Here is a 57,671-nt window from a genome sequence, read left to right on the forward strand (position 1 = left end):
AAGAACGAAATTTTTATCCTCACCGTTCGTCGAAAAATTGCTACCGTTCAAGCGAAGCGCGTTTTGCAACTTTTTCGATGCTTAATTAAGGATAAAAATTTCGTTTAGAAAAACATCTCCCGCGTAGTGTTGGCACTGCCCCTAGCGGCGGCGAAGAGTTGCTTCGTATAAGACCTGCAAACTGTAATTTTACAGCTTCTTTTTTGTATATCGTCCGTTTTTTTCTAGGAATCTGTGGAAAAACGTCGAATTAAGAAATTAGTAGGATTCGTTTTGGTTTGGGTAACCATAAAAAGGGGGAAATGTTATATGGGATTGAAACAAAAATTTATGTTGTTGTCAGGGATTATGGGTTTCCTGATGGCGGTGGTGGCAATTGTTGGTTATTGGATGGCCAGCAAGGAATTGCAGCAGAGTGTGGATAGCGAGCTTAGAGCCACAGTTTCCCGTGAGGCCATGGAGCTGGATGGGTGGCTGCGGGAAAAGAAGGCTTTTGGCGTGGCCACGACAAATTACATGACCAGCTTGAATGGTAACTACGAAATCATGCATCGCAAGGAAACCTTGGGGACGACGATCACGGATAAAGAAATTCTTGAGATGACTGGTGGAACGGAAGATGGCTGGTGGGTCGGTTACTACACGGGGGAGAAGACTGGTAAGCGTGATCCGCGTCAACGTCCTTGGTATAAGGAAGCAAAGGCGCAGGATACGGCACTTTTCACGGAAGCCTATGTAGCTGCCAGTACGGGCAAACTCGTGGTTTCGGTAGCGGCACCGGTTAAAGCCGATGGCAAATTCATCGGTGCAACTTGCGTGGATATCACGTTGGACGCGATTACGGATCAGGTAAATAAGATGAAGTATCATGGAGAAGGTGCCGGTATCGTCATGGAGAAGAGCGGCAATATTCTCGCAACCTCTGGTGCGGGAGAACCCATGAAGAGCTTCAAGGAGATTGATGGTCTTGGCAATCATTTCGATGAGATGATAAATAAGGGAGAAGGTTATTTCGAAACGACGATCAATGGAGAAGATAAGGTATTTGCCTATCAGACTGTACCAGAAACGGGCTGGATCATGGGAATTTCAGTGCCAGCATCGTTTGTTTTTGCCCCGTTGAAACATTTGAAAATGATTTTTGCCTTGCTTATCGTTTTAGGCTTGCTTTTGTCACTAGGCATTTGCCGTATGTTTGCAACACGTATCGTAACGCCAGTTTCCCGACTGGAAGCTCATGCCTCTCAATTGGCTGATGGCAATTTGACGATGAAAAAATTGCCAGTGGAATCGTCGGATGAGATTGGTGCTTTGACGGTTGCGTTCAATACCATGAGTGAGAATTTGCGCAAACTCATCGCAAAGATGGCGGCAACTAGTGAGCAAGTAGCAGCTTCTTCTGAGGAGTTGACGGCAAATGCGCAGCAATCTGCGGAAGCTTCGGTACATGTAGCCGAAACGGTAGCCGATGTATCATCCAGCATGGATCAACAGCTGAGCGATATCGATGGGGCGAAAAAGGATGTCGACAGAGTTTATACCGACGTATCGATTATGGCGGATAAAGCGCATACGGTTACGGAGACATCAAATCGTACCGCGGAGGCAGCGCAAAAAGGTTCGCAGTTGATGGAAAATGCAGTAAATCGTATGGGGAAAATTGAGCGCAGTGTCATCGCATCGGCGGAAGTGGTGCAAAAGTTGGGTGAAAACAGCAATCAGATTGGACAAATTGTAGAAGCGATTTCGTCGATTGCGGAACAAACCAATCTATTGTCGCTCAATGCGGCTATCGAAGCTGCCCGTGCTGGTGAGCATGGACGAGGATTTGCGGTAGTTGCTGAGGAAGTCCGTAAACTGGCAGCAGAATCGCAGGAATCGGCTGAACAGATCAAAGAGCGTATTGCTTCCATTCAGAAGGATACGTTTGAGGCGGTTAATGCCATGCAATCTGGTACGGATGAAGTGAAGATTGGTACCGATGCGATTCGCGAGGTGGGCGAACAATTTGAAGAAATTCTTTCCATGGTCAATGGAATTAAATCTCAGATGGGAGAAATCAATGCGTCCGTAGAGAAAGTATCCACGGGGGCTAATAATATTGTGACAGCTGTGGATTCTATTGATACGATTAGTCGTAAGACCTCAGATCATACCCAGGTAATTTCGGCTGCTGCAGAGGAGCAATCGGCATCCAATGAAGAAATTGCAGCGGCATCGCAGGCTTTGGCAAATATGGCTACAGATATGCAATCGGCAATCGGTCAGTTTAAGTTATAAGAGGATGAAAACAAACAGGCAATCACAAGATTGGCCTGTTTGTTTTTTATCTGGAAACGTGGGTGAGAAAGCGAGAGTTTTTGCTTGACATCACTTGGGGGCTATGATAAACTTTTCTACTGTAGATGCAGTTTGTGCGTCTATTGGGCTTAATGCTCATCCCCAACCGCACAGCGGGGTTCCTAAATCAGCTGTTGCAAATTCAGCTGTACCGCAGCTGGCGAGTAATCTATAGGGAGGTGTTTTTATGTACGCTATTATCAAAACTGGTGGCAAGCAGTACAAGGTTTCCGAGGGTGATGTAATCACGGTTGAGAAACTGGCTGCTAACGAAGGTGAAGCTGTTGTTTTTGACGAAGTCCTGACGGTTGTTGAGGGCGCTGATGTCAAAGTTGGCAAACCGGTTGTTGAAGGTGCCAAAGTAACGGGTAAAGTCGAGGCTCAGGGCAAAGATAAGAAGATCCTTGTTTTCAAATACAAGGCTAAATCCAACTATCGTAAACGTCAGGGTCATCGTCAGCCGTTCACGAAGGTTGTTATCGAGAAGATCGAAGCTTAATGCATGATTGAGATTCGTGTATTTTCAGAATCAGATGGGAAAATATCTGGTTTTTCTGTTACGGGCCATAGTGGTACGGCAGAGCGCGGCCAGGATATTGTCTGTGCGGGGGTGTCCTCGCTTACCCAGACTGCACTTTTAGGCATAATGGAGTACCTGCATCGCGAAGTCGATTATGATGTTGCGAGTGGAAAGCTCTTGGTGAAGCTAAGATGTGTCCCGGATGATCTCACGGAAGCAATTTTGCAGTCGATGCTTCTAGGACTGATGGAGATTCAGAAGCTCAGTCCGGAGGCTGTTCGTATCCTGAAATAACGGAGGTGAATAGAATGTTCGTTTTTGATTTACAGTTATTCGCTCATAAAAAGGGTGTTAGCTCCACGCGTAATGGCCGCGACAGCGAGTCCAAGCGCCTGGGCGTCAAGGAGCATGCCGGCACGGTCGTAACGGCTGGCAGCATCCTCGTCCGTCAGCGCGGTACGCATTTCCATCCGGGCCACAATGTTGGTATCGGTAAGGATGATACGCTGTTCGCAAAGGTTGCCGGCAAGGTAGCTTTTGAGCGCAAAGGCCGCTATAACCGTCAGGTTAGCGTCTATACGGCTGAAGAACAGGCTATGTAAGCCAAGATATACAGGTACCTGCGCATTCTTTTGGTCTGCGCAGGTATTGTTGTATTGAACATATGGTAACGGCGTTAGGTTGCGTTGTGGTGCATAAAGGTAAGAGCCGGTATTGAACACAATGCCGGCTTTTACTTTTATTCATCACAAGGCAGGAAAGTGTAAGGAAAAGGAGGCAAATCATGCAATTTATTGATCGCACGAAGGTCATTTGCAAGGCGGGAGATGGCGGACATGGCAAGTCGGCTTTTCGTCGTGAGAAATTCGTGCCAAATGGAGGCCCTTCGGGGGGCGATGGCGGTCGCGGTGGCGATGTGATTTTTGTCGTCGACCCGAATATGAATACGCTGCTGGATTTTCGCTTTCACCGCAAATTCAACGGCAAGAATGGTGAGAATGGCGATATCAAGAACCAGTATGGTGCCAATGCGCCAGCTTGCTATGTAAAAGTCCCCGCAGGAACGATCGTGAAAGATGAGGAGACAGGAGAGGTCTTGGCGGATCTTACGGAAATTGGTCAGGAGGCTGTTATCTGTAAGGGAGGCCGTGGAGGCCGTGGCAATGCAAAGTTTGCCAACTCGGCCAATCGTGCCCCGACGTTTGCAGAATTCGGTGAACCGGGTGAGGCACGCAATTTGATTTTAGAGCTGAAACTTTTGGCGGATGTCGGATTGGTTGGCTATCCGAGTGTCGGAAAATCGAGTTTAGTGGCCAGCTGTTCCGCTGCCAGACCGGAGATTGCCGAGTATCACTTCACGACGATCACGCCGGTTTTAGGTGTGGTAAAGACCGACTATGAGAAAAGTTTTGTCATGGCAGATATTCCAGGTCTTATCGAAGGTGCGGCCGATGGCGTTGGTCTGGGGCATGATTTCCTGCGTCATGTGGAACGCACGAAGCTGATTCTGCACATTGTCGATGCCTCTGGGTTGGAAGGCCGCGATCCCGTAGACGATTATTATAAAATCAACGCGGAACTGAAAAAATACAGCGAGAAGATAGCACGCCGCACGCAGATTTTGGTAGCCAATAAAATGGATATTCCCGAAGCTGCTGAAAACATTCCGCGGCTCAAGAAACTGGCGGAAGAAGAGGGGCTGAAATTCTTCGAAATTTCGGCAGCAACCCGTCAGGGCGTCAGTGAGCTTATCCGTTATGTGGGCGAATGGCTGGACAATTATGTGGAAGAGCCTGAGGCTGAAGATGATGTTAAAGTCTATGACGAGAATGCTGAAGATCCAGAGAAAGTTACGATATCCCGTGACATCAGCGGTGATTTCGTTGTGTCGGGCAAATCGCTCGAGAAACTGGTGGCAATGACAAACTTCCTCAATGATGAGGCGGTACGCCGGTTTCAGTATATCTGGCGAATCAAAGGCATAGATAGTAAATTGAAGGCGAAAGGCATCAAAGAGGGCGATACGGTCCATATTGGTGCTATGGAATTTGAATTCCGTGAGTAAGAGAAATTACAGGAGGATGTATATTGCTTAGAAATTCGTTGACCGGTAAGCAGAAGAGTTTTCTGCGTTCAATGGGTCATAAACTAGAACCTGTGGTTATGATGGGCAAGGAAGGCGTTACGCCGTCGGTGGTTCAGGCTGCTCGTGAGGCAATTAAAAAGCGCGAATTGATTAAGGTTCGGGTTTTGCAGAACTGCATGGAAGAACCGGAAGATGCGATCACGATGCTGGCGGAACGTGCGGATGTCAACCTCATCCAGATTATTGGCCGAAATGGCCTGCTTTACAAGAAAAACTTCGAGAATCCGAAAATCGAACTGCCGTAAAACGGGGGCGAGCCTATGAACGCAAGAGAGCGTCTGCGCGAAGCAAAGCGCATCGTTGTCAAGGTAGGAACCAGTACACTAGCACATGAGACTGGCAAACTGGATCTTCACCGCATCGACCATTTGATCCGTGAGTTAGCGGATCTTCGCAATCAAGGTAAGGAAATGGTGCTGGTTTCTTCGGGAGCCATTGCCGCAGGATTGGGGAAATTGGGACTTTCCCAAAAACCGGATTCGATTCCGGAAAAACAGGCTATTGCAGCAATTGGCCAGGGTGTGCTCATGCATATCTACGAGAAGTTATTTGCGGAATATGGACAAACAATGGGACAGGTCCTTTTGACCAAAGAAAATTCCGTCCGTCATCATCAATACATTCATTCCCGTAATTCCCTGCTGGCACTCCTGGCAATGGGGGCAATTCCGGTAATTAACGAGAATGATGCCGTGGCTGTCGATGAGATAAAGATTGGTGACAATGACAATCTATCGGCTATGGTGGCGACGCTTATTGATGCCGATGCGCTGATTATTCTTTCCGATATCGAAGGCCTTTATACGGCGAATCCTTCTATCCATCCAGACGCGGAGCTCATTAATGAGATTGCGGAAATCACGCCGGAAGTTGAGCAAATTGCTGGTGGAGCGGGATCGAAACTCGGAACGGGCGGCATGATGACCAAAATTCAGGCGGCGCAGATTGCCATGAGTGCTGGTGTCACCATGGTTATTGCGTCAGGCTCAAGAGAGGGTGCGATTCGCGGCATTTTAGCTGGGAAGCAGATCGGAACGGTATTTCCCGCGCGAGAATCACATCTGCGCGTTCGCAAAAGCTGGCTGGCTTTTGGTAAGCGGCTGGCAGGTGAAATTGTGGTGGATGATGGCTGTGCGGCGGCTATGCGTGAGAAGGGATCAAGTCTTTTGGCGGCTGGGGTCCTGGAGTGTGAAGGCGATTTTCGCGAGGGGAATACGGTACGCGTGCTTAATACCAAGCGGCAGGAAATTGCCCGCGGTATCGTGAATTATAAGGCAGAGACTCTGCAGAAGCTGTTGGGGCATAAGACGGAAGAATTTGCCACCTTGGTAGATGGTGATATTCCTGAAGAAGTCATTCATCGGGACAATATGGTTTTGATGGTCTGATTACCAGAGGAGGAATTTGGATGGATATCGAAGCAGTAATGAGAAATAAGGCAGAAGAAGCCCGTAAAGCCAGCCGTAAACTGGGCGTATTGTCGACCCGTGTAAAAAACAAGGCGCTCCTGGCAATGGCAGATGTTTTGGAAAAACGCAGTGCCATGATTTTATCGGCCAATGAGCAGGATTTGGAGGATGCGCGTCAGAAGGGATTAAAACGGTCCTACCTTGACCGGTTGATGCTAAATGAGACACGGATTCAACAAATGGCAGAAGGACTTCGCCAGACGGCTGCATTACCAGACCCTGTTTGTCAGGGGAATTATTCGACAATCCGTCCCAATGGTTTGGAAATTCGCCGTGTGCGCGTTCCTCTGGGCGTAATCGGCATTATATATGAGGCTCGACCCAATGTAACAGCAGATGCAGCAGGGCTTTGCCTGAAATCTGGCAATGCGGTCATTTTGCGCGGAGGGTCTGAGGCTATCCGTTCCAATACGGCAATTAGTTCGCTGTTAGCAAAAGCCGCCTATGAAAATGGTATTCCAGAAGGGGCACTGCAATTCGTTGAAATTACAGACCGTGCAGCGGTTGATGTCATGACACATCTATCTGGTTTGCTCGATGTTATCATTCCGCGTGGCGGTGCTGGGTTGATTGAGCATATCGTGAAGAACAGTTCCGTGCCGGTCATCCAGACTGGTACGGGCGTATGTCACACTTTCGTGGATGATTCTGCTGATCAGGACATGGCTATCCGCATCGCGGTCAATGCCAAGACGTCGCATCCATCGGTATGCAATGCGATGGAGACGCTGCTGGTTCATGAAGCGGTGGCCGCTGAATTCCTGCCTAAATTGGAGCAGGCGATGCGGGAAAAGCATGTCGAGCTGCGTGGTTGTGCGCGTTGTCAGGCGATTTGTGAATCTTTCGAGCCGGCGACCGAAGAAGATTGGTCGACGGAATATGGAGACTTGATTTTATCCGTTAAAGTCGTAGGCGGTATCGATGAAGCAATTGCTCATATCAATCAGTATAATACCGGACATTCGGAAGCGATTGTGACGCAGAATCTTACCAATGCGCATCGCTTCCAGCGCGAGGTGGATGCTTCGGCGGTATATGTCAATGCGTCGACGCGATTTACCGATGGCTTTGAATTCGGGTTCGGTGCGGAAATTGGTATCAGTACGCAAAAGCTTCATGCCAGAGGGCCGATGGGGTTAGAAGAGCTGACCAGTATGAAGTATCTCATTTATGGAGAGGGGCAGGTTCGCGAATGAACTGCCTCAAAGGCTATATTCGAACGATAAGACAGTATTTGGCTACCCCAAAAGGAAGTCATGATGCGAAAGATTATGGAAGAGCGATTGTTTTGATCGTAGTGACCATTGGGATTGTTATGGCAATCCTTATGGGAGGGAAATGGGGGCTTTCATGCCATGGGTGATAAGTTGCCGTCGATTCGTCGAATCGGCATCATGGGAGGAACGTTTGATCCGATCCATATTGCACATTTGGCGATTGCTGAACAGGTTCGGGAAGCGTTTGGTCTTGATTTGGTGCTGTTTATCCCCGCGGCGAATCCGCCGCATAAGCAGGGGCGAAAAGTGGTTCCTGCCTATCATCGCCTAATGATGACACAGTTGGCTGCGTATTCTAATCCGTGTTTTCATGTGTCGAAACAGGAACTAGAACGGACGGGACCATCTTATTCCTTGCTAACGGTGCGGGAATTGCAGGAAAGGTATGGCGCGAATGCCGAATTGTACTTTATCACTGGCTCGGATACCATCAATGAACTGCATACCTGGTATCACATTGAAGAATTGTTGAAAAGCTGCCATTTCGTTGGAACGACGAGACCGGGGGCTCCGGTGGATAAAGAAGCTTTAGTCAAATGCTTTGGCAGGTTGGCCGAAGAAAAGATTCATTTCTTGGCTGTGCCGGAACTGGAGATTTCGTCTACGGATATCCGCGAGCGGGTGCGTAGTGGGAAAAGTATTAAATATCTGGTGCCGGCAGCAGTGGAGGCATATATAATAAAAGAAGGTTTATATCAATGAGTTTTGGCATGAGCTATGAAGCCATGAAAGAAGAGTTGGCAAAAAGGCTCAAAAGGAGTCGTTTTATTCATTCTGTTGGTGTGTCAGAAACTGCGGCGTTTTTGGCTGGACGATTTGGTGTAGAGGAACAGAAAGCTCGTGTGGCTGGTTTGCTTCATGATTGTGCCAGAGAGTTTCGCAATGAGGATATGATTGCTGAGGCACAAAAGCGAAAAATCGCTATCGGAGCTGTGGAACAAGCAATGCCACTCCTGCTTCATGCCTATATCGGTGCCAAACGCATCCGGGAAATCTATCAGGTTGAAGATAAGGACGTGGAGCAGGCAATTTGGCGCCATACAGTGGGCGGGCCACAGATGACCGCATTGGATAAAATCATTTGGTTTGCGGATATGATTGAGCCAGGGCGTGATTATCCCGGTGTAGAGAATTTGCGGCAATTAGCAAAAGAAGCGTCGTTGGATGATATGATGTTGGCAGGATTCAGTCAGTCCATTCAGTTCGTGGTGGCAAAAGGGCACCTGATTCATCCGGATACTGTATTGGCGCGAAACGAACTACTGCTGAAGAAAATCCGGTAAGGACTGGAGAATAAGCAAAGAAGGAAAGCCTATGGGAAAGGAACAGTATACTAGTACGCGGGAAAATATCCTGCGTAAACGAAAAATACAAGCTAGACGACGGCGCAAGGCTTTGTTGCGTTTGTTTTTTCTACTGGTGTTTCTCGGCGCCATTATGGCAGGTGTGTTGTATGTTGGTTATACGGTAGTTTCCTGGGGCAGCAGGATTTATCAGGAATATCAGGCTATGTATGCCGGCTATACAGAGCGTCAGCAGGAACGGCGCGGCGAGATAGATCCCCGGTTTGACGGGTATACGAATATACTGGTCATGGGACTCGATGACGGTGCTGATGAGACTGGCGGACAGGAAAAACGGGCGGATACGATTCTTTTGATAAGTTTGGAGAATGATACTGGCAAGGTACGGTTTATCAATATCCCACGGGATACGTGGATGGAACTTCCGGATCATGGTGGACAAATGAAACTCAAAAGCGTTTATGCACTGGGAGGTCCGTCCATGATGGTGCGCCAGGTCAGCAATCTATTGGGGATATCGGTTCATCAATATATCGCGCTGGATATGGCAACGTTTGCCAAACTGGTGGATGTACTGGGGGGAATCGATCTCTACGTGGAAGGCAATATGGAATATGAAGATCCCGAAGCGGGGCTTTCGATTCATATCCGGCAAGGGTATCAGCATTTGGATGGAGAACATGCACAACAGTATTTGCGCTATCGCAGTGAAGAATTGGGTGATGTAGGAAGAGTTCAGCGGCAGCAAAAATTTGTTAAGGCAATGTATCAAAAGCTTTTACAGTTTGAGACGATACCGAAATTGCCAGCTGTTGCCGAGATTTTTAAGCAACAGATGGAGACCAGTGCTGAGATTTTTGATTCGGCTCATCTGGCCAATGTACTGCGGAGCATGAGCAGTGAACCGCCGGCTAGCATTATGCTGCCAGGTGCGGTAGCTGAAGGTGATGATACCATTTGGGTCCCGGACGAAGCAGCGATACAAAAACGCATGCAGGAATTATTTCCGGCTGAGACGTTAGAACAGGCGAAAGATAACGATTAAGAGGAGGAATTATTTTGACGATTAAAGAAATGACGAAGGTCATCTGTGAAGCGGCCAGCGACAAAAAGGCACGTGATATTGTAGTAATGGATATGCAGGGCTTGACGTCGTCGACGGATTATTTTGTGATTTGTTCGGCGAATACGGCAACGCAGGTTCGAGCAATTGCGGACAACGTGGAAGAAGAAATGGATAAAGCAGGCATCTCGTTCGATCATAAGGAAGGTTATCGGGAAGGCGAGTGGGTCCTCATGGATTATGGCGATGTTGTCGTCCATGTGTTCATGCAGGAAGCGCGTGAGTATTATGCATTGGAACACCTTTGGGGCGATGCAGAGCTGACTCCCTATGAAGATTGATTGAGGATGCTATGGAAGAGAGAAAAAAACGGAAATACGGGCCGAGTACGGTGGTTACGCTAAAGGTCGCTCGTCTAGGTGAGATGGGAGCGTTCCTGGATGCAGAAACAGGCAATACATCGGATGATATTTTGCTTCATAAGACCCAGCAAACGGCACCGGTCAAGGTCGGGGATATGGTTACGGTGTTCCTGTATCTTGACCCCAAACGCCGTTTGACTGCCAGTATGCGGGTTCCCCGCATGAAGGAGGGGCAGATTGCCCGATTAAAGGTTATAAACACCAGTCGGGATGGTGCTTTTCTGGATGTGGGAGCAGAGCGTGGTATCTTTATGCCATATGCTGGTATGCGTGGCCGTCCGCAGATTGGAGAAGTCGTATGGGCAAAGCTCTATACGGATAAATCGGGGCGTTTGGCGGTTACCATGGAAGTCGAAGATGAAATGCGTCGGGCATCCCAGCCTGCTGTTGGGGTCCGCGTGGGCGATAAGGTCACGGGGGCAATTTATAACTACACGGACAGCGGTGCCTTTATGTTTAGCAACGAACGCTATATTGTCTTTATCGATAATAAAGAAATAAAGAATCGCCCACGAGTAGGGGAGATTGTTACAGCCCGTGTGACCTATGTGCGGCAGGATGGACGCTTGAATGCCTCCTTGCGCGAGGTAAAAGAAAAAGCATTGATTACTGATTCGGAGCGCATATTGGAATTACTGGCGAGCCGCAACGGCAAGATGCCATACAGCGATGAAACCTCACCGGAAGTTATCCGGGATAAGTTCCAGATTTCTAAAGCTGCGTTCAAACGGGCCTTAGGACATCTGATGCGCGAAGGACGTGTGGTCGAACAAGATGGATGGACGTACTTGAAAGAAAAATGATTGTTTCGGTGGACTTTTTTCATACGAATAGAAGGATTTTTACTTTCTAGCGCGAATTATGACATCAAGAGATGAAATTATAATGGGATATTACGAATCCGAGTATGGGGGCGAATTTAATGGCAGCAGAGACGAGTGGAGATAAAAAAGGAATTCTTCTTGAGACGGGGACCAATGAATTTGAAATCGTAGAATTCAGCATTGGTCAGGTAAATTATGGTATCAACGTTGCAAAAGTAAGAGAAGTTATCACGAGTGCACCGGTGACGACGATGCCGCAGGCACATCCGTATGTTGATGGTTTGTTCACGCTGCGCGGCAAAGCTATTCCTTTGGTCAATTTACCGCGCTGCCTCAATGTGCAGTCGAATGCAGAGCCGAAGAATATCATTGTAACGGAAATCAACAATTACAACATTGGCTTCCTGGTTGAGAACGTATCGCGTATCCACCGCATTTCCTGGAAGGACATGGAACCGGCACCGGAAGTCGGCGACCAGTCTCGCGTGGTTGGCCTGGTCAAGATGAAAGACCGTATTGTCCTTCTGTTGGATTTTGAGACCATCATTGCGGAAATCAATCCGGAAATCAATGCCAAACTCACGACTTATGAAGAGGCTACTGAGGATGTCAAATCGAAGCGTTCCAATGTCCATGTCGTGGTGGCAGAAGACTCGCCGATGCTTCGCGACCTGCTGGTTACGACGCTTCATGAGTCCGGCTATCGGTTTATTCGCGATTTCGGTAATGGTCAGGATGCGTGGAACTACTTGCAGGAGCTTTCGCAGCGTGAAGGCAATATCGAAGATCATGTCGGCGTTATCGTATCGGATGTTGAGATGCCGAAGATGGATGGTCATCGCCTGCTGAAGCTGGTTCGTGAAGATGAACGCCTGGGCAGGGTTCCTCTGGTACTGTTCTCGTCGTTGATTAGTGATGAGATGCGTATTAAAGGCGAGCAGCTCGGTGCATCGGGCCAGATTGCAAAACCGGAAATCAATCAGCTCATCGGTTTGCTCGACAATTTGATTTTCGGCACGCCGCTTAAAAATGAGCAGTCGAATGGATGATTTTTGACAAGTTAAGAACGAATAGGGACTGCCGCTATGTTGCGGCGGTCCTTTTCTTATGATAGAATGATACTAATTAGTTTTGTCTTTTTAGGTGAGGTATCCTTTCATGAGACGATATACATCGCTTCTGCTGACGTCTTTTTTGCTGCTGCTGATTGTGGTAACAGGTTCTGCTTATCTGGCAGGTGCCGGGCATGACAAAGAACGGCGTCCGATGCAGGAGTTTACTGTTTATACGACATTACCGGCTGAGCACGTATCAATCCTTACCGCTGCTTATGAAAAACAGCATGGGGTAAGGGTTAATTTTGTGCCGTTGTCATCGGATAATATCCTGAGCCGGTTAAAAGAGCAGGCCACTGGTGATAATAATGGGGCTTGTGCGATGGTATTAGCGGACCGGGAAACCCTTATGAAGGCTGCATCTGCCGGGGTACTGGTTCCGTATTTATCCCAGGCGGGCGATCAGGTGGCTTCAGATTTTCGGGAAGAGAATGGCTACTGGGTGGGCGTATGGTATGATCCCATTGTCTTTTGTGTCAATAAGGATTATCTGAAAACGCAGGCACAGATTCCGGATACTTGGATGGAATTAGCACAGAAAAAACATGTCCGCATTGGCGTGACGGATTTTTTAGCAGCAGATGCCTCCGCCAATTTGCTGATCAGTATGATCGCTCAATATGGAGATGCAGCTGCTTATGACATTTGGCGGCAGATTCATCCCAAGGTCGTGCAGTATGCGCGTTATTTGTCCAATCCAGTTCGTCAGGCTGGAATGGGAGAGGTTGACATCTCGATTGCGGTCGAGAGTGAGACCATCCGTTATATGCAGGACGGTTATCCGTTGCAGGTAGTATATCCTGCCGATGGAACAGCAGCTATGGTGACTGGCACGGCCATAGCATTTAAGGCTGGCGAGAAGGATGCTGTTGCCGCGAAAGAGTTTGCGGACTGGCTGTTGACGGATGATGCTCAACTAGCCTTACAGGAGCAGGGCTTCTATTTTGTGCCAACAAATCCGGGGACGCTTGCTTACAAGTCGTTTGCGGGGAAGAATATGATTCTCTTTAACCAGCCGGGGTTGTTCAGCACCGAACAAAAGCATGATTTCCTCGACCGCTGGGTGAAGGAGATTCGCTTCAAATGATCGGCTAAAACAGAGGATGCGGCCTGTGAATGCGGGCCGTATCCTCTGTGTCTTGTTTTGGGAAATAGAATATAGGAGGCAAAAAAATGAAAGCAGGTTTTATTAGTCTTGGTTGTTCCAAGAATTTGGTCGATACAGAGGTAATGTTGGGCGAGCTTACGGCCCACGGGATTGAGTTGACGTCCGACCCGGCTGAGGCGGATATTCTTATCGTCAATACGTGTGCGTTTATCCAGTCGGCAAAAGAGGAATCCATCACGACGGTTCTCAATATGGCAGATTATAAAGAAACCGGACGCTGCCGCAGTCTGATTGTGGCTGGCTGCCTCGGGCAGCGGTATAAGCAGGAGCTTCTGGATGAACTGCCGGAAGCTGATGCAATCTTAGGAACAGGCGCCTGGGGGCGCATCATGGAGGCCGTAGAGGAGACGCTTAAAGGACATCGTGTCGTCATTGCGGATGACGATGATACGCTTTACGATGAGAAGACACCGCGAATCACGACAACGCCTGATTACACGGCTTATGTCAAGATTGCGGAAGGCTGTGACAATCGTTGTGCGTTTTGTGCGATTCCACAGATTCGCGGCCATTACCGCAGCCGCCGGATTGAAGATATCTGCAAGGAGATTGAAGGTCTCACCGAAAAGGGTGTGCGGGAAGTCGTTCTGATTGCTCAGGACAGCACGATGTATGGAAAAGATATCTATGGAAAACCGTCTTTGGCAGAACTCCTGCGCAATGTAGTCAAGGTGCCAAAGCTCAAATGGGTTCGCACGCTTTATCTTTATCCGAAATTCTTTACGGATGAACTCATCGATGTATATGCCTCGGAACCGAAAATTTGCAAATATGTGGATTTACCGCTGCAGCATGCAGATAATGATTTGCTGCGGTCCATGCACCGTCCAGACACGCGTGAAGAAATGGTGGCTTTGTTGGATAAATTGCGCAAAAAGATTCCGGGCGTTACGATCCGGTCTACCTTTATTGTGGGATTCCCCGGTGAAACCGATGCGCAGTTCCAGACTTTGCGCAAGTTCTTAGAAGAGCAGCGTTTGGATAAGGTAGGGGTCTTTACTTATTCTCGTGAGGAAGATACTCCCGCCTACGACATGCCCAATCAGGTCCCGGAAGAAGTCATGCAGGAGCGCTATCATGACCTCATGAGTCTGCAGAGTAAGATTTCGGAAGAAGTCAATCAATCCTTTGAGGGAAAAGAGCTTGAGGTGCTGGTGGAGGGCCGTGATGAAGAACAGCCCAATATCTGCGTCGGACGTTCCTATCGCGAGGCTCCGGAAGTCGATGGACAGGTTTATGTGGAAAATGATGCGGACAGCAAGCCGGGGGATATCATCCGGGTCAAAGTCCTGCAGGGATTCACCTATGATGTGGTAGGAGAAAAGCTGCCGGAATAATGGGAGGCATGACCATGAAACCGATAGCGGAGATTGTAGGGAAATTACTAGTGGCTAAGCAGCAGACGATTGCCTGTGCAGAGTCCTGTACTGGTGGTTTGCTGACCAGTATGCTGACCGACGTGGCGGGAAGTTCGGCTTATGTCATGGGATCGGTGGTGTCGTATACCAATTCTATCAAGGAACGGCTTGTCGGGGTTAACCCGGCAACGATTGCAGCACATACCGAGATATCGGCAGAAACTGCTGGTGAAATGGCTGAAGGTATCCGCCAGCTGATTGGGACGGATCTGGGGGTTGGCATAACGGGACTGGCAGGACCAGGTGGTGGCACTAAAGTGCGGCCCGTGGGGTTAGTTTATATCGCTGTGACAGGCGACAAGGGAACAAAAGTCCGCGAAAATCGTTTTCAGGGAAACCGTGTGGAAATTAAACAGCAAAGTGCAGAGATGGCTCTGCAAATGATAGTAGAATATGTATCAGGAGGATCTTTTTGAAACAAGAATTAAAACAATTTGGTGAGATAAATCTTAGCCGTAAAATCCTGCAGGCAGTAGAGGCCATGGGGTTTGAGGAGCCGTCGCCGATTCAGGCACAGACGATTCCGTTGGCATTGGAAGGGCATGACGTCATTGGTCAGGCGCAGACTGGAACCGGTAAGACGGCCGCATTCGGCATTCCTACGGTGGAAAAGGTGATGGAAAAAAATCATCGTATTCAGGCTTTGGTATTGACGCCAACCCGCGAACTTGCGATTCAGACGGCCGAGGAACTGAATAAAATCGGTAAATTCAAACATGTTCGCACGTTGCCAATTTACGGCGGACAGTCCATTGATCGTCAGATTCGCGCTTTGAAGCGGGGCGTTCATATCATCGTGGGAACACCAGGACGATTGCTGGATCATTTGCACCGTGAGACAATCCGTTTGGCCGATGTTCAGACCTTGGTTTTGGATGAAGCCGATGAAATGCTGGACATGGGCTTTATCGAGGATATTGAAACGATTATCCGGAATTTGCCGGAAGAACGCCAGACGCTGCTGTTTTCCGCTACGATGCCGGGGCCTATTGAAAAGCTCTCACGTCGTTATATGAAAAATCCTCAGCAGGTGACGATTACCCGCGAAAATCTGACGGTTCCTTTGATCGATCAGATATATTATGAGACTCGTCAAAAATTTGACGGGCTTTGCCGGGTGCTTGATGTGGAAGAGACAGGCAAACTCATTATCTTCTGCCGCACGAAGCGCGCTGTCGATGATTTGGCAGCTTCCCTCGATGCACGGGGCTATTCGGCTGGTGGACTGCATGGTGACTTGTCGCAGATTCAGCGGGATCGTGTGATGAAGAAGTTCCGTGAAGGACGCATCGATGTGCTGATTGCTACTGATGTGGCAGCACGTGGTATTGACATCGATGATATTACCCATGTCATCAACTACGATATTCCGCAGGATCACGAGTCTTACGTTCATCGCATCGGACGTACGGGCCGTGCTGGCCGCACCGGTGTGGCGATGACGTTTATTGAACCCAAAGAGTATCGTCAGCTTCGCTTGATTATGAAGTTGGCCCATACGAAAATTCAGCGTCGTGAACTTCCTTCGGCTTCGGATATTCTCGAACGGCAGAAGGATTTGGTTCAGGAGCGTCTCATCAAAACCCTGCAGCAGAATCATTATGATGATTATCATACGATTATATCGGATGTGGCAGATGAAGGGTTTGATATGGTTGATATCGCTGCTGCCGCGTTGAAGCTTTCGCTGGAAGGTTTTAAAGAGGAAAGCCCGAAGGAAAAAGAAGGTTTCGGCGATACAGGCGGAGCTCCAGGCATGGTGCGCTTGTTCCTGAATATTGGGCGCAGCCAGAAGATTCGTCCTTCGGATATCGTGCGGGCCATTGCTGAGGAGGCCGATATTCCAGGAGATACCATTGGCGTTATCAATATCTACGATCGGTTTACTTTTGTCGAGGTACCAGAAAATGTAGCCGAGCGGGTCATGAATGTCATGCATCGCAATACGGTTAAAGGCTACAAAATAAATGTTGAACCAGCACGCAAGCGCTGATATTTCTAGGGGAAAGAGGGCATGATTCATGAATGGGAAAAAAGTCATGATGACGATTGGCTGTCTGGCAATGTCACTGCTGCTCGCAGGGGGAGTTCAGACTGCAGAAGCTAAGAAAGATAAAGCGTCCGTTGTTTCATCGACGGAAGCAGAGGGCGGATATCTTTATTCGAGCAAGGACTATGGCTATATGATAGTCTGCCCGAAAAAGCCCCATGTAATTCCAGTCAATCTTTTGATGGAAGGAAAAAAAGGCGAGGCTTTGATCTTTGATAACGATGGGTATCATATCCAAAATGCCTGGTTGGTGTTGACGGATGCCTTTGATAAAAAGAAAACGCCGGATTTCAATAAAATGAATGGGGCAGAAGCAAAAAAATATCTGGAAGACATCATGCAGAGTAATCCCTATGAGGGCGTTATGGTGGTGAATTTAAACCAGAACAATAAAGCCATCTACGCGCTGACGGCTAAGGAAGTAGAACTAGATACGGATGGGGATGGCAAGCCGGATGTAACGGCAAAAGCGGACACGCAGATGGCGGTTCTGTTCTTTCGAGGCAACAAAGGAGGTTGCTATTCCTTGCAGTTGATTGACAATCCGGAGCTTCGTGAAAGTGAGATTGTCAAATTCCAGAATGGTGCTATGACCTTCAAGGAAAAATAATCCTCAGAGCAAAAAGAGGCTGTGAAATATCGCAGTCTCTTTTTGGTTCATAAGGAGGATTTTGGCAGTAATTGCCGAATTAAATATTAGATAAAATGAATTTACGCAGCATTATGATATATTGGGGGCTAACCGGATGAACTACACAAAACAAACGAAGGCGGCACTGGTGATGGCGGTTATGGCAATGCTATCGTCAACCTGCTATGCAGGCGTTGATGCCAGTGCAGTGGACGCACAGCAGACAAAGGGGAATCAGGCTAACTTTCGTTGGGAAGCGGTAAATCAAGAAGCAAAAAAAATGACGGTGGAGAATCCGCAGGCAGAAGTGAAAACGGAAAAGTCCATTCCGATTATCATTACCGCTGCAGATATAGATGCGCAGAAGAAAAAACGCAGCCATTTTCAGCAGTCATCGGTAAGTTCTGAGGGAACGCAACCAGGAATTATCGATGCTTTGGGAAATAATGCTGGCGGTGGCAATGCGAATACTGGCAGCAATGGTGCAGATAGTCTGGGCGGCGTGGAACACGCTGCAGGAAATGGCGTGACGCCAGGCGGTTCGGGAGCAAATGATAGCGAAAGGTTAAAGGATTCGGGAAGCAGTGATGAGACATCGCTGAGAAATGGTACGCACTCAGTGGGAGAAAAGGGCGTAAAAGCTATCGATGACTCCGATACGGATTTGCGCATCTATCCGCTTGAGGGCAACGGAGCGGTCAGCAATTCTGGAGGTGTGTCGAGCAGAAATGTGGTCGCTTTGCCGGAGCCTGAGCCAGTTGCCGCGATGAAGCCGGTTAATGGTCAGTCGGCAGTTGTAGCAGCTGAGGGGCAAACCGTGCCGCTGCCGCCGGTTCAGCCGGTGGCAGGCGAGCCCGCAAACAGGACGGTTTTGTCGTCCGGAAGGGTAGTGGAACTGCCGCCAATTGAAAAAGTTGCACAGGCTCGTGCGGAGGTTTCGGAAAAAATAGTAGAGCTGCCACCAATCCATTCGGTGAAATAAAAAGTGGCGAGGATTATCGAAACGATTATCCTCGCCACTTTTTGGTTCGTTTGGGGTACAAAAAAACCGCTATCTGATGATAGCGGTTAAATCTCATATGGCAGGGGTAGCTGGACTCGAACCAACGCATGCGGGATTCAGAGACCCGTGCCTTACCAACTTGGCGATACCCCTGTAAGTATCAAGCAATTAATGCCGTCAACATTTATAAATTATATCGGGTAAATGAAGTATTGTCAATACCTAAATGGAAATTATTTTTCGATGGGGATAGCAAAAGAGGGGGTGGCATGAAGCCAGATTTCAAAAGTCCTGGGCCAGGGATAGCTGAGTTCAACGGTCAGGTCCTGCATCATCAGGGAAAAATCTCCGGCGGGTGAGGTGAATTTTACGGGAGTGCGGACCGATTTGGTCTGTTTGTAACTGGCGACATGCTGCTGCATGCTACTTTGGAGCATGCGATTGGCCCAGCGGTAATTATGTGCGAGGTCAAGGTCAGCTGTGTTGGTGTAGCCGGCTTTTTTCAAGTTTTGATTGACCAATTCAATGTCGTCCTTGAGATAAAAATAATCTTCAAGAATGCGTCCCTGGAGGAACGTGAGGTTTGCTGCAGTAAGGCCAATCATTTCCTGCCGGTCGTCGGTTTGCTGTCGGCAGGCTTCATAGATGCTTGCCTGGGCCAGAGCTGTTCCAATGGCATTGCTGGTGGTGTTCCAGCCTGCATAGGCGATGAGATTGTTCAAGGGATAATCGGCCTTTATGAGCAGGGGCAGGATGGTTTCGCCTGCCTCAAAATGTTTGCTGAGATCTACGATAGCGGTCGGGATATCGTCTTGTTGATGGGATTTTAGATGCTGTACGGCAGTTTTGCGGGCGGAGACATCGCCGGAGTCTTTGTCACAGGCTGAAACATAGAGGGTAAAGTCGGCATCTTCAGCAGTAGTGACCGCTTCGCCTCCGAGCAGGGCAATCTTTTCCTTGACGGTTTCATCGATGGATACTGCCATATAGGGCATGATGCGCTGAGCCATGTCTGGGGCAGCGTATTCGACAAAAACGCGTGGCTTGAATCCCGCACGGCGATTTTGGATGAGGGACAGCAGGGAGAGGGCGATTTCATCGGCGCCGTGTGTCAAAAATACTTTGTCTGTCGAAAGGTTCTGTTCCTGGATATCGTGCTGCAACTGTTTTTTTTCGATATTGGGAATGGTGTAGGGCTCGCCATCATCTTGCCCAAGAACAAGTTTGGTGAGGACGCCTTCTTTGGTGAGTTGGATGAGTTCCTCGTTGAGAAGGCGATTTTCTTCAAAATGCGATAAATAACGGGCAAGACTCTCTGCGGGGATAGATTCTTCCAGCTTTTGCAGTTCGGCGGTTGAAACGGGAAGCCCCTCAGCTTGGCGTCCCTTCAAGCGTGAATAGGCAAGCAGGTGGCGCCGTTCCCAATACCCGTCAATGGTGTCTTGGGGCGTTTGACGGGGAAGGATGCTGAAGGCATAGAGGGGAACTGTCGGATGTTCGTCATGGAGCTGCCGCAGAAAAGCAATCAGCTGCTGGCGTTCTTCCGGCGTTTTTTCTTTTTCCCGGGCGGTGAGCAGTCCTCCGTAGAGAAGTTGATCGATGGAGAGGATGACTGCCTGACTGGTTTCGATGTTGGCGGAAAGCCACTGCTTCATGCCCTCGGTGTCGCCGGGTTGGGAATAGTAGTCCTGTAATTCGGCGGGCGGTGGAGTAACGGACAAACCAGCAATGTGGCCGGCGTCAATTACAAATTGACGGCAGGGAGGCCTGCCGTCGAGAGGGACCAGCAGAATTTTGGCTGTTTCTTGCCGGATGGGGGAAACATTCGTTGCGGTTGGTGAAAAGCGGCCTAGATGCCAAAGACCTAACAGACAGAAAAAGGCTCCCATCAAAGTCAAATATTGATACGTTCGTTTCACGATATACTCCTGTGTAAATTCGTAGTAGATTCTTTGAATATTATACCATAGGGATAGTTCACTATTCGGAGAAAATATGGTAAAATGTATTTGTTTGCTGTAAGTTTGTCTTTGTCAAGGACGAACTAGACAGTACCCATAAGTACAGGATGGAGTGGAACCTATGAGAATCATCACAGGATCAGCCCGGGGCTGTCGGCTGAAAACGCCAAAAGGTTGGAATACGCGGCCTACTGCTGACCGGGTAAAGGAATCGCTTTTTAATATCCTGGGACAAAAAGTCATAGATCGAAAGGTGCTTGACATCTTTGCGGGAACTGGTAATTTAGGGCTGGAGGCCTTATCGCGTGGTGCTAAGGCGTGCGTGATGGTCGATCAGGCTACGGCGGATATCATGAAGGAGAATGTCCGGCTCACCCATATGCAGGAAAAGGCGGTGGTGCGGGGGGGCGATGTATTTGCCGAGCTCGGACGCCTGGCTGGAAGCCGGGAAGAGTTTGACTTAATCTTTTGCGATCCACCCTATCACATAGGCCTTTGGGAAAAAGCGCTGTTGACCATTGACCGGTCAAAGGGAATTATGGCGCGTAATGGAATTTTAGTCATCGAGCATGGCGCGGATGAAAATGAGATTCCAGAGCTTAGTGCCTTGAGTCAGGTCTTGAATCGCCGTTATGGACATACGACGCAGCTTAGTTTTTATCAGTGGCGCGAGTATGTCGAGGAGGTGGATTCATGAGACGAGCAGTATGCTCGGGCAGCTTTGACCCCGTGACCAATGGACATATCGATGTATTCGAGCGGGCAAGCACGATGTTTGATGAGTTGATTATCTGTGTGTTTCACAATGTGCAGAAACAGGGCTTTTTTCCAGTGGAGCAACGAGTGGAATTGTTGCGTCAGTCGGTCAGTCATTTGTCAAATGTCAAGGTCATGTCCTTTGAAGGCCTCATTACCGATTTTATGAAAGAACACGATGCCCGGATTATCGTACGCGGCATTCGTTCGATAAAAGATCTTGAGTATGAGGAAAATGAGGCGTATATGATTCGCCATATTGAACCTTCGATAGATACGATTTTTCTTTTGACTCGTCCGGATTACTCCTTTGTGAGTTCTTCGGGAGTCCGGGAGTTGTTCCGTTTCCATGGGAATATTCATGGATTGGTGCCAGAGTGTGTGGAACAGGCGATGATGAATTTAGCGAATAGAGAAAGGAAGTAAGCGGAATATGTCAGTACGCGATACCTTAGATAAATTAGAAAATATGGTAGTGGGAGCTTCGCATTTTCCTTTTACGGAAAAAACGCTGATTAATGATAATGAACTGATTCATTACGTCGACGAGCTCCGCAACGATCTTCCCAAGGAACTCAATCGTGCCGATGAAATCATGAAGAATCGGGATGAGATTATCCGCAATGCGGAAAAAGAAGCGGAGCAAATCAAAAAGGAAGCCAAAGAATATGCGAATCGGGTAACCGATGAGAATGAAATTGTTCTGCAGGCAAAAGAGAAAGCCAAGACGATTCTGCAGCAGACGCAGCAGCAGGAAAAAGAGATTATGGAGCGCACGCAGAAGAATGCCATGCAACTGCAGAGTGATGCCGATGCATACGCAAATCAGGTGTTTGATCAGTTGATTTCGCATGTGACTGGGACGTTCCAGGGAGTACAGCAGGCTGAGCAGGGATTGCAGCAGGCACTTAATGTGTTAAAGCAGGCAAAGGCGCAGATGAACCAACAGGCCGTTCGTCAGGCGCAGCAGGCCGCTGCCGTTGGCCGCGATAAAGAAGCCGAGTCGAATAAGACCGCAGATAAATAAATAGCGAAATCGAAAAAAGGCAGCTTCGCCAGTAGGGCGAGGCTGCCTTTTTTCGATTTCGCTATGGGTTAATGGGAAGAAAATAAATTCGCCTGCAGCTTTTTTAAAAGCTGTTCGAGCAGATTCCATTCACGTTGATTAAAGGCAGTATGAATGGAAAGTGTGAGATGCCCCGGAGTCTTGATGGGAGCGGGCAAGTTGGTAATCAATAGATCGTAATGAGCAGGAGGCGTAACGAATTTTAGATGGAATTCGTCGCGAAAGCGCGATATAATCTCCTGCTTTATTTTTTCCTCATAAATGGGACCATAATCGGTGAGTAGTGATAACGTCAAAAGAGGTTCGCTGGCGGCGAGATCGAAATACTGACTGCAAAGCAGAATATAATGAGGGAGCAGATAGCGGACGTCGGTGAAACAACGTCCACAGGGGTGAGGAGCTAACGCTTCGTATAATTTTTTCATACGGGAAGCAAAGGCTGGGTAGGTGGTTTGGTAGGTTTTTAGGAACGGATATCGCTCTAATAGGTCGGAGCTGCCGCTTAAAAGAGCGCCGTGAAAGTGGAGCCGGTGAAGCTTTTGACGAAAGCTGGGGGCCCCCATGCCGATCCAGTCGGAAAAATAGCGGGCGAAGACAGCCATGAAATGGTCGGTCGCAGTCAGAGGCAGACAGTCAAAGCCACGGGAATCGCGGGCGGCGGCAAAGAGACGCTGCTGCACGGACATGCCAAAGGGGAAAGCATAGAGCAGATAAAATACAAATTGACATTCGGCTTCAATCACTGGCAGATGAGAGCGCTGGAAGAACCGCTGGATCGCTGGCAGGCAGGCGGCATACGCTTCGTTGTCAAGTCCGAGTTCGGCAGGCAGCGGTGTGGTCAGATAGTGACGCAGGCTCATGCGCTGTGCGATTACTGCAAGCCAGTACGAAAAATGTTTGCGTTCACTGATCGTCATGGGGAAATCTAGCGCATTTAGAATGTCCTCGATGGTATTCATGATGCGTTGGCGTGGAATGGCGGGGAAAGGCCAGCCGTAGCCGCGATATATTTGCAAATAGAAGTTATTGAAAAAATAACGAAGTTGCATTTCTTCCCCGTTAAGCCGCATATTGGCGGCGTCTAAATTCAAAGAGAATGCCGTTATGGCCTCGCGCATAGGGGCAAGGGATCGGTAAAGGGATGCGGGACTTAGATAATTCGTTAGGCAAAAGGAGGTCGTAGTATCTACCGTCTCGAGGAAAATCGTGTGAAAGAATGAGTAGGTTAGTGACTCTTTAGCAAATTGTGCATAGACGGTATGAATATTTAGCCAGGGGCTGCGATGCAGACGGATTCCCAGTGCCGTACTGCGTTCAATCGTAATTTCGCCCTTGCTGCAACTTTTTAGATGGGTGGTGAGATTCTGCAGGTATTTGTGGATGGTTCGTTCCGATAGCTGTAGAGTTTGGGCTAATTCCTGACAGGAAAAGTAGCGGTCGGCAGAATCGAGCAGACTTAGCAGCGCATATTCTTTTTGGAGTGGTTTGTCTAAAATGGGAAGCAATGGGGAACCTTCTTTCTACGATAGGGATTTTCGCATTTTTTGCCGTAAATGGCGGTAAGTATTGATGCTTCGATTGATGATATTTGTGTTACGCTAAATGCGTCCTGAATCAGGACCCGTGTGTTATGGTTTATTGTACTTGAAATACGAGGATTTGGAAAGAGAGGTTTTTAACATGAGAATTTCCTTGCCGTATGACAAAGGGACAATGGATGCTGAAGTAGCAGATGAGAATTTGCTGGCAGTGCTAGAGTCTAAAGCAGCAGATTATAAGGCGGATAAGGGACAGGAAGAGCTGGTGGAAGAGTCGCTGGACAATCCCATTGGCTCGCCGCGTCTGGAGGAATTGGTTAAGGGAAAGAAAAACATCACCATTATCAGTTCCGACCATACGCGTCCGGTTCCTTCACGGATCACGATGCCTATCCTTTTACGCCGCATCCGTTCGGTGGAGCCAGAGGCAAATATCCGCATCTTGGTAGCTACGGGATTCCATCGCCCATCTACGCACGAAGAGCTGGTGGCGAAGTATGGCGAAGAGATTGTAAAAAATGAGAATATTGTCATGCATGTCTCAACCGATGATTCTTCGATGGTTCGGATTGGTACACTGCCCAGCGGTGGTGCATGTATTGTGAATCGCACGGCGGTAGATGCAGACCTTTTGATTGCCGAAGGCTTTATCGAATCGCACTTCTTTGCAGGATTTTCGGGCGGACGTAAATCTGTTTTGCCTGGGGTGGCCTCCTATAAGACAATTATGGCTAATCATTGTGGGGAATTCATTAATTCGCATCATGCTCGCACGGGCAACTTGCTGGATAATCCGATTCATCGCGATATGGTCTATGCGGCTCGAACGGCTGGGTTAACGTTCATCCTCAATGTGGTATTGAATGAAGAGAAAGAAATTATTGGTTCGTTTGCTGGTGAGCTTGAACGCGCTCATGAGAAGGGCTGCAGATTCGTGGCAGATCTGGCCCATGTTCCGCAGGTGCAGGCCGATATAACGGTATCGACGAATGGTGGTTATCCACTGGACCAGAATATTTACCAGGCCGTTAAAGGGATGACGGCAGCTGAAGCTGCGAATAAAGAAGGCGGTACAATTATAATGGTCGCTGGTTGTGCAGATGGGCATGGCGGCGAGGGATTCTACCACAATCTGGCGGATGCCAAGACGCCACAGGAATTCTTGGAAAAGGCAGTCAATACGCCGCGGTTGGAGACTATTCCCGATCAGTGGACTTCCCAGATTCTCGCACGTATTCTTTCCCATCATCGCGTGATTATGGTATCAGACTTGGTAGACCCTAAGCTGATTACCGATATGCATATGGAACTTGCCAAGAATTTTGACGAAGCGTTAGCGAAAGCGTATGAGTATGAAGGAAAGGATGCGAAGGTAGCGGTAATTCCTGATGGCTTGGCCGTTATCGTCGGTTGACAAGAGATAGGAGAAAATACATGGAACATCAATTATTAGCAGAATTCATGGGCACGGCCCTTATGATTATCTTTGGTATTGGCGTACATTGCGATGATACGCTGGTAAATACGAAATATAATGGAACCGGACATATTTTTGCCATTACGACCTGGTCTTTTGGCATTACAGTATCGCTTTACTTGTTTGGCGATGTTTGTATCAACCCTGCTATGGTAGTAGCACAAGCGGTACTAGGGAATATTTCCTGGGCAAAGGTTGTGCCGATTTCGTTGGCTGAGCTTGCTGGCGGATTCTTTGGTGCCGTCATCATGTGGTTTTGTTATGCCGATCATTTCAAGGCATCTGTGGGGAAAATCGATCCGGTGCGCATTCGTAATATTTTTTCAACGACGCCAGGGATTCGGAATTTGCCGCGTAATTTCTTCTGCGAGTTTTTTGCTACGTTCGTATTCATTGCCGGTATCCTGGGAATCCTCAATGCTTGCAAAGGACCGGCTGCTATGCTGGCACCGATTGCTATGCTGGCACCGATTGCTATTGGACTTTTAGTCTGGGCTATCGGCATGGGCATGGGCGGTACTACGGGATTTGCGATGAATCTTGCCCGTGATATGGGGCCGCGTTTGGCACATGCCGTTTTGCCGATTGAAAATAAGGCAGACAATGATTGGCAGTATGGCATTCTGGTACCGGGAATTGCGCCGTTCTTTGGTGCCGCTGCTGCTGCGATTTTTATGCGTGGGTTCTTCAATATTTGACTATGGTGGGGATGGTGAAATATCCCTTTATAATGACATAAAACATAGAAGCCTCCATAAGATTGATTCATCTACCTTATGGAGGCTTCTATGAATTTATTCACGCATTTTTTACCAATTACAGTTTGCAGAGGAGTAGTACCCAGTTCGTGTTCGAGGTAAGTCGCCGGCGGCGGGGGCCCCAGTACCAACGCTCCACCGGTGACAACCCGCTACAAGAAATTTTTGCCTTTTAATTAAGAGTTGGAAAACAGTTAAACGCGCTTCGCTTGGACGAAACTGCTTTTCCAACGAGAACGCAGGCAAAAATTTCTTGCTTCACGCGGAACGTCAAGGCTACGCTTATGGTACTGGGCCCCCGCCGCCTAGGTTAAAGCCGGCACGAATTGCTGCGCCCTCGGAGGGAGGAGCCCTGAGAAAATCGTCACAGACTCAGCCGCCGCTAGGGGCAGTGCCATAAACGAAGCGTTTGATGTTTTCCGTGAAGAACGAAATTTTTATCCTCACCGTTCGTCGAAAAATTGCTACCGTTCAAGCGAAGCGCGTTTTGCAACTTTTTCGATGCTTAATTTAAGATAAAAATTTCGTTTAGGAAAACATCTCCCGCGTAGTGTTGGCACTGCCCCTAGCGGTGGCGAAGAGCTGCTTCGAATAAGGTTCCACTAACCGATAAACTGTAATTTTACAGCCTCTTTTTGTATAGTTAGTGTTCAGATAAAGGGGAACTGGATGTATAAGCAGTTGGTGCGTTGCACTTCGGGAGAAATAATGCATGGGAAGGAAGCTTGTTTTAGTTATAGAGGAGTTTTCTGGTTTAACGCGAATTTATGTAATGCGAGATTGGTGCGAAATGAGGGGTATGAATGACACATGACGATATCGTTGATTTATTGCAGTCCTATAAATCAGGAGAATTGTCTGAGGCAGAGGCCGTAAAAAAAATCATAGATAAGCCGTTTGAGGATATGCGTTTTGCGGAAGTTGACTACCATCGTGAATTACGCCAGGGAATGCCCGAGGTAATTTACGCTGCGGGAAAAACGCCAGAGCAAGTGCGCGATATTTTTTATTCGCTTTATAACCACAGTGAGGGAAATCTTTTGGCAACACGTGCGACAGAAGAGCATTATGCCAAAGTGCTGGAAAAAGTGCCAGAAGCCGTATACGATGAAATGGCACGCCTCATTTATTTGGATCGCGATCAGCGGCTGAATCGTGACGACAAACATAAGATATTAGTCATTACCGCTGGAACCAGTGATATTCCCGTAGCGGAGGAGGCCCGTCTAACGGCTTATTTATTTGGCAATCAGGTAGAGACTTGTTATGATTGTGGTGTGGCGGGGATTCATCGCTTGTTTGCTCATTTACCCGAGATCAAAGAGGCCAATGTCATAATCGTAATTGCTGGCATGGAAGGGGCACTGGCAAGCGTGGTAGGTGGGCTTACGGATAAGCCGGTAATAGCGGTTCCGACGAGTGTTGGCTATGGGGCCTCTTTCCATGGGGTAGCGGCTTTGCTATCGATGCTAAACAGCTGTGCGATGGGGGTTTCTGTGGTAAATATCGACAATGGGTTTGGTGCGGGAGCACTAGCGAATAAAATAAATAAATTGAGGTGAAAAAATGCGAGCGATATATTTGGATTGTTTTGCCGGAATTAGTGGCAATATGTTTCTGGGGGCGATGATACAGGCTGGAGTTCCAACGGCTTTTTTGGAAAAGGAATTGGCCAAGCTCTCCATGCATGAGGAATTTTCGGTAGAGATTACTGACACGCTAAGAAATGGGATTCATGCGGTGTATGTCGATGTGAAACTAGGTCAAAACCATGGAAATCATCATCATCATGAGGATCATCATCACGCACATGTCCATCGGACCATGCGTGATATACGCGCCATACTAGAGCAATCGCCTTTGCGGACCCCGGTTAAGCAGCAAGCTTTAGCAATCTTTATGGAAATTGCCAAAGCCGAAGGCAAAGTACATGGAAAACCGGCAGAAGAAGTGTCGTTTCATGAAGTGGGGGCGGTAGACTCCATTGTCGATATTGTCGGTGCGGCAATATGCTTGGATTATTTAGAGATTGAAAGAGTTTTTGTATCTACACTTACCACGGGCAGCGGCTTTGTGGAATGTGCGCATGGACGTATGCCCGTCCCGGCACCAGCAGTCGCAGAACTTTTGATGGGGTGGAGAACCGAACGTGGTACAGAAACCAAAGAGCTGGTAACGCCGACGGGAGCTGGAATTGTAGCAGCGCTGGGGACGTATAGCGCGGACTTGCCTCAGGGATTTACCGCAGAGTGCATTGGCTATGGAGCAGGGAGTCATGAACTTGCCATTCCCAATGTATTGCGGGTATATCTGGGAGAATATCTGGGAAGTGGCAGCAGCAAGCTGTCAATTATTGAAGCGAATATCGATGACATGAATCCGCAGATCTATGGCTATCTTTATGATCGCTTGTTAGCGGCCGGAGCATTGGATGTTTGGACTACCAATATATATATGAAGAAAAACCGCCCGGCTCAAAAGTTATCGGTTCTAGTCGATGAACAGTGTCAGGAGAATTGTGTGGATGTTGTATTCCAGGAAACCACCAGCATTGGCTTGCGGATAATGGCTGTGGATGCGCGCAAGGAGTCTTCCCGTCATTTGGCCAAGGTAGATACCCGCTATGGGGTCGTAAATTGTAAAGTCAGTGCCTGGAAGGGAAAACTGACGCATGTTTCGGCGGAATATGAGGATTGCCGAAAGTTGGCGGAAGAAACTGGAGTACCGCTTAAAGTTATTCAACAGGAAGCACTCAAGATGGTCAATGAACGGTTGGGAGATTGAAGGGAATCGGTCGGCCGGCTGACTTAGTTGACAAAGCATTTGCCTCCCGATACAATCAAGGTAGCAATAGTTTGATCGTATTGGGAGGTTTTATTTATGAAGATTGCAATGGCAAATGACCACGCAGGAACAAAACTCAAAGAAGAAATCAAAGCATATTTGGAAAGCGAAGGACATGAGGTCAAAGACTTTGGTGCCTATGATGAGGAATCCTGTGATTTGTCTGATTTCGTATATCCGGCAGCTATGGCGGTGGCGAAAGGAGAATGCGACCGGGGCATTTTTGTCGATGGCGTTGGTTATGGCAGTGCGATGATTGCCAATAAATTAAATGGCATCTACGCGGTAGTTTGCCAGGACCCGTTCTGCGCACAGCTTGCTCGTCAACACAATGACAGCAATGTCTTGTGCTTGGGCGGCAAAATCATCGGCGGTGCGATTGCCATGGAGACGGTAAAGACCTGGATGCATACGGATCCATTAACGGCGGAGAAATATGTTCGCCGTGTTCAGAAGGTTAAAGAAATCAACGATAAGCACTGTGTTCCGGTAAAATAAGACGTGTGCTCTGAGGGGCCAGTCAAGGAGAATTTCTTGACAAACGATAGGCCGGTCGCTATAATGGATTGAGGTTGATGCTGAATGATGAATGTTAATATTGCTGAATTAAATACTGACTTAGGCAGGGAACTACCCTTTTCCTTTACGACGACTGCGGAAGAACTAGATGCCATAAGTGAGGATTATGCGTTCGACGGGCCGATTGAGGTCACGGGGACGGTGGTCTATACAGGCACTTGTTGGCGGGTGTCGGGAAAAATCAAGGTAGTAAAAACTTTTGTCTGTGGTCGGTGCCTGACGGATTGCCGGGAAGATCAGTCGTATGATTTTTCAGAGGATTACAGTCGGGAAGCAGCGGAAACAGAAGACTTAGTCAATGTGTTTGAGGGAGATATGCTGGATATCCAGGATATGATCCGGGATACCCTGCTTGCGGCCCAGCCGCTCAGTAATATCTGCAAGCCCGACTGTAAAGGGCTTTGTCCAGTGTGTGGACATAATCTGAATGAAGGCGATTGCGGTTGCGATCGTTTGGTTATAGATCCGCGCATGGCAGCATTACAGCAATTATTGAAAAAAGACTAAGTTCCCCATAGGAACACAAAGACTTAAGGAGGTGTATCCGACATGGCAGTACCAAAGCGTAAAACTTCCAAAGCTCGCCGCGATCAGCGTCGTGCTAACTGGAAATTGGAGGCTCCGGGTTTTGTTTCTTGCCCGCAGTGCCACGAGCCGAAGATGCCTCATCATGTATGCCCGGAATGTGGCTATTATGATGGCAAAGAGGTTGTCAAGGCAGCAGAATAATTAGAAGCTGTATAAGCAGGACGGAGTTGTCCTGCTTATTTTATTTCTCAGGTACTTGCATTTTTAGGACATACCATTTATAATAGACCATTATATGAGATTGTAGTAGTAGGTACTAAAAACGCAAGGGGGTGTTTGGATGGCACGGGTCAAAAAAAAGGAGCGTCAACGGCTGCTCTTGGAACAGGTCAAGACGAAACCTTTTTTGACAGATGAAGAATTGGCAAAATATCTGGAAGTCAGTGTGCAGACGATTCGGCTGGACCGCCTGGAGCTCGGCATACCGGAATTGCGGGGACGCATACGGAATATGGCGGAAAAGGCGCAGAATAAAGTGAAATCCATTCAAAGCGGTGAGGTCGTCGGTGAGCTTATCGATTTGGAACTCGGTCATTCAGGTATTTCCCTGTTGCGGGTAACCGATGATATGGTGTTTGCCAAAACACAGATTGCCAAAGGGCATTATATGTTTTCTCAGGCAAATTCCTTAGCGTTAGCTGTAATTGATGCACCGATGGCCGTTACAGGTGTCGCTAATGTAAAATACAAGGTACCAGTTCATGTCGGGGAAAAATTGATTGCTAAGGCGGAAATCGTAAAAGTTCGCGGCAATAAGTATTTTGTGTGGGTAAAGACCCATAATGAAACCCAGGAAGTTTTCCGCGCGAAATTCATCATGGTTTCGTGGGGAGAGAAGTAAGGGGGATAAGGACTCTTGAAAATTGCAGTTGACGCCATGGGCGGCGATTTTGCACCGGAGCAGATTGTGTTCGGCGCCGTTCGTGCGGCGAAAAAATATCATTGTGATATTGTACTAGTGGGGGATGAACCGAAAATCCGGGAGGTGCTCAAACATGAAAATGGTTGGGAGAACTTGGGCATTACGATTCATCACACAACGGAAGTTATTGAGATGGATGAGCATCCTGCTGAGGCAGTTCGCAGCAAAAAGGATTCTTCCCTGGTCGTGGCGACTCGCCTGGTAAAAGATGGCGCGTGTGATGCTGTTTTATCGGCAGGCAGCACTGGTGCAGCAGTGACAGCTGCACAGTTGATTTTGAAACGAATTCGTGGCATTGGACGTCCGACGATTGCCACGCCGATTCCGACGCCGAAAGGAGCAACGCTTCTACTGGATTCTGGAGCCAATGTTGATTCCAAACCCATCCATTTGGTACAGAGCGGAATGATGGGGGCAATCTATGCGGAATACGTATTTGGAACGAAAAATCCGAAGGTAGGATTGCTCAACATCGGAGAAGAAGAGACTAAGGGAAATGAACAGGCGAAGGAAACGTATGCCCTGTTAAAAGAAATGCATACGATTAACTTTGGCGGCAATGCAGAAGGCCGTGATATCCCGAAGGGAAACTTTGATGTTGTAATTTGTGATGGATTTGTTGGCAATGTTGTGCTAAAATTTGCAGAGGGACTGGCAAAGACCATCATGAAGCTTATAAAAGAAGCCATCAAAGATGGAGGCGTTTTGGCGAAATTAGGCGCGCTTATGCTTATGCCAACGCTGAAGAAGCTGGGGAAACGTTTGGATGCGTCAGAATATGGTGGTGCACCACTTTTGGGAGTTAATGGAGTATGCATCATCAGCCATGGCTCGTCAAATGCTAAGTCAATCTGCAGTGCAATCGGAGTCGCGAACGATTATGTGAACGGCAACGTCCTGGAACATATTCGGGATGCACTGACTCAAGAAGAGGTACTGGCAGACGAGGGTGAGAAAAAATAACGCCTGAGGAGGACTAATTTTAATGTTTGAAAACAATGCAATCTGTAAACTACTGAACATAAAGTACCCGATTTTCCAGGGCGGTATGGCCTGGATCGGTACGGCAGAATTGGCTTCGGCTGTATCTAATGCCGGTGGTCTTGGTATCATCGGTGCTGGACACATGCCGCCAGATATTCTGCGTGCAGAGATTCAGAAATGCAAAGGCTGGACGGATAAACCGTTTGGTGTCAATATCATGCTTATGAGCCCGTATGTAAAAGAAGTCATGCAGGTCGTTATTGATGAGCGAGTTCCGGTCGTTACGACTGGTGCTGGCAACCCTGGTGAATATGTTCCGGCACTCAAGGAAATCGGTACCAAGGTTATTCCGGTTGTTGCTTCGGTAGCATTGGCTAAACGCTTGGTTCGCAGCGGTGCTGATGCCGTTATTGCTGAGGGCACGGAGTCTGGTGGTCATATCGGTGAGATTACGACGATGGCACTTCTGCCGCAGGTCGTTGATGCGGTGGATGTTCCGGTCATTGGTGCCGGTGGTATTGCCGATTCCCGTGGTGTAGCAGCAGCCTTTGCGCTTGGTGCCCAGGCTGTTCAGATGGGGTCCCGCTTCGTTATGAGTGAGGAATGCATTGCCCATCCGGACTACAAGAAAATGGTTAAACAGGCGAAGGATCGTTCCACGGTGGTTACGGGCCGTAAGCTTGGTCATCCAGCGCGTGTACTTGCGAACAAGCTCACGCGTAAGTTTGAGGAACTCGAAGCAGCTGGTGCTTCCAACGAAGAACTCGAGAAGCTTGGCGTAGGTTCGTTGCATCGTGCAACCCACGAAGGTGATGTCCAGAATGGTTCCGTCATGATCGGCGAAATCTCGGGCATGCTCAATGATATTAAACCGGTAAAACAGATTATTGAAGAAATCGTAGCTGGTCTGCCAAATGTTATCGACACGATTCAGCAGGATTGCAAATAATTGGAGGTAATTGACGGTGAGTAAACTTGCATTTGTATTCCCCGGTCAGGGAGCTCAGACGGTTGGCATGGGTAAAGATTTCTGCCAGCAGTATGACGTAGCAAAGAAACTGTTCCAGCAGGCTGATGAGGCACTTGGCTATTCCATCAAGGAGATGTGCTTTGAAGGGCCGGCAGAAGATTTGCAGCTGACGGCAAATACGCAGCCGGCAATTCTTACGATGAGCGTTATCGCTAATGAGATTCTCAAAGAACATGGCATCCAGCCGGATGTAACGGGCGGTCACAGCCTCGGTGAATATTCGGCACTGGTTGCTGCTGGTGTCCTGGATTTCCAGGATGCTGTTCTTCTCGTACACAAACGCGGTCAGTTCATGCAGGAAGCAGTACCGGTTGGTCAGGGCGGCATGGCAGCTATCATTGGCCTTGCCGATGAAGTCATTGTCGATGCTTGTGAGAAGGCAACCAAGACCGCTGGTGAAGTACAGGCGGTTAACTTCAACTGCCCAGGCCAGACAGTTATTGCTGGTACGACGGCAGGTGTTGAGGCAGCAGTTGAGACCCTCAAGGAGGCTGGCGCTAAGAAGGCAGTAATTCTGCCGGTATCGGCGCCGTTCCATTCCACGCTGATGAAACCGGCAGCTGAGAAACTCGCTGCCGAGCTTGACAAGGTCACGATTCGCGATGCCAAGATTCCAGTGGTTTCGAACTTCACGGGTGAACTCGAGACCAAGGCTGAGGAGATCAAAGCAAACCTCGTAGCTCAGGCAGATCATCCAGTAAAATGGATTGCCTGCGTCAATACGATGAAGGAGTTCGGGGCAGAGACCTTTGTTGAGGCTGGCCCGGGTAAAACCCTCTGTGGCTTCAACCGCCGGATCGACAAGGCTCTCAAGAGCATGAACGTAGAAAATCTGGAAAGTTTGCAAAAAACGCTTGACTATTTCAAGGAGGTCCGCTAATATGCTTTTAGACGGAAAGGTCGCACTAGTTACTGGTGCTTCGCGTGGCATTGGCCGTGCCATTGCAGTCCGCCTGGCAAGTGAGGGCGCTAAGGTAGCAATCAATTATGCCGGCAATACGGCTAAGGCTGAAGAGGTCAAAGCAGAAATCGAAAAGAACGGTGGCGAGGCAATTCTCGTTCAGGCTGACATTTCGAGCGCTGAGGCTGTCGATGCGATGATTGAAAAGGTCACAGAGTCCTTTGGACAGATTGATATTCTGGTAAACAATGCGGGCATCACTCGCGATGGGCTTCTCATGCGCATGAAGGATGAGGATTTCGAGGCAGTTATCAATACCAACCTTAAGGGTGTGTTCTACTGCACGAAGGCTGTTTCCAAGCTTATGATGAAGAAGCGCAGCGGACGCATTGTCAACATGGCATCGGTTGTCGGGCTCATGGGTAATGCCGGTCAGGCCAATTATGCCGCAGCGAAGGCAGGCGTTATCGGCTTCTCGAAGTCGGCCGCTAAGGAGCTGGCTGCTCGTGGCATTAACGTCAATGTTGTTGCGCCGGGATTCATTGCTACCGATATGACGGCAGCAATGACGGATAAAGCGAAAGAGGCCACGCTGGCAGGTATCCCCCTCAAGCGTATGGGCCAGCCGGAAGATGTCGCCAATGCGGTGCTCTTCCTGGTATCGGATTATGCATCCTATATCACGGGTCAGATCGTCAATGTAGACGGCGGCATGGTTATGTGATATAACTATATAGGAACTTTCATTTTAAGGAGGTGAAACTTCATGTCGACTTTTGAAAAAGTTAGAGATATCGTTGTTGAGCAGTTAGGTGTTGAGGCTGACGAGGTTGCACTCGAGTCTACCTTCATCGATGATTTAGGTGCTGACTCCCTGGATATCGTTGAGCTGATCATGGCTTTCGAGGAGGAATTCAATATTGAGATTCCGGACGAGGCTGCTGAGAAGATCAAGAGCGTTCAGGACGTAGTTTCCTACATAGACCAGAACAAATAAGTTTGAGCGTCTTACCTGTTTGAAAATCCCGTGAAGCTTGTTTCACGGGATTTTCTCAAGGTAGGATTGATTGGAGGAGTAACATTGAAACTTCCAGAGCTGAAAATTGGCAATAAGATCGCAAAAGTTCCTATCCAGCAGGGTGGTATGGCGATTCGCTTGTCAACGGCCCGTCTGGCGGCAGCTGTAGCGAACGAGGGCGGTATCGGCCTCATTGCCGCATCTGGTATGAGCCACGACGAACTGCGTTATGAAATCCGGCTCGCACGTTCGCTTACGTCTGGTATCATCGGCATCAATATCATGGTAGCAGCAGCAGATTTCGCCGGCGTTGTAAATACGGCGATTGAGGAAGGCATCGATCTTGTTGTAGCTGGTGCTGGTTTTTCCCGTGATATGTTTGCTCTCGGTAAAGAATCTGGAACGCCAATTGTTCCGATTGTTTCTTCCGTTAAATTAGCTAAAATTTCAGAGCGTCTTGGTGCAGCTGCCATTGTCCTCGAGGGCAAGGAAGCTGGTGGACATCTCGGTACGGATACGTCAGTACGTGACCTTATTGCAGATGTCAGCGCAGCGGTAAATATTCCAGTCATTGCGGCTGGTGGTGTACTGCATGGCCAGGACATCGTTGATTTGATAAAATTGGGCGCTGCAGGCGTCCAGATGGGATCCCGTTTTGCGGCTTGCGAAGAGTCTAATGCGGCTCCTGCACTCAAGGAATACTATCTGAAATCAAAACCAGAGGATATCGTGGTAATCCACAGTCCTGTTGGCCTTCCAGGACGTGCGGTCCGCACGCCGTTCTCGGCAAAAGTCATGGAGGGACCTGTCCCGCCGACGAAATGCGATGCCTGCCTCAAGGCATGCAAGCACAATTTCTGCATTATTCGTGCGCTTACGCGGGCACAGCAGGGCGATGTGGAGACCGGTCTGGTATTTACTGGCGAATATATGCCGAAGATTGATAAAATCATGACCGTTCACGAAATCTTTGAGCAGCTCAAGGCTGAAGCTGAGGCTGCCAACTGAGCAGACGTTTTCTAAACGACTAAATAATTGAGAGGAGCTATTCGTTTTGAGTAATCGTGTAGTAATCACTGGTCTGGGCGCAATCACCCCGATTGGTATGGGTAAGGAAGAATTCTGGAATGGTCTGATGGAAGGCCGTAATGGTATCGATAAGATTACCCGCTTTGATGCGTCGGAATACGGTGCACAGATCGCTGGTGAAGTTAAGGATTTCGATCCAGCTGCTTACATCGATAAAAAAGAAGCTAAACGCATGGACCGTTACACGCAGTTTGCTGTTGCAGCTGCTGGCATGGCTATTGACGATGCAAAACTCGATCTGGAAAAAGAGGATTTGGATCGTATTGGCACTTTCGTTGGCGCTGGTATCGGCGGTATCGAGACGATGCATTCCCAGTATGAAAAACTCTTTGCCAAAGGCCCAGGCCGCATCAGCCCGTTCTTCATCCCGATGATGATTGCCAACATGGCTGCTGGCCAGGTTTCCATCACGTACAAACTGCATGGTCCGTCCAGCTGCATTGTTACGGCTTGTGCTACGGGGTCCAACTGCATTGGTGATGCGTTCCGCGTTATCCAGCGTGGTGATGCAGATGTCATGATTGCTGGTGGTACGGAAGCTGCTATCTCTGAAGCTGCTGTTGCTGGTTTTGCCGCTATGAAGGCGCTTTGCATGGATCACAACGATGATCCGGCACATGCTTCCCGTCCGTTTGACAAGAACCGCAGCGGTTTCGTCATGGGCGAGGGCGCTGGTCTCGTAGTTCTCGAGAGCCTTGAACACGCAAAAGCTCGTGGGGCTCATATCTATGCTGAGGTTGTTGGCTATGGTGCTAACTCTGATGCATATCATATCACCAGCCCAGCTCCGGGTGGCGAATATCAGGCAAAATGCATGCAGGCAGCCCTGGATGATGCTGGCATGAAGGCTTCGGAGGTCGACTATGTCAATGCACATGGTACTTCCACGCATATGAATGATGAAGGCGAAACGATGGCAATTAAGTCTGTATGGGGCGAAGCTGCAAAAGACGTTTCCGTTTCTTCCATTAAATCCATGACGGGGCATCTGCTCGGTGCTGCTGGTGGTGTTGAGTGCATCGCTACGGCATTGGCTATCGAAAATGATATGCTGCCGCCGACGATGAACTATGAGACCCAGGATGAGGGACTTGATCTTGACTACGTTCCGAACAAGGCAAAAGCTAAGACGGTTCGTGCAGCTATGTCCAACAACTTCGGTTTTGGTGGTCACAATGCCTGCCTGCTGCTGAAAAAGTACGCAGAGTAATGGAGGCTGACGATGGAAAACATTCTGTCGGAAGAGCGCAAACAATCGCTTCGTGAGCTGGCAAAGAGGCTAGGAGTGGAGTTTCACAATTTAAACTTCCTTCAGCAGGCGCTGACTCATACATCCTACGCGAATGAATCCAAAGGAAACATCGTCCATAATGAACGTCTCGAGTTTTTAGGAGATGCTGTGCTGGAGCTTGCCTCCAGCACTTATCTTTATCAGCACTTTCCGCAGATGCCGGAAGGTCAGTTGACCAAGACCAGAGCCAGCATCGTTTGCTCAGCAACGCTGGCTAAGCTGGCTGCGGGGCTTCATCTAGGCGATTACCTGCTTTTAGGTCATGGCGAAGAGATGGGTGGCGGGCGTACGCGTCAGACAAATCTTGAGGATGCATTTGAATCCGTTATCGGAGCAATATATCTTGATCAGGGCTGGGAAGCAGCTCAGGCCTATGTATTGCGTCAGCTCGAATCGGAATTTGAACTTGTCAAACACGGGGCAATTTTAAAAGACTACAAGACTATCCTTCAAGAGGAAGTCTATCAACACGAGGGGCAAAGTGTTGTTTATGAACTGGTAGCAGAAGAAGGCCCAGATCATGATAAGAGCTTTACGTTTCAGGTCCGTATTACTGGACGAGTAATGGGACAGGGAACGGGGCACAGCAAAAAAGAAGCGGAACAGCACGCAGCCCGTGAAGCATTAGAAAAACTCAAGCTGAAATAAAAAAAGCGCAGGCAAAAGCTTGCGCCTTTTTTCTTGTGAGAAGAATAAAGGTTACGCGATCGTTTTGCCTATGGCAAAAGCGGGTCAGCAGCGTTATAATGAAGAAAATGGAAGGGGGAGTTTTATGCGGAAATTGACAATCCTTGGTACTGGATTCGCTATGGCGACAAAATGCTTCAATACGTGTTTCTTTTTAGAGCTGGAGGATGGCAGCTTGTTTTTGACCGATGCCGGTGGTGGCAACGGTATCCTTCGGCAACTCGAAGTTACTGGATTTGATTATCAGAAGTGTCATCATATGTTTGTGACACATGGGCATACGGATCATGTCCTCGGGGTTATTTGGATCATACGCAAAGTGGCAGATCTCATGAATAAGGGAAAATATAGCGGTTCGTTTCATATTTATTGCCATGATGTCGTCAAAGAAATGTTACAGACCATGACAAAGATGACATTGAAGAAAAAAGATTTTGCTCGGGTCGGAACAGATATCTTGATTCATGAACTGAAGGATGGTCAGAGTGTCGAGCTGGGGACGTTTAAGCTCACGGCATTTGATATCTTATCGACGAAGGCGAAGCAGTTTGGTTATTGCTTGAATTTTTCCGATGGGATGAAGTTTACCTGTCTGGGGGATGAGCCGTACAATGAACATGATCGGAAATATGCGGAGCAGGCAGACTGGCTGCTCGCAGAGGCCTTTTGTCAGTACAAGGACCGCGAGATTTTCAAGCCCTATGAAAAAAATCACAGCACGGTAAAAGAAGCCAGTGAGTTGGCAGAACAACTAGGGGTTAAAAATCTGGTGCTCTACCATACGGAGGATAAGCATCTAGATACCCGTAAACAGGAGTATTCGGCTGAGGCTGGAAAATATTATCATGGCAATGTCTATGTTCCTGATGATTTGGATGTAATTCCCTTATAAGAAAGAGCTGCATCAAGAGTGAGGAACTCTTGTTGCAGCTCTTTTAGTTCGCAAACATTTTTTCAACCAGTGAATTGAAATTAGAAATTGCATCACCGAGCTTGGCTTTTTCGGCTGCGGTGAGGTGTTGGATGCGTTCGGTAAAGCGTTTGCGGACAATTTCGTTTTGGTCATCGATGATTTGTTTTCCCGCCGGAGTCAGTGTTATGACAAAGCGGCGGCGGTCATTGATATCGGCTTGCTTTTGAACGAGCTTGTTTTTTACGAGTTTGTCGATAACGGTGGTCATCTGCTGTTTGGAAATCTTGAGAATGTGGCTGATTTCAGTAATCGAGACAGCTTCTTCGGTTAATACGACCATTAGAACACCAAATTGATTCAACGGAATAGGAACTTTAGTCTGTCGATAGAAGTTGTTATGTATGAGCATCAACGTTTCGATGAATTTTTGTGATACATTCGGCGTCGATATCGTTTCCATAATCGAAAAATTACCCCTTTAATTAAATAATCATTAAATCTTGGAGAATGGAGGCTTAGACGAAGTCATTTTCTTGACTTTTTCTTAGATATAATATACTATATATTTCATCGATAGTAAACATTTATTTACTATTTCATTGAAGCCATGCTTCTGTAGAGATGGGAATGGAATGTTTCATAGGCAGTGGAGGAGAAACTGTCTCTTTTGTTGTCTGTGCTAAAAGGAGGTTAATACTTTGTTTTTTGCGAAAAACAAGAAGACGAAGGCATTGATGATTGGCATTTCGCTAGCCATTTCTTCAAGCTTTATCGTGGCGGGCTGCGGGCAGAATAAACAGCAACAGCAGCAGGGAACCCAGGTAAAGGCCATGCAAGTGATTCAGCAGGATACGCCGCTGACTAGTGAATTTGCCGGTCAAATCGTGGGGAAAGATGAAGTAAAGGTCCAGTCCAAAGTATCGGGCAATGTCGTCGACAAGTATGTGACAGGCGGCCAATATGTAGAGGCGGGGCAGCCCCTCTACAAGATTGACTCGCGTCAGTACGAATCCGCTGTTTTGCAGGCCCAGGCAAATCTGTCGCAGTCCCAGGCAACGCTCAGCAATGCCGTAACGGACTTGGGCCGCTATCAGCAGCTGCTTTCTGCCCAGGCGATTTCTGAGCAGACGGTTGCCAATCAGCAGGCAAATGTCAATGCCTATAGCGCTGCGGCAGCTGCCAATGACGCGCTGTTGCGCAAGGCCCAACAGGATCTTGCCGATACGGTGATTTATGCACCGATGAGTGGTCAGTTGTCCGTCGATGATGTCGCCGTGGGCACTTTTGCGGCTGCTGGCAGTACCAATTTGGTTACGATTGGTTCTTCGAATCCGGTGTTTGCACAATTCAGCATTTCCGAGAGCGATTATCTGAAGTTCTCGAATTATGCTGCTTCGCAGAATGGCAATGGTATGTCGCCGACGGTATCCATCACACTTTCCGATGGTACCCAGTATCCCATTGAGGGAAAGATTGTCCAGACAGACCGCGCGCTGTCCTCCAACACTGGCACGCTGACGGTCAAGGCACTTTTTGATAATCCAGATGGATTGCTGCTGCCGGGAATGTTTGCACGCATTCGCTTGTCGGGAGAGATCGTTCCTAACGCAATTCTCGTTCCGCAGCGTGCGGTACAGCAGCTTTTGGGCAAATCTTTTGTCATGGTGGTTGGCGAAGACGGCAAATCGGAAGCGCGCACGGTAACGCTGGGCGATAAAGTCGGCAGTTATTACATTATTAAAGATGGTCTGACGGCGGCCGATGTTGTCGTTGTCGAGGGCTTGTCGAACCTGCAGGAGGGCATCACGCTTGCGGTTACCATGGTCACGCCAGATGATATGGGCTTCTCCTTGACTACGGATGATAGCAAATTTGATGCGAATGAGATTGCAACTTCTGATTCGAACAAGTAAGGGGGCGGCATCTTGTCAAAATTCTTTATACACCGCCCGATATTTGCTATCGTCATTTCCATAATCATTGTCATTGTTGGTGTACTGGCAGCGTTCCAGCTGCCGATTGCCCAATATCCACAGATTTCGCCGCCGACGGTATCGGTAAGTACCACGTATACGGGTGCGAATGCCTCGGTTGTCAATGAGACGGTAGCGCAGATTGTCGAGCAACAGATTAATGGTACGCAGGGCATGGATTATATGTCCTCGAATTCGGATGATACAGGCCGCTATAGCCTGAAAGTCGTATTTGAGACAGGTACTGATGGTGATATGGATGCCGTCAAGGTACAGAACAATGCGGCAACGGCAACCGCCAGCCTGCCTTCGGATGTACAGACGGTTGGTCTTACGACGCGTAAGTCTTCCAATGATATGGCTTATATGCTTTCGCTGTATTCGCCAGATGGCACCTACGATCGTGCTTTTATGAAGAACTACGCAGATATTTATCTGCTGGATGAGTTAAAGCGCGTTCCAGGCGTCGGCGACGTCCAGATCTTTGGTTCGGACTATGCGATGCGGGTATGGCTTAATCCGGATAAGCTCGCAGAGCTCAACCTCACGGTAGCCGATGTCACGTCGGCAATCAAAGAACAGAATGTCCAGGCTCCGGCTGGTACGGTTGGTGCAATGCCAGTCAACAACGGTCAGGAGAAGCAGTATACTGGTAAAATTGCTGGCCGTTTGGTAACGCCAGAGGAGTTTGGCAATGTTATCCTGCGTTCGGATAATGGAAAGTTTGTCCGTTTGAAGGACGTTGCCCGCGTTGAGACGGGGGAGAAGTCCAGTTCGATTGTTTCAAAATTCAACGGCTATCCTTCGGTAGGTTTCGGTATTAACCTGACCAGTGATGCCAATGCGATGGAGACAGTAGCTGGCGTTCGCAAAGTTTTGGAAAAGGCAGAGCCGAACTTGCCGCCAAACCTCAAGATGTCGCAGATTTTCGACTCGACGAATTACATCAAGGCATCGATTAAAGAGGTTTTGGAGACGTTCCTCGAGGCTTTGGCACTGGTCGTTCTCGTTATTTTCTTGTTCTTGCAGAATTGGCGGGCGACAGTCATCCCGCTGTTGGCCGTTCCGGTATCCCTCATTGGTACCTTGGCTGCTTTTATCGTATTGGATTTCTCTATCAATACGTTGACACTGTTTGCTATGGTGTTGGCGATCGGCCTGGTTGTCGATGATGCTATCGTCGTAATCGAAAACGTCGAGAAGCATATGGAAGAAGGCTTGGAACCGATTGATGCAACGGAGCGGGCAATGGATGAAGTCCAGGGGCCGGTTGTGGCTATCGCTTTCGTTCTTGCCGCCGTATTTGTGCCAGTCGCCTTCCTCGGTGGCATGACTGGTGTGCTGTACAAACAGTTCGCGTTAACGATTGCTGTTTCTATGGCTCTGTCGGCTTTCGTCGCCTTGACGCTGACGCCGGCACTTTGTGCGATGATTCTCAAACGTCATGAAGAAAAAGACGATGAGGGTGCGCTGGGAAGATTCTTTGTGAAGTTCAATAACTGGTTTGAACGCACCAAACGCGGTTATATGGGGATCGTTGCCAAGTTTATCCGCCGTACGCGGTTGGCGATTTTATTCATGGTCATCGTCTGCATTGCCGCTGGTGCCGTGTACAAGATTATGCCATCGACCTTCGTTCCCAGCGAAGACCAGGGCTATCTCTTTACGGTAGTCCAATTGCCTGAGGGCACGTCGATGAACCAAACCCAGAAATCCATTGACAAGGTAGCGAAAGCAGCTATGGAAAATGTCGATGGGGTAGAGAACGTCATGGCTATCACAGGCTTTGATATCTTGTCTGGCGGCGCTAAGCCAAGTGCAGGTATGGTCGTCCTGGGGATGAAAGACTGGAGTCAGCGTACGGCTCCGGGAACCTCGGTTGATGCCGCTGTCGGAAAAATGTTTGGCCTGGGGGCAAAGGTAGCTCCGGAGGCAACGGTCATCGCCATGAATCCGCCGGCTTTGCCAGGCCTTGGTTCAGTAGGCGGTTGGTCGCTGGAACTTCAGGATATGTCCGGTCATACGGATAAAGAGCTCTCGGATATCACGAACAAGATTGTAGCAGCAGCTAATCAACGGCCGGAACTTCAAGGTGTCCGTACGACGTTTAAGATGACGGCGCCGAGTTATGAATTTGAAATTGACCGCGAACGCGTCAAACAGTTAGGGGTACAGCTTTCGGATGTATTCACTGCGATGCAGGTCAACTTTGGTGGTACGCAGGTCAATGACTTTAACCAGTTTGGTCGTTCGTATAAGGTAATGCTTCAGGCCGATACACAGTATCGCAGTGAAGCAGATGCTGCGAAGTTTATCTTCGTCAAGAGCAGCAGTGGTACGATGGTTCCGCTGGATACGCTATTGAAACCGAAACTCAGCTCGGGACCGACGTCGATTTCCCGTTTCAATGGGGCACGTTCGGTCACGATTCAGGGTAACGCTGGCCAGGGATATTCTTCCGGTCAGGCTATGGCAGCGATTCAGGAAATCGTTAAGCAGAATACCGATAATGGTTTCAATATCGAGTGGTCCGGTCAGAGCCGTGAGGAATCGAAGGCATCGAGTTCAACGCTTCAGGTCTTAGGTTTGGCCTTGGTGTTCGTGTTCCTCTGCTTGGCAGCACTTTACGAGAGCTGGAGCGTACCGTTTGCGGTATTGCTTACGGTACCGACTGGTATCATGGGCGCATTGGTTTCCGAGTATGGTCTTTCCATGCTGGAGGCAATGTTTGGCCATGTAAATGCTGGCCTTCAGAATAGCGTCTACATGCAGATCGGTATCATCATGATTATCGGTCTGGCTGCTAAGAACGCTATCCTGATCGTTGAGTTTGCGAAGGTTCGTGTGGACCGTGGTATGGAGCCGGTAAAGGCAGCGATTGAAGCTGCAGGCTTGCGTTTGCGTCCAATTCTTATGACGTCGTTTGCTTTCATCATTGGTTGTTTGCCGTTGGCTGTTGCCAGCGGTGCTGGTGCGGCAGCGCGTAATGGTATGGGCGTAGCCGTTGTAGGCGGTATGCTCTTTGCGACGGTCTTGGGAATTTTCCTGATTCCGGTATTCTTTGTCGCTATGGAATGGATCGCAGCAAAGCTGGGAATGTTCAAACAACAGAAAAAGAAAACAACGGCCGATTACATGTAATCCAGCCAGGAATTGTTACTTCCCCTCTCCTTGGAGAGGGGAAGTTTTTTCGTTATCGGTTCGAAAATAGTCCTTGCAAAAAGAACGGTTGTTTTATATAATAGCTAAAGAGATAAAACGTGAACGTGAAAGGAGCGGATATACGGATGGCAACGGATAAAAAGGAAGCATTGGCCAATGCGCTGAAACAGATTGAGAAAGATTTCGGCAAGGGATCCATCATGCGCCTTGGTGATGCGAAGGCAAATATGAATGTGGAGGTTATTTCCACAGGTATTTTGCCATTGGATGTTGCATTGGGTGTAGGCGGTGTTCCCCGTGGCCGTATCATTGAGGTATATGGGCCGGAGTCGTCTGGTAAGACGACGGTCACGCTGCATATGATTGCTGAAGCTCAGAAGGCAGGCGGTATTGCTGCATTCATCGATGCAGAGCATGCCTTGGATCCAGTCTATGCGCAAAAACTTGGTGTCAATATCGATGATTTGCTGATTTCACAGCCGGATACTGGGGAACAGGCATTGGACATTGTCGATGCACTGGTACGCAGTGGTGCCATCGATATTATCGTTGTCGACTCAGTAGCTGCGCTGGTACCGAAGGCAGAAATTGAAGGAGAGATGGGCGACAGCCATGTAGGTCTTCATGCCCGCCTCATGAGCCAGGCAATGCGTAAATTAACGGGTATCATCAGCAAAAGTCAGACGGTGGCTATCTTCATCAACCAGATTCGTGAGAAGGTTGGTGTTATGTTCGGCAATCCGGAGACTACAACCGGTGGCCGCGCACTGAAATTCTATTCTTCGGTTCGACTGGATGTACGCAAAATCGATAAGATCACGCAGGGGCAGGATGTCGTGGGAAGCCGTACGCGCATCAAAGTCGTGAAAAATAAAGTTGCCCCGCCGTTCAAGATGGCAGAGTTCGATATCATGTATGGCGAAGGTGTCTCCAAGATGTCCAGCATCATTGATATGGGTGTTGAGATGGATATTGTCGATAAGAGTGGTGCTTGGTTCTCGTATGAGGGCACGCGACTCGGCCAGGGTAAAGAAAATGCGAAACAGGCTTTGCGGGAGCAGCCAGAGCTCTGTGCAGAGATTGAGGCGAAGATTCGCGCGAAACTGTTGGCGTCTCAGGAGATTTTAGAGGCGGAGGAGCAGCCCGAAACACCGGAAACTGAGGCGTAAGGAATCGTGTGGCGTTATAGACAGGGCGGCGACGATGAGGCGGCAGAAGAAAAAAAGCGTCCTCGCAAGCCTAAGAAGACAGCGCTTATGGCAGCGGTCGATTTGTTAGCCCGTCAGGAGCAAAGTGAAAATAAACTGCGCGAAAAGTTGACGCGAAAGGGGTACGAAGCAGAGGAGATCGATCAGGCAATCACGCGCCTGGTGGAAATGCGCTACCTTAATGATGCGGATGCCTGTGCCCGGCAGTTTGCGTTTCTTTACGAGGAAAGCCGCAGCTCCGTGCGGCAGATTTGTGTCAAGTTGATGCAGCGAGGATTTGAGTCGTCGTTGGTGAAATCCTGTATCCCTGCGGATACGTTTGAACGTGAAACCGCAGCGGCCTTGCGGGTATTGTCGCTAAAGTTTAAGCCATCGGCGGACCGGCAGAAGATGATGGCAAATCTCTATCGCAAGGGGTTTGATTCTTCGGCAATTCGGGCTGCCGTTGATCGATTCTGCCAAGAAGACATATCGGATTGAAAAAAGCCTTGGGCCTATGGAAAGCGCCCAAGGCTTTTAAAATAGAGTCGCTTATGATATAATCGTTAAAAAGCTTTACACGTCTATGTACTTAGAGGAGGAACAAATTTTGAGCAAGCCTGCCAATGAAATGATTCTGGTTCTGGATTTTGGTGGCCAGTACAACCAGCTGATTGCGCGCCGTGTCCGTGAGAACCATGTCTATTGTGAGGTTCATCCGCATACACTGAGTCTGGATAAGATTCGCGAGATGGCACCGAAGGGCATCATCCTGACCGGCGGTCCGAACAGTGTCTACAAAGAAGATTCGGCCAGCTGCAGCCCGGAACTTTTCGAACTGGGCATTCCGGTCATGGGCATCTGCTATGGTTCGCAGCTCATGTCGCATCTTTTGGGCGGCAAGGTCGCGACGGCACCGACGAGTGAGTATGGCAAGACGGAAGTCACGATTGCGAAGCAGGATTCGAAACTTTTCCAGGGCGTTGACGAGAAAACGATTTGCTGGATGAGCCATACGGACTACATTGCAGAGGCACCGGCAGATTTCGTGGTAACGGCTTCGACACCGGTATGCCCCGTGGCGGCTATGGAAAACGCAGCTAAGAAGCTCTACGCGACCCAGTTCCACCCCGAAGTCATGCATACGGTACAAGGCAAGACGATGCTCAAGAATTTTGTCTATGAAGTTTGCGGCTGTGCTGGCGAATGGAAGATGGATTCCTTCGTCAAGAAGACGGTCGAAGAGCTCAAGGCCAAAATCGGCAATGGCCGTGCGCTTTGTGCCCTGTCGGGCGGTGTGGATTCCTCGGTAGCAGCGGTTCTCCTCTCGAAGGCTATCGGCAAGCAGCTGACTTGCGTATTCGTCGATCACGGTCTGCTGCGCAAGGATGAAGGCGATCAGGTCGAGGCGGTATTTGGCCCGAATGGTTCGTATGATGTCAATTTTATCCGCGTCAATGCGAAAGATCGCTTCTATGCTAAATTGGCTGGTGTCACGGAGCCAGAGCAGAAACGCAAGATTATCGGTGAAGAATTCATTCGCGTATTCGAGGAAGAGGCAAAAAAAATTGGTGCTGTCGACTATCTCGTACAGGGAACGATTTATCCGGATGTCATCGAAAGTGGTCTGGGCAAATCGGCTGTCATCAAATCGCACCACAACGTTGGCGGTTTGCCAGATTTCGTCGATTTCAAGGAAATCGTCGAGCCGCTGCGGTTGCTATTCAAGGATGAAGTCCGTGCTGCTGGCCGCGAGCTCGGCATTCCCGAGTATCTCGTCAACCGCCAGCCATTCCCAGGCCCGGGACTTGGCATCCGCATCATCGGTGAGGTGACGGAGGAGAAGGTCAAGATCGTCCAGGAGGCTGATGCCATCTATCGCGAAGAGGTGGCAAAAGCTGGAGCTGACAAGAACCTTGGCCAGTATTTTGCAGCGCTTACGAACATGCGCAGTGTCGGCGTCATGGGCGATGGCCGTACCTATGACTATGCGATTGCCCTTCGTGCGGTTATGACGAGTGACTTCATGACGGCAGAGAGCGCACAGCTTCCTTGGGAAGTCTTGCAGAAGACCACGACGCGTATCGTCAACGAGGTCAAGGGCGTCAACCGCGTTCTCTACGATTGCACGGGCAAACCGCCAGCAACGATTGAGTTTGAATGATAACCCCTTTACAAATAAAACAAAATGCCGTATAATATATTTTGTTCGGGACGTAGCGCAGTTTGGTAGCGCGCTTCCTTGGGGTGGAAGAGGTCGTGGGTTCAAATCCCGTCGTTCCGACCATTATATGATATTAAAAAGTGATTCAGCCTTGGCTGAATCACTTTTTTCGAATGGTGAATCATGTAGGATGAGGTGATACGGGTGATTAAGGATTACTATGAGTTGTTACAGGTACATCCGAAAGCGTCAGCGGATATTATAAAGAAAGCCTACCAGACTTTAGCAAAAAAATATCATCCGGACTTATCGAAGCTGCCGCCGGAAGAAGCCAGCCGGCATATGAGTGAGCTGAATGAAGCCTATCGGATTTTGTCGGATCCGGCAGCGCGCGGCCAATATGATGCGGCAAGGCTGCAGGAACAGCACAAGGTGCGGGAACTGCCACGAGAGCATCATGCGGTACATCAGGAAACAATTCCGCCGCGCTCAGCCCGTAGACATTTAAGCAAGAAGCATCATGATGAAAATTTGCATAATTTTGCTGCGGGCAAAATCAAATATGTTCTTGCCGGCTTAATCGTGCTTTTAGGTGGGGCTTTGGTGTGGTTCTTTTGGGGGACTGATGATGATAATGAAGTACATTACAAAAGTTTGAAGGGAAATCCAGCGGTAGAGGAGCGATCGCGGGAAAGCAATAACCCTGCGTATGTTCCTGCTCCATCGTATGATTCCAATGACGAGAAACTCCATCCGGGAAATTCGAAGGGAAATGGCAAGGCAGAAGACGATACTTCGGGCGGTTCGGTGCTGATCGATGGCAAACAGAGCGTCCCTGAGGGATCCAAAGAAAAGAATCCAGAACCTCGTAATGAGTTGAAGGATCGGTCGGGAAATCAACCTTTGAGTGATGGTGAAACCATTGATGTCGGGGAAAAACTTTGAAAGGAAGTAATATATGAGCATATTGAACGTATCCCATTTATCGCATAGCTATGGAGGCCGTGAGATTTTTGAGGATGTTAGTTTTCGCTTATTGAAAGGTGAACATGTTGCCTTGGTGGGCGCTAATGGAGAGGGAAAATCTACGTTTCTATCCATTATCACCGGTCAGCTTACGCCAGATGCGGGAACGATTGAATGGGCCAAACGCGTTAAGGTTGGCTATCTTGACCAGCATGCAATACTCAAAGCCGGCATGACGATTCGCGATACCCTCCGGACGGCTTTTGAAGATATGGTACAGGCGGAACAGGAAATGCTGGCTGCTTATGATAAGATGGGAGATGCGACGCCAGAAGAAGTCGATAAGCTCATGAAGGATGTCGGCGATATCCAGGATATGCTGGAGGCGGGCAGTTATTATACGCTCGATGCGCGGATTGAAGAAGTGTCTGCGGGCCTCGGCCTTCGTGACATTGGCCTTGATCGTACCGTTGATGAACTTTCGGGCGGACAGCGCACGAAGGTGCTACTCACAAAACTTTTGCTTCAGAATCCGGAAATCCTGATTCTCGATGAGCCGACGAATTATCTTGATGTGGAGCATATCAACTGGCTGACAAATTATCTGCAGAATTATGAGAATGCCTTTATTCTCGTTTCCCATGATGTGCCGTTCCTCAATGCGGTTACCAATGTAATCTATCATGTCGATAATTTGAGCTTGGACCGCTATACGGGAAGCTATGAGAAATTTGAGGAAATGGCTGCGTTAAAACGCCGGCAGGAAGAAGCTGCGTATGAGCGCCAGCAGGCAGAAATCAAGAAAGAACAGGACTTTATCCAGCGTAATAAGGCGCGGGTGGCAACGCGCGGGATGGCAAACAGTCGTCAAAAACGTCTCGATAAAATGGAAGTCCTGACGAAACGTCAGGAAAAGCCGAAACCGCATTTTCATTTTCAATCGGATCGAACTCCATCGCGATTTGTCATCGAGGGCAAGCGACTGGTGCTGGGGTATGATACTCCGCTTACGAATCCAGTGGATATCCGGGTGGAGCGCAACAAGAAGATTGCGATTCGGGGAACGAATGGTTTAGGTAAATCCACGTTGCTCAAAACCATGTTAGGGATGATTCCTGCTATTTCTGGCAATGTGGAATTGGGCGAGTTTGTTTCGGTTGGCTATTTTGAGCAGGAAAGCGCTTCGGGAAATTCGAATACGGCATTGGAAGAGCTGTGGCAGGATTACCCAGGTATGAGCAACTTTGAAGTCCGGGCGGCACTGGCTTCATGCGGCCTGACCAATGAGCATATCACCACGAAGATGATGGCACTTTCGGGTGGTGAAGCGGCCAAGGTCCGTCTCTGCAAAATCATGCAGAAGCCAGTCAATCTGCTGGTTCTCGACGAGCCTACGAATCATTTGGATGTGGAGGCCAAAAAAGAACTCAAGCGGGCGATCAAAGAGTATAAGGGAACAGTTTTGTTGGTTTCCCATGAACCAGATTTTTACGAGGATATCGTGGATTCGGTTTGGAATATTGAAAACTGGTCAACCAAGATCATTTGACCGTAGCAGGAAAATGATCATAAAAAAGAAGGTGGACAAAATGCTTTGGCATTTTGTCCACCTTCTTTTTTATGTCTGCTTCCAAGTATTGCGGTATTTTCCAGGTGGCATACCTACGAATTTGCTGAAGACAGACTGGAAGTAGTTGGAATTATTATAGCCGCATTGCATGGCTATGGTGGTGACGCTTTGTTTCGTGGAGAGCAACAGATTCTGGGCTTCCGAGATACGCAATTGAGTGATGTATTGCATGGGAGAACAGCCCGTGCATTCCTTGAAAATATGTGACAGATAGTATGGGCTGATGTGTAGGTTCTGTGCAATTTGCGACAGAGAAAGTTCTTCTAGATAGTGATTGTCCAGATAGGTTTTGATATATTGCCCTAAGGTATATGCAGCATCGCGATTAGCAACGGTAGTGTGATTATATTGTTCTAATATCAGCAGTATCAGAGCCTGAGCTAGATGATTGCATGCTTCTTGATGAAGTTGGGAGGGAAGACTGGTAATTATTTTCTTTGTCTGCTGAAAGAATTGGGCGATTAATGGATAGGTGTGCCCTGTGTGGATGATGGGGACGGCTTCTGAGGGGAGAAACTGTCCTGGGCGTAACCCTTTGATCTGCAGACGCTTAAAACCTAGCGCTAAGGCCCGTGTGGCGGTGCCGTTTTGGGGCAAAAAGGAATGCAGGCAGCCCTGATTAACGAGGACAATATCGCCCCTGCTTACCGGATGGGAAGTGTTGTGGATGGTACAGGTGCCGCTGCCCTTCATAATGAAGAGGATTTCTGCCTGATCACAGCAATCGGCTGGCAATGGCAGAGTATCGGAGGACAGGAGACAGAGATAAGATAGTTGTACCGTTTGTTCGGATGCAAATCGCGGATTTGTCGTAGGATTAAAAGTAAGTAGTGACATAAAATCGCCCTTTTCCAATGATAGCAAGAAAATGTAATAGGAATAAAAACAAAGCAAAATAATGAAGAATAATCTGAAATAACTGTAATATAATAATCATCAAGGGTGGTTAATGATTATGTTATGGTTGAGTAGGACATCATTTACTCAATACTTACCTAATTATTATACCAAAAAATCACCACAAAAGCCAGTATTTTCAGAAAAGAAAAAGAATTACTGGCAGATTCCGTTATTACAAAGAAGGAGAGTGTGCTTATGTTTAAATGGTTTCTGACCAATCCGGATAAGCCAAGGATCCATGATGAGGAACTGGTTAAGAAGATGTATCACTCGGCCAGGCTTCAAGCTGTCACAGCGATGATTCTGGGTTATGGCATGTACTATGTGATGAGGATGACACTGGGCGTGGCTAAAAAACCTATGATTGAAGAGGGATTTACCCCTACGGAATTGGGTGCCATGGGAGCAGGTATGATGGTTGCCATCGCCATTGGCAAATGTGCCAACGGCTTTATTGCGGATCATTGTAATATCAAGAAAATCGTTCCTTTAGGACTGCTGGGGGCGGCTATCGTCAATGCTATTTTGGGCTTTAGCAATGCCTATTGGGTATTCTTGGCGCTGTGGATTGTCAATGGTGTCTTCCAGTCCATGGGGTCAGCGCCCTGTATTGTATCCTTGTCTCAATGGTTTTCCAAGAGTCAGCTGGCAACCTATTATGGGGTGTTCAGTATTGCCCATTATGTAGGTGAAGGTGCTACTTATCTGGGAACGGCCATGATTATCGTAGCTTTTGGATGGCACGCTGCATTCTTTTTGCCAGGTGTAGCCTGCATCGTGTTGGCTTTCATCATGTACCGCTTTATGCGTGATCGGCCAGAGTCTTACGGTTTGCCCTCTGCCAACGAATTTGAAGGTGAGATTGTTCAGGAACAGAAGGAGCAGGAAGTTTCAACGAAAGAAGCCCAGATGATGGTTATCAAAAATCCTTATGTTTGGCTTTTGGCAGCGGCAGCTATTTGTCTAGGAATTTCACGGTATTCCATCAGTAGCTGGGGCGTTATTTTCCTGCAGGAAGCCAAGGGATTGGACCTGGTTACGGCAGGGAGTATTATGTCCTTGTCGCCGATTCTGGGGGGCGTAGGGTCTTTCTTATCGGGAATCATTTCCGACAAGATTTTTAAATCGCGTCATTCTGTTACTACGATTGTGTTTGGCTTGGTCATGCTGGTGGGAATTATTGGCGTTTGCTTTGTGCCTGCCGGAAACACTACGTTGGCCGCAGTTTGTATCGCTGTATTTGGTTTTGGTTTGGGGGTCATTCTTTGCTTTGTCGGTGGACTGCTGGCTGTTGACCTTTGCCCGCGTAAAGCAACAGGTGCAGCTATGGGAGTTATTGGCCTATTGGCTTATGGTGGTGCTGCTTTGCAGGATATTGTAAACGGCATGTTGATGGATTCTGCTAAGGTAGTGGTAGATGGTGTTACTACTTATCAGTTCGGTACGATCACCACTTTTTGGATTGGTTCAGTAGTGTTGATGACATTACTTATCGTACCTACCTTGTGGGCAAAGAAAAACAGGAGCGAGGAGGTACACGAAACGCATCACGCTGCAGCTTAAGGCTGGACTTTAGGCAGCAGTCGAAAAGGATTAAGGAGATTTATGAACAAGGCAGCTATGCCAAGGCCAAAGTAATGGAGGCAGATCATTATGGAGCAGCAGATGAAGATAAGCAATGGCCCCTATCTAATGGGGCTGGCCGCAACGCATGTTTTGCTGGCTTGGGAAACAGAAAAACCGGGGAATTACACGGTATATTATGACAGCAAAACTGGGGAGAGAAAGGTTTCGGCAGTATTTGAACGGGAACCGTCATATCGGGAAAATGCCGATGGGGGGTGTCTATATACGGCGAAGCTCACAGAGCTATCGCCGGAAACTAAAGTCAGTTATCGGATTTGTTATCAGGAGCAGATTCTTTCCCAGGGGAGTTTCTGCTCGTTAGCTGAGTCACCTCAGGCACTGCATATCATTACCTTATCGGATTCGCATTTGTTTAATGCGGCTTCGCAGTTTGCAGATGTTGTCAGACGGGAAAAACCGGACTTTATCATCCATGGCGGAGATATTCCTCCGGGAACTGGCTATCAGCATGAGCACTATGCTCGTCACTGGTTCCAGAAAATTCCCGATATCCTTCGGGAAGTGCCCGTTTGTTATATTCCTGGCAATCACGACGATGGTCCTTTTTTCGATAGTTTCTTCGCTAGGCCCCAGTCTAAAATACTGCATGCGATGCCAGATGGACGTGTGTTTTCCTTTGCTGCAGGGCCTGCGTTCTTCCTGTTTGCCGATAGCAATCCCTGGGGGCTGTTGGAGATGAATGCAGTTAATTCCGGTGTGCAGCTGCCGGAGAAGGAGCATCGGCATATAGCGGAAATACTTGCCTGGTTAGAGGATGAGTTGCAAAGCAGCCAGGCGCGTAATGCTAAGTGGCGGATATTGGTGGCGCATCATCCCTATACTGATGCTTTTAATAATAAATATTTGGTGCCTTTAGCAGAGAGGTGTGGGGTCGAATTGGTAATCGGCGGTCATTTGCATTATTATGTGAAAGCCATTTCCAGTGATCCTGCAATTGGCGCCAAGACAGTCTATGTTTGCCAGGGGAGTGCTCAGGACCCAGAAGTTCAGTTGACGCGCAGTGATGGGGAAAGAAGACTGTTGGAAGATTTTCCCGAAGTGACAGCGATGGGCAGGAATAACTATGGGGTCCTGGATGTTACGGCTGATACTATCGTTTATAATCTCTATGGGTATACACCAGATGGTGGCAGTGCTTTAGTAGACTGTGTGCGCCTTGAGCAGGCACATCCACAGGTGGAATATACGGCTGCAGAATTGCGCCGCTTGGATAACAACGGGCATGTGGAGGTGCGTGTCCAGGCCTATAATCAAGGGGCTGGTGTGGCAGATGCCCGGGTGATTTTGTCAGACAACGGAGTGGAACAGGTACTGAATCTTTTTGGTAGTGAGGAAAACAGTCAGTCGGTATTGTTAGAACCGGGGGAAAAAAGGCGGTTAACGGCTATCTATCAAGCTCGGCAGCCAGGGGAGCACATCTTGGAGTACGGTGGGCAAAAGTTAAAGTTGCTGGTCTATGAACCCAGCCAGTTGTCCTTTGCACACATGCGGCTGCAGGCAGGACATGGCAGGATGTCGGATTGTGTAACAGCGGGGGTTGAGGCCACCAATAACCTAGATCATGAAATATATACCTCGATTCCCTTTTATATAAATCAGCGGTTGATGGAATCTAAGATTATTTTTTTCAGAGGTCACGAGAAAAAATATATTGAGTTCCGATACAAGTTTGATCAAGGGGGAGATTATCAAATTAGCTTAGCTGACAGATTGCCTAAGGAGGTGTGTATTGAAAAGGGAATCCGCATTATTCCCCGAGTACAGGATAAATCTGGCTGTGGACATACGGCGCTTATGCATGGCACCCCGAAAGTTCTGGAGCGGGGAGGACATATTGAGGTTTGTCTGGAGCATTATGGGGATTATATAGAGGTGCTGCCAGCTCCGGATTTGTTGGCAGAGCAGGGCTTTACTGGGATGGTATGGGCTAAGGTCGAGAGATTGGCTCATGAAAATGAAATGGGTCATAATCCGCTGATGGTACGAGGTAAATCGGTGGGCTGGGGAGCCACCTACTTTATGCGTATGGTGGTAGAGCGTGCCGGAGGCCTTAAATGGGGGACCTGCCATGGGATTACGGAATATTCCTGGCAAGGTGGCGAAGCCAAGGTGGGGCAATGGGCGCAATATACCATGACCTTTGATAAATCCTGTGGTGGTGATTCCTATTGTGATGGCAATCAGGTGGCTCATGTGGGTGCCATTCCCGGAGAGGCGGAGCTGCGCCAATGGGGGCAGGAGCCGATTTTTATCGGTTACTCTTATATTGGACATGTGATTGAGGAAATCGGTCGCCCTAAATACTTCACGCATTTGCCGGGGCGGATAAGTCAAGTGCGCTTTTATCGACGAGGCTTTTCTGCAGAAGAGAACAAGGCGGTACTGGATGCTCCGTTGGAAGCTGGACCTCAGGATGGAAAGCTGGCTTTGTGGCTGGATTTTCGTAACATTCTCAAGGTGGGAACTCATACTACGGAGTGGCGGCACCCTGCCATTTATGCTCCAGCCTTCAAGACGGAAAAGAAATATTGGCAATTTAAGCAAATAAAGGCTAGTGCGAATGTACCTTTGCAGGCGGGGATAAAGGCTGTAGTGGAGGTGTCCGATGATGGTGTTACGGTAAAGGGGGCTTTGACGATAGCTGTTCAAGATGGCACGCATTATACGGATCTGACATCGTTGCCGGAAGCTCAATACTTGCGCATACGCACTGAAATGTTTGCGGAAGTGGGGCCTGAAGGTACCTTTGTGCCGGAATTGCAGGAGTACCAGGTTATTGCCACGAATGGCAATGATTTTGCCGATATGTTTTGGTCGACCCGTTCTCAGTGGGAAAAAGGAATCTTTACTGGCGCGGCTGGTTTTGCGCCGGCAGATAGGTTGCGGGATTTTCCTGAATACACGGATGTTATCCACGGGTAAGGAAGAAGTAACACGCCTTCGCAGTTTATACTGCGGAGGCGTGTTTTTTAGGAATGAGCGTAAAAGCAATAATATGTACTTTTGCGTTAAGAATAGCAAAATACAAGAGAAATCAATAAACAACAATCTTATATAATGTGTCTGAATCAAGGAAATGTTGCTTTAATATAGTAACTTAGGATGGTGATACGTGTGGAAAAAATAAGCAAACAAGTATTGGCAGCAGTGGCAGCTGGTAGTTTGTGGTGGCCGCCAGGGCAAGTGGCTGCAGCGGTCGATACGGAGGGCGTAGCTCGCAAAGGGGGGACAGGTTCTTCTTTAACGAAAGAAGGACGTGGCTTTACCTATCTTAAATTTACAGCGAAGTTTTAGCTGATAGAAAAATTGTATTGAAGTTGACAAATTTTTTGATGCGAGTATAACTAATAGAAGAAAATTAAGGAGATGTTATGTCATGGCAATGCTTTTTAACAGAAAAACAGGCGCGTCATTTTTGGTGGCGTTATTGGCGGCTGGATTACCGTGTACGGTTTTCGCTGGTCCGCAGGAGCAGCAGGCAAAAGTAATTCAGGCGATGCAACAGGCCCCGCTGGTTGTAAAAAATCCACCAGTGCTGGGGTTAAAAGTAGATCGGGCGGATGTGTATCAGCTGCCCAGAAATTTTCGTATGGCCACAGACGAATACAAGGGGATGACTAAATCGGGCATTATGCCCACTAGACAGGGCTTGGAAAAACTGCACGCTTCTGCGTCCAGCTGCTTTTCCGAGAAAGAACTGGAGGCTGTCTTGGCAGCAGTGCCTGTAAGTGCGGATAAATTTTATGATATTGACCTGCGTGGCGAGTCCCATGGTTATTTAGATGGTACGGCTGTAAGCTGGTATGCTGATCATGATTGGGGGAATGATGACCGCAAGGCGGATATTATTCTGCCGTTGGAAAAAGAACAGTTAGGGGCTTTAGCTGGGCAAAAAGCTTGTCAGGTATATCGCTTCGATGACAATAAGAATGTGTTATTAGAACCGGTTTTGCAGCCCTACAGCCAAGTGCGTACAGAGGAAGAAATGGTACGCCAGCACGGAGCAAATTATTTTCGGTTGACCCTTCAAGATCATTTCCGGCCGGAGGATTCGGATGTTGACCATTTTGTGGCGTTTTACAAGCAGCTGCCCCAGGATGCCTGGCTGCATTATCACTGCTATGCAGGGATGGGGCGTACAACAATTTTCTTTGTCATGCATGACATTTTGAAAAATGCCAGATCGGTGAGCTTTGATGATATCATTCAACGGCAGAAACTCATCGGCATAGTTGATTTGAGTGATATACCTGAAAAAAAGCGTAATTATGGGCGCAAGGCATATATTGAGCGTTATCAATTTGTGGCGCACTTCTATGATTATGTCAAGGAAAACCCGAAACTAGAAGTCCCCTACAGCGTTTGGGCAAAAAAACATAAGGTTAATCTGTGGGAGCCGGACTACAGCGGCTATATCTGGCGGATCGATGCAGAAAACAAGGAGAGTCTGCCCAGAAATTTCCGCACGGCAGATGGCCCGTTCAAGCAGGATATGCCTGCGGATAAAGTGGGAAAAGGCTTTACACAGACCCCTTCCCGCCAGGGGCTTGACAGCCTAGCTATGTCCGGTAGTGCAGAATTTTCTGCTGGAGAATTCAAGGCATTGCAGCAGGCACTAAAGGCCAAAACGCAAGGTCCTGTTTATGTGTTGGATTTGCGCCAGGAATCCCATGGACTGTTCAATGGTCATGCGGTCAGTTGGTATGGCGACCGCGATTGGGGAAATGTGGGCAAGACACGGCAGGAAGTTTTATGCGATGAGAGCAAACGGCTTCACCAAGCTAAGGGGAAGAGCCTTTTGCTGGCAAAATTGGATAAGAAAAAGCTGCCGGCTAATCCGCATAAGGAGAAAATAGACAAAGTCATGAGTGAGCAGCAGCTGGTGGAAGG

General features: G+C 48.4%; 56 protein-coding genes and 2 tRNA genes (1 of these 58 running past the window's edge). 53 read left to right on the top strand and 5 right to left on the bottom strand.

Annotated features, from left to right (window positions below; all coding sequences use genetic code 11):
• The first annotated feature begins 309 nt into the window (after window positions 1–309).
• From T504_RS0106910 to T504_RS0107005, 21 genes are all read left to right on the top strand, one after another.
• The gene (locus T504_RS0106910; protein ID WP_033170340.1) at window positions 310–2,280 is read left to right on the top strand and encodes a methyl-accepting chemotaxis protein; all 1,971 of its coding nucleotides are present in this window, start codon (window positions 310–312) and stop codon (window positions 2,278–2,280) included.
• A 247-nt stretch (window positions 2,281–2,527) separates the two neighbouring features.
• The gene (gene rplU / locus T504_RS0106915) at window positions 2,528–2,839 is read left to right on the top strand and encodes a 50S ribosomal protein L21 (protein WP_033170341.1); all 312 of its coding nucleotides are present in this window, start codon (window positions 2,528–2,530) and stop codon (window positions 2,837–2,839) included.
• Between the two features lie 3 nt (window positions 2,840–2,842).
• A complete protein-coding gene (locus T504_RS0106920) occupies window positions 2,843–3,154 on the top strand; it encodes a ribosomal-processing cysteine protease Prp (protein WP_033170342.1) in 312 nt (103 codons plus the stop codon).
• A 14-nt stretch (window positions 3,155–3,168) separates the two neighbouring features.
• Entirely contained in the window at window positions 3,169–3,462 is a 294-nt protein-coding gene (rpmA, locus tag T504_RS0106925; RefSeq protein WP_033170343.1) for a 50S ribosomal protein L27, read from the top strand.
• A gap of 182 nt (window positions 3,463–3,644) precedes the next feature.
• Window positions 3,645–4,925 (top strand): GTPase ObgE, encoded by a 1,281-nt coding sequence (gene obgE / locus T504_RS0106930; RefSeq protein WP_033170344.1) that lies wholly within the window; start codon window positions 3,645–3,647, stop codon window positions 4,923–4,925.
• Window positions 4,926–4,948: 23 nt separating this feature from the next.
• Window positions 4,949–5,251: a ribosome assembly RNA-binding protein YhbY gene (yhbY, locus tag T504_RS0106935; RefSeq protein WP_033170345.1), complete on the top strand. Its 303-nt coding sequence runs from the start codon at window positions 4,949–4,951 to the stop codon at window positions 5,249–5,251.
• A 15-nt stretch (window positions 5,252–5,266) separates the two neighbouring features.
• On the top strand, window positions 5,267–6,394 hold the full coding sequence (proB, locus tag T504_RS0106940) for a glutamate 5-kinase (protein WP_033170346.1): 1,128 nt from the start codon (window positions 5,267–5,269) through the stop codon (window positions 6,392–6,394).
• 20 nt (window positions 6,395–6,414) lie between these two features.
• Window positions 6,415–7,671, top strand: coding sequence for a glutamate-5-semialdehyde dehydrogenase (locus T504_RS0106945; RefSeq protein ID WP_033170347.1), 1,257 nt, complete (start codon window positions 6,415–6,417; stop codon window positions 7,669–7,671).
• Window positions 7,668–7,838 carry a hypothetical protein gene (locus tag T504_RS14775; RefSeq protein ID WP_173664043.1) on the top strand — a complete coding sequence of 57 codons (171 nt, stop codon included), beginning with the start codon at window positions 7,668–7,670 and terminating at the stop codon, window positions 7,836–7,838. Before T504_RS0106945 ends, T504_RS14775 begins: the two co-directional genes overlap by 4 nt.
• Complete coding sequence (gene nadD, locus T504_RS0106950) at window positions 7,831–8,454, top strand: nicotinate-nucleotide adenylyltransferase (RefSeq protein ID WP_033170348.1); 624 nt, start codon at window positions 7,831–7,833, stop codon at window positions 8,452–8,454. Before T504_RS14775 ends, nadD begins: the two co-directional genes overlap by 8 nt.
• Window positions 8,451–9,035 (top strand): bis(5'-nucleosyl)-tetraphosphatase (symmetrical) YqeK, encoded by a 585-nt coding sequence (yqeK, locus tag T504_RS0106955; protein WP_231473875.1) that lies wholly within the window; start codon window positions 8,451–8,453, stop codon window positions 9,033–9,035. Before nadD ends, yqeK begins: the two co-directional genes overlap by 4 nt.
• A gap of 31 nt (window positions 9,036–9,066) precedes the next feature.
• Entirely contained in the window at window positions 9,067–10,101 is a 1,035-nt protein-coding gene (locus T504_RS0106960; protein ID WP_033170349.1) for an LCP family protein, read from the top strand.
• A 29-nt stretch (window positions 10,102–10,130) separates the two neighbouring features.
• Complete coding sequence (gene rsfS, locus T504_RS0106965; protein WP_143558764.1) at window positions 10,131–10,460, top strand: ribosome silencing factor; 330 nt, start codon at window positions 10,131–10,133, stop codon at window positions 10,458–10,460.
• Window positions 10,461–10,471: 11 nt separating this feature from the next.
• Window positions 10,472–11,344: a CvfB family protein gene (locus T504_RS0106970; RefSeq protein ID WP_033170351.1), complete on the top strand. Its 873-nt coding sequence runs from the start codon at window positions 10,472–10,474 to the stop codon at window positions 11,342–11,344.
• Window positions 11,345–11,463: 119 nt separating this feature from the next.
• Window positions 11,464–12,414, top strand: coding sequence for a chemotaxis protein (locus tag T504_RS0106975; protein WP_033170352.1), 951 nt, complete (start codon window positions 11,464–11,466; stop codon window positions 12,412–12,414).
• Window positions 12,415–12,523: 109 nt separating this feature from the next.
• Window positions 12,524–13,567, top strand: coding sequence for an ABC transporter substrate-binding protein (locus tag T504_RS0106980; RefSeq protein ID WP_033170353.1), 1,044 nt, complete (start codon window positions 12,524–12,526; stop codon window positions 13,565–13,567).
• Between the two features lie 86 nt (window positions 13,568–13,653).
• A complete protein-coding gene (gene rimO, locus T504_RS0106985; protein ID WP_033170354.1) occupies window positions 13,654–14,985 on the top strand; it encodes a 30S ribosomal protein S12 methylthiotransferase RimO in 1,332 nt (443 codons plus the stop codon).
• Between the two features lie 8 nt (window positions 14,986–14,993).
• Window positions 14,994–15,482, top strand: a complete 489-nt coding sequence (locus tag T504_RS0106990; protein ID WP_033170405.1) for a CinA family protein — start codon at window positions 14,994–14,996, stop codon at window positions 15,480–15,482.
• Window positions 15,479–17,059, top strand: a complete 1,581-nt coding sequence (locus T504_RS0106995; RefSeq protein ID WP_033170355.1) for a DEAD/DEAH box helicase — start codon at window positions 15,479–15,481, stop codon at window positions 17,057–17,059. The genes T504_RS0106990 and T504_RS0106995 overlap by 4 nt, the downstream gene beginning before the upstream one ends.
• A gap of 28 nt (window positions 17,060–17,087) precedes the next feature.
• Entirely contained in the window at window positions 17,088–17,726 is a 639-nt protein-coding gene (locus tag T504_RS0107000; protein WP_072022715.1) for a hypothetical protein, read from the top strand.
• A gap of 136 nt (window positions 17,727–17,862) precedes the next feature.
• Window positions 17,863–18,729, top strand: coding sequence for a hypothetical protein (locus tag T504_RS0107005; protein WP_033170356.1), 867 nt, complete (start codon window positions 17,863–17,865; stop codon window positions 18,727–18,729).
• 98 nt (window positions 18,730–18,827) lie between these two features.
• Here T504_RS0107005 and T504_RS0107010 read toward each other — a convergent pair.
• Both T504_RS0107010 and T504_RS0107015 read right to left on the bottom strand, forming a co-directional pair.
• Window positions 18,828–18,903 (bottom strand) — tRNA-Gln (locus T504_RS0107010).
• Between the two features lie 80 nt (window positions 18,904–18,983).
• Complete coding sequence (locus tag T504_RS0107015) at window positions 18,984–20,669, bottom strand: DUF4127 family protein (protein ID WP_033170357.1); 1,686 nt, start codon at window positions 20,667–20,669, stop codon at window positions 18,984–18,986.
• Between the two features lie 163 nt (window positions 20,670–20,832).
• On the opposite strand from T504_RS0107015, the gene rsmD reads away from it, so the two are divergent.
• The 3 genes from rsmD to T504_RS0107030 are packed head-to-tail and all read left to right on the top strand — an operon-like array spanning window position 20,833 to window position 22,494.
• Window positions 20,833–21,408: a 16S rRNA (guanine(966)-N(2))-methyltransferase RsmD gene (rsmD, locus tag T504_RS0107020; RefSeq protein WP_033170358.1), complete on the top strand. Its 576-nt coding sequence runs from the start codon at window positions 20,833–20,835 to the stop codon at window positions 21,406–21,408.
• Complete coding sequence (gene coaD / locus T504_RS0107025) at window positions 21,405–21,893, top strand: pantetheine-phosphate adenylyltransferase (protein ID WP_033170359.1); 489 nt, start codon at window positions 21,405–21,407, stop codon at window positions 21,891–21,893. Before rsmD ends, coaD begins: the two co-directional genes overlap by 4 nt.
• Window positions 21,894–21,900: 7 nt before the next feature.
• Window positions 21,901–22,494 (top strand): ATPase, encoded by a 594-nt coding sequence (locus T504_RS0107030; protein ID WP_033170360.1) that lies wholly within the window; start codon window positions 21,901–21,903, stop codon window positions 22,492–22,494.
• A 68-nt stretch (window positions 22,495–22,562) separates the two neighbouring features.
• Here T504_RS0107030 and T504_RS0107035 read toward each other — a convergent pair whose 3' ends face one another.
• Window positions 22,563–24,038: a helix-turn-helix domain-containing protein gene (locus tag T504_RS0107035; RefSeq protein ID WP_033170361.1), complete on the bottom strand. Its 1,476-nt coding sequence runs from the start codon at window positions 24,036–24,038 to the stop codon at window positions 22,563–22,565.
• Between the two features lie 175 nt (window positions 24,039–24,213).
• Here T504_RS0107035 and larA point away from each other — a divergent pair, with 175 nt between their 5' ends.
• The 17 genes from larA (at window position 24,214) to T504_RS0107120 (ending at window position 39,131) form a co-directional block, all read left to right on the top strand.
• Window positions 24,214–25,485, top strand: coding sequence for a nickel-dependent lactate racemase (gene larA / locus T504_RS0107040; protein WP_033170362.1), 1,272 nt, complete (start codon window positions 24,214–24,216; stop codon window positions 25,483–25,485).
• Window positions 25,486–25,505: 20 nt separating this feature from the next.
• Window positions 25,506–26,246 carry a D/L-lactic acid transporter LarD gene (gene larD / locus T504_RS0107045; RefSeq protein WP_033170363.1) on the top strand — a complete coding sequence of 247 codons (741 nt, stop codon included), beginning with the start codon at window positions 25,506–25,508 and terminating at the stop codon, window positions 26,244–26,246.
• A gap of 863 nt (window positions 26,247–27,109) precedes the next feature.
• On the top strand, window positions 27,110–27,868 hold the full coding sequence (larB, locus tag T504_RS0107050) for a nickel pincer cofactor biosynthesis protein LarB (RefSeq protein WP_033170364.1): 759 nt from the start codon (window positions 27,110–27,112) through the stop codon (window positions 27,866–27,868).
• A gap of 4 nt (window positions 27,869–27,872) precedes the next feature.
• Window positions 27,873–29,090: a nickel pincer cofactor biosynthesis protein LarC gene (larC, locus tag T504_RS0107055; RefSeq protein ID WP_033170365.1), complete on the top strand. Its 1,218-nt coding sequence runs from the start codon at window positions 27,873–27,875 to the stop codon at window positions 29,088–29,090.
• Window positions 29,091–29,186: 96 nt separating this feature from the next.
• The gene (locus T504_RS0107060; protein WP_033170366.1) at window positions 29,187–29,648 is read left to right on the top strand and encodes an RpiB/LacA/LacB family sugar-phosphate isomerase; all 462 of its coding nucleotides are present in this window, start codon (window positions 29,187–29,189) and stop codon (window positions 29,646–29,648) included.
• An 84-nt stretch (window positions 29,649–29,732) separates the two neighbouring features.
• Entirely contained in the window at window positions 29,733–30,236 is a 504-nt protein-coding gene (locus T504_RS0107065; RefSeq protein ID WP_033170367.1) for a YceD family protein, read from the top strand.
• 42 nt (window positions 30,237–30,278) lie between these two features.
• On the top strand, window positions 30,279–30,458 hold the full coding sequence (rpmF, locus tag T504_RS0107070; protein ID WP_033170368.1) for a 50S ribosomal protein L32: 180 nt from the start codon (window positions 30,279–30,281) through the stop codon (window positions 30,456–30,458).
• A 139-nt stretch (window positions 30,459–30,597) separates the two neighbouring features.
• On the top strand, window positions 30,598–31,158 hold the full coding sequence (gene fapR, locus T504_RS0107075; RefSeq protein WP_033170369.1) for a transcription factor FapR: 561 nt from the start codon (window positions 30,598–30,600) through the stop codon (window positions 31,156–31,158).
• Between the two features lie 15 nt (window positions 31,159–31,173).
• The gene (gene plsX, locus T504_RS0107080) at window positions 31,174–32,202 is read left to right on the top strand and encodes a phosphate acyltransferase PlsX (protein WP_033170370.1); all 1,029 of its coding nucleotides are present in this window, start codon (window positions 31,174–31,176) and stop codon (window positions 32,200–32,202) included.
• Between the two features lie 22 nt (window positions 32,203–32,224).
• Entirely contained in the window at window positions 32,225–33,172 is a 948-nt protein-coding gene (gene fabK, locus T504_RS0107085; RefSeq protein WP_033170371.1) for an enoyl-[acyl-carrier-protein] reductase FabK, read from the top strand.
• A gap of 16 nt (window positions 33,173–33,188) precedes the next feature.
• A complete protein-coding gene (fabD, locus tag T504_RS0107090) occupies window positions 33,189–34,133 on the top strand; it encodes an ACP S-malonyltransferase (protein ID WP_033170372.1) in 945 nt (314 codons plus the stop codon).
• A 1-nt stretch (window position 34,134) separates the two neighbouring features.
• Window positions 34,135–34,878 carry a 3-oxoacyl-[acyl-carrier-protein] reductase gene (fabG, locus tag T504_RS0107095; protein ID WP_033170373.1) on the top strand — a complete coding sequence of 248 codons (744 nt, stop codon included), beginning with the start codon at window positions 34,135–34,137 and terminating at the stop codon, window positions 34,876–34,878.
• A 42-nt stretch (window positions 34,879–34,920) separates the two neighbouring features.
• Window positions 34,921–35,151, top strand: a complete 231-nt coding sequence (locus T504_RS0107100; protein ID WP_033170374.1) for an acyl carrier protein — start codon at window positions 34,921–34,923, stop codon at window positions 35,149–35,151.
• Window positions 35,152–35,235: 84 nt separating this feature from the next.
• A complete protein-coding gene (locus tag T504_RS0107105; protein ID WP_033170375.1) occupies window positions 35,236–36,180 on the top strand; it encodes an NAD(P)H-dependent flavin oxidoreductase in 945 nt (314 codons plus the stop codon).
• Window positions 36,181–36,226: 46 nt separating this feature from the next.
• Window positions 36,227–37,471, top strand: a complete 1,245-nt coding sequence (fabF, locus tag T504_RS0107110) for a beta-ketoacyl-ACP synthase II (RefSeq protein ID WP_033170376.1) — start codon at window positions 36,227–36,229, stop codon at window positions 37,469–37,471.
• A 12-nt stretch (window positions 37,472–37,483) separates the two neighbouring features.
• Window positions 37,484–38,200 (top strand): ribonuclease III, encoded by a 717-nt coding sequence (gene rnc / locus T504_RS0107115; protein ID WP_033170377.1) that lies wholly within the window; start codon window positions 37,484–37,486, stop codon window positions 38,198–38,200.
• Window positions 38,201–38,324: 124 nt separating this feature from the next.
• A complete protein-coding gene (locus T504_RS0107120; RefSeq protein WP_033170407.1) occupies window positions 38,325–39,131 on the top strand; it encodes an MBL fold metallo-hydrolase in 807 nt (268 codons plus the stop codon).
• A 43-nt stretch (window positions 39,132–39,174) separates the two neighbouring features.
• On the opposite strand, the gene T504_RS0107125 is transcribed toward T504_RS0107120, so the two are convergent.
• The gene (locus T504_RS0107125; protein ID WP_033170378.1) at window positions 39,175–39,612 is read right to left on the bottom strand and encodes a MarR family winged helix-turn-helix transcriptional regulator; all 438 of its coding nucleotides are present in this window, start codon (window positions 39,610–39,612) and stop codon (window positions 39,175–39,177) included.
• A gap of 274 nt (window positions 39,613–39,886) precedes the next feature.
• Here T504_RS0107125 and T504_RS0107130 point away from each other — a divergent pair, with 274 nt between their 5' ends.
• The 8 genes from T504_RS0107130 (at window position 39,887) to T504_RS0107165 (ending at window position 50,153) form a co-directional block, all read left to right on the top strand.
• Window positions 39,887–41,065, top strand: a complete 1,179-nt coding sequence (locus T504_RS0107130; protein WP_033170408.1) for an efflux RND transporter periplasmic adaptor subunit — start codon at window positions 39,887–39,889, stop codon at window positions 41,063–41,065.
• Between the two features lie 12 nt (window positions 41,066–41,077).
• Window positions 41,078–44,266 carry an efflux RND transporter permease subunit gene (locus T504_RS0107135; protein WP_033170379.1) on the top strand — a complete coding sequence of 1,063 codons (3,189 nt, stop codon included), beginning with the start codon at window positions 41,078–41,080 and terminating at the stop codon, window positions 44,264–44,266.
• Between the two features lie 146 nt (window positions 44,267–44,412).
• A complete protein-coding gene (recA, locus tag T504_RS0107140; protein WP_033170380.1) occupies window positions 44,413–45,456 on the top strand; it encodes a recombinase RecA in 1,044 nt (347 codons plus the stop codon).
• An 87-nt stretch (window positions 45,457–45,543) separates the two neighbouring features.
• Entirely contained in the window at window positions 45,544–45,975 is a 432-nt protein-coding gene (locus T504_RS0107145) for a regulatory protein RecX (protein ID WP_081823400.1), read from the top strand.
• Between the two features lie 85 nt (window positions 45,976–46,060).
• A complete protein-coding gene (gene guaA / locus T504_RS0107150) occupies window positions 46,061–47,638 on the top strand; it encodes a glutamine-hydrolyzing GMP synthase (RefSeq protein WP_051635251.1) in 1,578 nt (525 codons plus the stop codon).
• Between the two features lie 46 nt (window positions 47,639–47,684).
• Window positions 47,685–47,761, top strand: a tRNA-Pro gene (locus tag T504_RS0107155).
• Window positions 47,762–47,842: 81 nt separating this feature from the next.
• Window positions 47,843–48,583 (top strand): J domain-containing protein, encoded by a 741-nt coding sequence (locus tag T504_RS13860; RefSeq protein ID WP_051635252.1) that lies wholly within the window; start codon window positions 47,843–47,845, stop codon window positions 48,581–48,583.
• A 13-nt stretch (window positions 48,584–48,596) separates the two neighbouring features.
• Complete coding sequence (locus T504_RS0107165) at window positions 48,597–50,153, top strand: ABC-F family ATP-binding cassette domain-containing protein (RefSeq protein ID WP_033170382.1); 1,557 nt, start codon at window positions 48,597–48,599, stop codon at window positions 50,151–50,153.
• Between the two features lie 69 nt (window positions 50,154–50,222).
• On the opposite strand, the gene T504_RS0107170 is transcribed toward T504_RS0107165, so the two are convergent.
• Window positions 50,223–51,071 carry an AraC family transcriptional regulator gene (locus T504_RS0107170; protein WP_033170383.1) on the bottom strand — a complete coding sequence of 283 codons (849 nt, stop codon included), beginning with the start codon at window positions 51,069–51,071 and terminating at the stop codon, window positions 50,223–50,225.
• A gap of 258 nt (window positions 51,072–51,329) precedes the next feature.
• On the opposite strand from T504_RS0107170, the gene T504_RS0107175 reads away from it, so the two are divergent.
• The 4 genes from T504_RS0107175 to T504_RS13865 form a co-directional block, all read left to right on the top strand.
• Window positions 51,330–52,697, top strand: a complete 1,368-nt coding sequence (locus T504_RS0107175) for an MFS transporter (protein WP_033170384.1) — start codon at window positions 51,330–51,332, stop codon at window positions 52,695–52,697.
• 90 nt (window positions 52,698–52,787) lie between these two features.
• Window positions 52,788–55,703, top strand: a complete 2,916-nt coding sequence (locus T504_RS0107180; protein WP_033170385.1) for a metallophosphoesterase — start codon at window positions 52,788–52,790, stop codon at window positions 55,701–55,703.
• 192 nt (window positions 55,704–55,895) lie between these two features.
• Window positions 55,896–56,075 (top strand): hypothetical protein, encoded by a 180-nt coding sequence (locus T504_RS0107185; protein ID WP_033170386.1) that lies wholly within the window; start codon window positions 55,896–55,898, stop codon window positions 56,073–56,075.
• Window positions 56,076–56,157: 82 nt separating this feature from the next.
• Window positions 56,158–57,671, top strand: partial view of a protein-tyrosine phosphatase family protein gene (locus T504_RS13865; protein ID WP_231473876.1) — the 5' portion only. 403 nt of this gene lie beyond the right edge of the window; 1,514 of the gene's 1,917 nt are visible here — the first part of the coding sequence; its start codon is at window positions 56,158–56,160; the stop codon falls past the right edge of the window.

Source organism: Selenomonas sp. ND2010 (assembly GCF_000702005.1).
In the GTDB taxonomy this organism is placed as follows: Bacteria; Bacillota; Negativicutes; order Selenomonadales; family Selenomonadaceae; genus Selenomonas_A.

Bases quoted from the DNA above. Each gene is read 5' to 3' on its own strand.
- guaA (WP_051635251.1), top strand. From the start codon at position 46,061: ATGTACTTAGAGGAGGAACAAATTTTGAGCAAGCCTGCCAATGAAATG.
- T504_RS0106920 (WP_033170342.1), top strand. From the start codon at position 2,843: ATGATTGAGATTCGTGTATTTTCAGAATCAGATGGGAAAATATCTGGT.
- T504_RS0107065 (WP_033170367.1), top strand. From the start codon at position 29,733: ATGATGAATGTTAATATTGCTGAATTAAATACTGACTTAGGCAGGGAA.
- T504_RS0106945 (WP_033170347.1), top strand. From the start codon at position 6,415: ATGGATATCGAAGCAGTAATGAGAAATAAGGCAGAAGAAGCCCGTAAA.
- T504_RS0106970 (WP_033170351.1), top strand. From the start codon at position 10,472: ATGGAAGAGAGAAAAAAACGGAAATACGGGCCGAGTACGGTGGTTACG.
- T504_RS0106975 (WP_033170352.1), top strand. From the start codon at position 11,464: ATGGCAGCAGAGACGAGTGGAGATAAAAAAGGAATTCTTCTTGAGACG.
- yqeK (WP_231473875.1), top strand. From the start codon at position 8,451: ATGAGTTTTGGCATGAGCTATGAAGCCATGAAAGAAGAGTTGGCAAAA.
- rnc (WP_033170377.1), top strand. From the start codon at position 37,484: ATGGAAAACATTCTGTCGGAAGAGCGCAAACAATCGCTTCGTGAGCTG.
- rsmD (WP_033170358.1), top strand. From the start codon at position 20,833: ATGAGAATCATCACAGGATCAGCCCGGGGCTGTCGGCTGAAAACGCCA.
- T504_RS0107180 (WP_033170385.1), top strand. From the start codon at position 52,788: ATGGAGCAGCAGATGAAGATAAGCAATGGCCCCTATCTAATGGGGCTG.
- T504_RS0106910 (WP_033170340.1), top strand. From the start codon at position 310: ATGGGATTGAAACAAAAATTTATGTTGTTGTCAGGGATTATGGGTTTC.
- T504_RS14775 (WP_173664043.1), top strand. From the start codon at position 7,668: ATGAACTGCCTCAAAGGCTATATTCGAACGATAAGACAGTATTTGGCT.
- fabG (WP_033170373.1), top strand. From the start codon at position 34,135: ATGCTTTTAGACGGAAAGGTCGCACTAGTTACTGGTGCTTCGCGTGGC.
- nadD (WP_033170348.1), top strand. From the start codon at position 7,831: ATGGGTGATAAGTTGCCGTCGATTCGTCGAATCGGCATCATGGGAGGA.
- rpmF (WP_033170368.1), top strand. From the start codon at position 30,279: ATGGCAGTACCAAAGCGTAAAACTTCCAAAGCTCGCCGCGATCAGCGT.
- T504_RS0107120 (WP_033170407.1), top strand. From the start codon at position 38,325: ATGCGGAAATTGACAATCCTTGGTACTGGATTCGCTATGGCGACAAAA.
- rimO (WP_033170354.1), top strand. From the start codon at position 13,654: ATGAAAGCAGGTTTTATTAGTCTTGGTTGTTCCAAGAATTTGGTCGAT.
- T504_RS0107125 (WP_033170378.1), bottom strand. From the start codon at position 39,612: ATGGAAACGATATCGACGCCGAATGTATCACAAAAATTCATCGAAACG.
- T504_RS0106980 (WP_033170353.1), top strand. From the start codon at position 12,524: ATGAGACGATATACATCGCTTCTGCTGACGTCTTTTTTGCTGCTGCTG.
- larB (WP_033170364.1), top strand. From the start codon at position 27,110: ATGACACATGACGATATCGTTGATTTATTGCAGTCCTATAAATCAGGA.
- rpmA (WP_033170343.1), top strand. From the start codon at position 3,169: ATGTTCGTTTTTGATTTACAGTTATTCGCTCATAAAAAGGGTGTTAGC.
- T504_RS0106990 (WP_033170405.1), top strand. From the start codon at position 14,994: ATGACCATGAAACCGATAGCGGAGATTGTAGGGAAATTACTAGTGGCT.
- T504_RS0107005 (WP_033170356.1), top strand. From the start codon at position 17,863: ATGAACTACACAAAACAAACGAAGGCGGCACTGGTGATGGCGGTTATG.
- fapR (WP_033170369.1), top strand. From the start codon at position 30,598: ATGGCACGGGTCAAAAAAAAGGAGCGTCAACGGCTGCTCTTGGAACAG.
- proB (WP_033170346.1), top strand. From the start codon at position 5,267: ATGAACGCAAGAGAGCGTCTGCGCGAAGCAAAGCGCATCGTTGTCAAG.
- T504_RS0107165 (WP_033170382.1), top strand. From the start codon at position 48,597: ATGAGCATATTGAACGTATCCCATTTATCGCATAGCTATGGAGGCCGT.
- T504_RS0107170 (WP_033170383.1), bottom strand. From the start codon at position 51,071: ATGTCACTACTTACTTTTAATCCTACGACAAATCCGCGATTTGCATCC.
- rsfS (WP_143558764.1), top strand. From the start codon at position 10,131: ATGACGAAGGTCATCTGTGAAGCGGCCAGCGACAAAAAGGCACGTGAT.
- fabK (WP_033170371.1), top strand. From the start codon at position 32,225: ATGTTTGAAAACAATGCAATCTGTAAACTACTGAACATAAAGTACCCG.
- rplU (WP_033170341.1), top strand. From the start codon at position 2,528: ATGTACGCTATTATCAAAACTGGTGGCAAGCAGTACAAGGTTTCCGAG.
- coaD (WP_033170359.1), top strand. From the start codon at position 21,405: ATGAGACGAGCAGTATGCTCGGGCAGCTTTGACCCCGTGACCAATGGA.
- larD (WP_033170363.1), top strand. From the start codon at position 25,506: ATGGAACATCAATTATTAGCAGAATTCATGGGCACGGCCCTTATGATT.
- T504_RS0107175 (WP_033170384.1), top strand. From the start codon at position 51,330: ATGTTTAAATGGTTTCTGACCAATCCGGATAAGCCAAGGATCCATGAT.
- recA (WP_033170380.1), top strand. From the start codon at position 44,413: ATGGCAACGGATAAAAAGGAAGCATTGGCCAATGCGCTGAAACAGATT.
- obgE (WP_033170344.1), top strand. From the start codon at position 3,645: ATGCAATTTATTGATCGCACGAAGGTCATTTGCAAGGCGGGAGATGGC.
- T504_RS0107130 (WP_033170408.1), top strand. From the start codon at position 39,887: ATGATTGGCATTTCGCTAGCCATTTCTTCAAGCTTTATCGTGGCGGGC.
- T504_RS0107060 (WP_033170366.1), top strand. From the start codon at position 29,187: ATGAAGATTGCAATGGCAAATGACCACGCAGGAACAAAACTCAAAGAA.
- T504_RS0107030 (WP_033170360.1), top strand. From the start codon at position 21,901: ATGTCAGTACGCGATACCTTAGATAAATTAGAAAATATGGTAGTGGGA.
- larC (WP_033170365.1), top strand. From the start codon at position 27,873: ATGCGAGCGATATATTTGGATTGTTTTGCCGGAATTAGTGGCAATATG.
- T504_RS0107100 (WP_033170374.1), top strand. From the start codon at position 34,921: ATGTCGACTTTTGAAAAAGTTAGAGATATCGTTGTTGAGCAGTTAGGT.
- larA (WP_033170362.1), top strand. From the start codon at position 24,214: ATGAGAATTTCCTTGCCGTATGACAAAGGGACAATGGATGCTGAAGTA.
- T504_RS0107145 (WP_081823400.1), top strand. From the start codon at position 45,544: ATGGCAGCGGTCGATTTGTTAGCCCGTCAGGAGCAAAGTGAAAATAAA.
- T504_RS0107000 (WP_072022715.1), top strand. From the start codon at position 17,088: ATGAATGGGAAAAAAGTCATGATGACGATTGGCTGTCTGGCAATGTCA.
- T504_RS0106960 (WP_033170349.1), top strand. From the start codon at position 9,067: ATGGGAAAGGAACAGTATACTAGTACGCGGGAAAATATCCTGCGTAAA.